General features: G+C 68.9%; 54 protein-coding genes (2 of these 54 only partly in view). 31 read left to right on the top strand and 23 right to left on the bottom strand.

Features of this window, described 5'->3' with window-relative positions; genetic code table 11:
* From casA to SK095_RS21085, 6 genes are all read right to left on the bottom strand, one after another.
* On the bottom strand, window positions 1-974 hold the 5' portion of the coding sequence (gene casA / locus SK095_RS21110) for a type I-E CRISPR-associated protein Cse1/CasA (protein WP_320547415.1). Its footprint begins 589 nt before the window's first position; the window shows 974 of its 1563 coding nt (coding positions 1-974); its start codon is at window positions 972-974; its stop codon lies beyond the left edge, outside the window.
* Window positions 971-3655: a CRISPR-associated helicase Cas3' gene (cas3, locus tag SK095_RS21105; protein ID WP_320547414.1), complete on the bottom strand. Its 2685-nt coding sequence runs from the start codon at window positions 3653-3655 to the stop codon at window positions 971-973. The genes casA and cas3 overlap by 4 nt, the downstream gene beginning before the upstream one ends.
* Before the next feature lie 1292 nt (window positions 3656-4947).
* Window positions 4948-6093 (bottom strand): serine hydrolase domain-containing protein, encoded by a 1146-nt coding sequence (locus tag SK095_RS21100; protein WP_320547413.1) that lies wholly within the window; start codon window positions 6091-6093, stop codon window positions 4948-4950.
* A gap of 112 nt (window positions 6094-6205) precedes the next feature.
* Window positions 6206-8350, bottom strand: coding sequence for an ATP-dependent DNA helicase DinG (gene dinG / locus SK095_RS21095; RefSeq protein ID WP_320547412.1), 2145 nt, complete (start codon window positions 8348-8350; stop codon window positions 6206-6208).
* Window positions 8351-8451: 101 nt separating this feature from the next.
* Entirely contained in the window at window positions 8452-8808 is a 357-nt protein-coding gene (locus SK095_RS21090; protein WP_320547411.1) for a DUF1145 domain-containing protein, read from the bottom strand.
* Window positions 8809-8926: 118 nt separating this feature from the next.
* On the bottom strand, window positions 8927-9658 hold the full coding sequence (locus SK095_RS21085; RefSeq protein ID WP_136489220.1) for an OmpA family protein: 732 nt from the start codon (window positions 9656-9658) through the stop codon (window positions 8927-8929).
* A gap of 139 nt (window positions 9659-9797) precedes the next feature.
* Between SK095_RS21085 and SK095_RS21080 the strand changes: the two genes are divergently transcribed.
* The gene (locus SK095_RS21080) at window positions 9798-10268 is read left to right on the top strand and encodes a YchJ family protein (protein WP_136489221.1); all 471 of its coding nucleotides are present in this window, start codon (window positions 9798-9800) and stop codon (window positions 10266-10268) included.
* A 21-nt stretch (window positions 10269-10289) separates the two neighbouring features.
* On the opposite strand, the gene SK095_RS21075 is transcribed toward SK095_RS21080, so the two are convergent.
* Window positions 10290-10817, bottom strand: coding sequence for a hypothetical protein (locus SK095_RS21075; protein ID WP_320548935.1), 528 nt, complete (start codon window positions 10815-10817; stop codon window positions 10290-10292).
* 164 nt (window positions 10818-10981) lie between these two features.
* On the opposite strand from SK095_RS21075, the gene SK095_RS21070 reads away from it, so the two are divergent.
* From SK095_RS21070 to SK095_RS21045, 6 genes are all read left to right on the top strand, one after another.
* Window positions 10982-11479, top strand: coding sequence for an LEA type 2 family protein (locus SK095_RS21070; protein WP_136489222.1), 498 nt, complete (start codon window positions 10982-10984; stop codon window positions 11477-11479).
* A gap of 3 nt (window positions 11480-11482) precedes the next feature.
* Window positions 11483-11674 carry an SEC-C metal-binding domain-containing protein gene (locus tag SK095_RS21065; RefSeq protein ID WP_136489223.1) on the top strand — a complete coding sequence of 64 codons (192 nt, stop codon included), beginning with the start codon at window positions 11483-11485 and terminating at the stop codon, window positions 11672-11674.
* A gap of 7 nt (window positions 11675-11681) precedes the next feature.
* The gene (locus SK095_RS21060; RefSeq protein WP_320547410.1) at window positions 11682-12149 is read left to right on the top strand and encodes a DUF2489 domain-containing protein; all 468 of its coding nucleotides are present in this window, start codon (window positions 11682-11684) and stop codon (window positions 12147-12149) included.
* 122 nt (window positions 12150-12271) lie between these two features.
* Complete coding sequence (locus tag SK095_RS21055; RefSeq protein ID WP_320547409.1) at window positions 12272-14812, top strand: penicillin acylase family protein; 2541 nt, start codon at window positions 12272-12274, stop codon at window positions 14810-14812.
* Window positions 14813-14987: 175 nt separating this feature from the next.
* On the top strand, window positions 14988-16124 hold the full coding sequence (locus SK095_RS21050) for a VIT1/CCC1 transporter family protein (protein ID WP_320547408.1): 1137 nt from the start codon (window positions 14988-14990) through the stop codon (window positions 16122-16124).
* 94 nt (window positions 16125-16218) lie between these two features.
* Window positions 16219-17544 carry an erythromycin esterase family protein gene (locus SK095_RS21045; protein WP_320547407.1) on the top strand — a complete coding sequence of 442 codons (1326 nt, stop codon included), beginning with the start codon at window positions 16219-16221 and terminating at the stop codon, window positions 17542-17544.
* Window positions 17545-17597: 53 nt separating this feature from the next.
* Here SK095_RS21045 and dcd read toward each other — a convergent pair whose 3' ends face one another.
* Entirely contained in the window at window positions 17598-18164 is a 567-nt protein-coding gene (dcd, locus tag SK095_RS21040; RefSeq protein WP_136489228.1) for a dCTP deaminase, read from the bottom strand.
* 320 nt (window positions 18165-18484) lie between these two features.
* Between dcd and SK095_RS21035 the strand changes: the two genes are divergently transcribed.
* Entirely contained in the window at window positions 18485-18694 is a 210-nt protein-coding gene (locus SK095_RS21035; protein ID WP_090214305.1) for a cold-shock protein, read from the top strand.
* 48 nt (window positions 18695-18742) lie between these two features.
* Here the strand turns inward: SK095_RS21035 and SK095_RS21030 are convergent, their stop codons facing one another.
* Complete coding sequence (locus SK095_RS21030) at window positions 18743-19945, bottom strand: ISL3 family transposase (RefSeq protein WP_320546462.1); 1203 nt, start codon at window positions 19943-19945, stop codon at window positions 18743-18745.
* Window positions 19946-20109: 164 nt separating this feature from the next.
* Complete coding sequence (gene apbC, locus SK095_RS21025) at window positions 20110-21198, bottom strand: iron-sulfur cluster carrier protein ApbC (RefSeq protein ID WP_320547406.1); 1089 nt, start codon at window positions 21196-21198, stop codon at window positions 20110-20112.
* Between the two features lie 134 nt (window positions 21199-21332).
* Between apbC and metG the strand changes: the two genes are divergently transcribed.
* From metG to sstT, 13 genes are all read left to right on the top strand, one after another.
* Entirely contained in the window at window positions 21333-23378 is a 2046-nt protein-coding gene (metG, locus tag SK095_RS21020; RefSeq protein ID WP_320547405.1) for a methionine--tRNA ligase, read from the top strand.
* A gap of 202 nt (window positions 23379-23580) precedes the next feature.
* Window positions 23581-23907 (top strand): hypothetical protein, encoded by a 327-nt coding sequence (locus SK095_RS21015; RefSeq protein ID WP_136489231.1) that lies wholly within the window; start codon window positions 23581-23583, stop codon window positions 23905-23907.
* Window positions 23907-25028 carry a glutathionylspermidine synthase family protein gene (locus SK095_RS21010; protein ID WP_320547404.1) on the top strand — a complete coding sequence of 374 codons (1122 nt, stop codon included), beginning with the start codon at window positions 23907-23909 and terminating at the stop codon, window positions 25026-25028. The genes SK095_RS21015 and SK095_RS21010 overlap by 1 nt, the downstream gene beginning before the upstream one ends.
* 27 nt (window positions 25029-25055) lie before the next feature.
* On the top strand, window positions 25056-25454 hold the full coding sequence (locus SK095_RS21005; RefSeq protein ID WP_136489233.1) for a DUF350 domain-containing protein: 399 nt from the start codon (window positions 25056-25058) through the stop codon (window positions 25452-25454).
* A gap of 225 nt (window positions 25455-25679) precedes the next feature.
* Window positions 25680-26264 carry an electron transport complex subunit RsxA gene (gene rsxA, locus SK095_RS21000; protein WP_136489234.1) on the top strand — a complete coding sequence of 195 codons (585 nt, stop codon included), beginning with the start codon at window positions 25680-25682 and terminating at the stop codon, window positions 26262-26264.
* The gene (rsxB, locus tag SK095_RS20995) at window positions 26261-26836 is read left to right on the top strand and encodes an electron transport complex subunit RsxB (protein WP_136489235.1); all 576 of its coding nucleotides are present in this window, start codon (window positions 26261-26263) and stop codon (window positions 26834-26836) included. Before rsxA ends, rsxB begins: the two co-directional genes overlap by 4 nt.
* Complete coding sequence (rsxC, locus tag SK095_RS20990) at window positions 26833-29325, top strand: electron transport complex subunit RsxC (protein ID WP_320547403.1); 2493 nt, start codon at window positions 26833-26835, stop codon at window positions 29323-29325. Before rsxB ends, rsxC begins: the two co-directional genes overlap by 4 nt.
* A gap of 193 nt (window positions 29326-29518) precedes the next feature.
* Window positions 29519-30574, top strand: a complete 1056-nt coding sequence (gene rsxD, locus SK095_RS20985; RefSeq protein ID WP_320547402.1) for an electron transport complex subunit RsxD — start codon at window positions 29519-29521, stop codon at window positions 30572-30574.
* 4 nt (window positions 30575-30578) lie between these two features.
* The gene (gene rsxG, locus SK095_RS20980) at window positions 30579-31238 is read left to right on the top strand and encodes an electron transport complex subunit RsxG (protein WP_320547401.1); all 660 of its coding nucleotides are present in this window, start codon (window positions 30579-30581) and stop codon (window positions 31236-31238) included.
* A complete protein-coding gene (locus SK095_RS20975; protein WP_136489239.1) occupies window positions 31235-31951 on the top strand; it encodes an electron transport complex subunit E in 717 nt (238 codons plus the stop codon). Before rsxG ends, SK095_RS20975 begins: the two co-directional genes overlap by 4 nt.
* Window positions 31948-32586, top strand: a complete 639-nt coding sequence (gene nth, locus SK095_RS20970; RefSeq protein ID WP_136489240.1) for an endonuclease III — start codon at window positions 31948-31950, stop codon at window positions 32584-32586. The genes SK095_RS20975 and nth overlap by 4 nt, the downstream gene beginning before the upstream one ends.
* Before the next feature lie 108 nt (window positions 32587-32694).
* Window positions 32695-32880: a PA3496 family putative envelope integrity protein gene (locus SK095_RS20965; RefSeq protein WP_136489241.1), complete on the top strand. Its 186-nt coding sequence runs from the start codon at window positions 32695-32697 to the stop codon at window positions 32878-32880.
* Window positions 32881-33116: 236 nt separating this feature from the next.
* The gene (gene sstT, locus SK095_RS20960) at window positions 33117-34340 is read left to right on the top strand and encodes a serine/threonine transporter SstT (protein WP_320547400.1); all 1224 of its coding nucleotides are present in this window, start codon (window positions 33117-33119) and stop codon (window positions 34338-34340) included.
* 45 nt (window positions 34341-34385) lie between these two features.
* Here the strand turns inward: sstT and SK095_RS20955 are convergent, their stop codons facing one another.
* Entirely contained in the window at window positions 34386-35753 is a 1368-nt protein-coding gene (locus SK095_RS20955; protein ID WP_320547399.1) for a heavy metal sensor histidine kinase, read from the bottom strand.
* Window positions 35750-36421: a heavy metal response regulator transcription factor gene (locus tag SK095_RS20950; RefSeq protein WP_320547398.1), complete on the bottom strand. Its 672-nt coding sequence runs from the start codon at window positions 36419-36421 to the stop codon at window positions 35750-35752. Before SK095_RS20950 ends, SK095_RS20955 begins: the two co-directional genes overlap by 4 nt.
* A gap of 142 nt (window positions 36422-36563) precedes the next feature.
* On the opposite strand from SK095_RS20950, the gene SK095_RS20945 reads away from it, so the two are divergent.
* From SK095_RS20945 to SK095_RS20935, 3 genes are all read left to right on the top strand, one after another.
* Window positions 36564-37064 (top strand): heme-binding protein, encoded by a 501-nt coding sequence (locus SK095_RS20945; protein ID WP_320547397.1) that lies wholly within the window; start codon window positions 36564-36566, stop codon window positions 37062-37064.
* Window positions 37065-37097: 33 nt separating this feature from the next.
* Window positions 37098-37508: a hydroxyisourate hydrolase gene (gene uraH, locus SK095_RS20940; RefSeq protein ID WP_320547396.1), complete on the top strand. Its 411-nt coding sequence runs from the start codon at window positions 37098-37100 to the stop codon at window positions 37506-37508.
* A gap of 72 nt (window positions 37509-37580) precedes the next feature.
* Complete coding sequence (locus SK095_RS20935; RefSeq protein WP_320547395.1) at window positions 37581-37826, top strand: DUF2790 domain-containing protein; 246 nt, start codon at window positions 37581-37583, stop codon at window positions 37824-37826.
* A 61-nt stretch (window positions 37827-37887) separates the two neighbouring features.
* Here SK095_RS20935 and gloA read toward each other — a convergent pair whose 3' ends face one another.
* The 4 genes from gloA to SK095_RS20915 form a co-directional block, all read right to left on the bottom strand.
* Window positions 37888-38280, bottom strand: coding sequence for a lactoylglutathione lyase (gene gloA / locus SK095_RS20930; RefSeq protein WP_136489248.1), 393 nt, complete (start codon window positions 38278-38280; stop codon window positions 37888-37890).
* Window positions 38281-38356: 76 nt separating this feature from the next.
* Window positions 38357-39412: a M48 family metallopeptidase gene (locus tag SK095_RS20925; protein ID WP_320547394.1), complete on the bottom strand. Its 1056-nt coding sequence runs from the start codon at window positions 39410-39412 to the stop codon at window positions 38357-38359.
* On the bottom strand, window positions 39409-40866 hold the full coding sequence (locus SK095_RS20920; protein WP_320547393.1) for a YjgN family protein: 1458 nt from the start codon (window positions 40864-40866) through the stop codon (window positions 39409-39411). Before SK095_RS20920 ends, SK095_RS20925 begins: the two co-directional genes overlap by 4 nt.
* A gap of 343 nt (window positions 40867-41209) precedes the next feature.
* Window positions 41210-42430, bottom strand: coding sequence for an argininosuccinate synthase (locus SK095_RS20915; protein WP_136488834.1), 1221 nt, complete (start codon window positions 42428-42430; stop codon window positions 41210-41212).
* 158 nt (window positions 42431-42588) lie between these two features.
* Between SK095_RS20915 and pyrC the strand changes: the two genes are divergently transcribed.
* The 4 genes from pyrC to bfr all read left to right on the top strand — a co-directional run bounded on the left by pyrC (window position 42589) and on the right by bfr (window position 45300).
* The gene (gene pyrC / locus SK095_RS20910) at window positions 42589-43635 is read left to right on the top strand and encodes a dihydroorotase (RefSeq protein ID WP_320547392.1); all 1047 of its coding nucleotides are present in this window, start codon (window positions 42589-42591) and stop codon (window positions 43633-43635) included.
* The gene (rnt, locus tag SK095_RS20905; protein WP_320547391.1) at window positions 43632-44309 is read left to right on the top strand and encodes a ribonuclease T; all 678 of its coding nucleotides are present in this window, start codon (window positions 43632-43634) and stop codon (window positions 44307-44309) included. Before pyrC ends, rnt begins: the two co-directional genes overlap by 4 nt.
* A 170-nt stretch (window positions 44310-44479) precedes the next feature.
* Window positions 44480-44698, top strand: a complete 219-nt coding sequence (locus SK095_RS20900; protein WP_136488831.1) for a bacterioferritin-associated ferredoxin — start codon at window positions 44480-44482, stop codon at window positions 44696-44698.
* A gap of 131 nt (window positions 44699-44829) precedes the next feature.
* Window positions 44830-45300: a bacterioferritin gene (gene bfr / locus SK095_RS20895; RefSeq protein ID WP_136488830.1), complete on the top strand. Its 471-nt coding sequence runs from the start codon at window positions 44830-44832 to the stop codon at window positions 45298-45300.
* Window positions 45301-45365: 65 nt separating this feature from the next.
* On the opposite strand, the gene grxD is transcribed toward bfr, so the two are convergent.
* Window positions 45366-45689 (bottom strand): Grx4 family monothiol glutaredoxin, encoded by a 324-nt coding sequence (grxD, locus tag SK095_RS20890; RefSeq protein WP_320547390.1) that lies wholly within the window; start codon window positions 45687-45689, stop codon window positions 45366-45368.
* Between the two features lie 307 nt (window positions 45690-45996).
* Here grxD and argF point away from each other — a divergent pair, with 307 nt between their 5' ends.
* Together argF and SK095_RS20880 are read left to right on the top strand one after the other, a co-directional pair.
* Window positions 45997-46914, top strand: a complete 918-nt coding sequence (gene argF, locus SK095_RS20885) for an ornithine carbamoyltransferase (protein ID WP_320547389.1) — start codon at window positions 45997-45999, stop codon at window positions 46912-46914.
* Between the two features lie 20 nt (window positions 46915-46934).
* Window positions 46935-48029, top strand: a complete 1095-nt coding sequence (locus SK095_RS20880; protein ID WP_320547388.1) for an ABC transporter ATP-binding protein — start codon at window positions 46935-46937, stop codon at window positions 48027-48029.
* Window positions 48030-48065: 36 nt separating this feature from the next.
* Here SK095_RS20880 and glpK read toward each other — a convergent pair whose 3' ends face one another.
* Both glpK and ybaK read right to left on the bottom strand, forming a co-directional pair.
* Window positions 48066-49559: a glycerol kinase GlpK gene (glpK, locus tag SK095_RS20875; RefSeq protein ID WP_320547387.1), complete on the bottom strand. Its 1494-nt coding sequence runs from the start codon at window positions 49557-49559 to the stop codon at window positions 48066-48068.
* 79 nt (window positions 49560-49638) lie between these two features.
* Window positions 49639-50109 carry a Cys-tRNA(Pro) deacylase gene (ybaK, locus tag SK095_RS20870; protein ID WP_320547386.1) on the bottom strand — a complete coding sequence of 157 codons (471 nt, stop codon included), beginning with the start codon at window positions 50107-50109 and terminating at the stop codon, window positions 49639-49641.
* A gap of 169 nt (window positions 50110-50278) precedes the next feature.
* On the opposite strand from ybaK, the gene glpD reads away from it, so the two are divergent.
* On the top strand, window positions 50279-51892 hold the full coding sequence (glpD, locus tag SK095_RS20865; RefSeq protein WP_414153863.1) for a glycerol-3-phosphate dehydrogenase: 1614 nt from the start codon (window positions 50279-50281) through the stop codon (window positions 51890-51892).
* A 73-nt stretch (window positions 51893-51965) separates the two neighbouring features.
* Here the strand turns inward: glpD and mhpT are convergent, their stop codons facing one another.
* The 4 genes from mhpT to mhpD form a co-directional block, all read right to left on the bottom strand.
* A complete protein-coding gene (gene mhpT / locus SK095_RS20860; protein ID WP_320547385.1) occupies window positions 51966-53213 on the bottom strand; it encodes a 3-(3-hydroxy-phenyl)propionate transporter MhpT in 1248 nt (415 codons plus the stop codon).
* A gap of 84 nt (window positions 53214-53297) precedes the next feature.
* Complete coding sequence (dmpG, locus tag SK095_RS20855) at window positions 53298-54329, bottom strand: 4-hydroxy-2-oxovalerate aldolase (protein WP_320547384.1); 1032 nt, start codon at window positions 54327-54329, stop codon at window positions 53298-53300.
* 11 nt (window positions 54330-54340) lie between these two features.
* On the bottom strand, window positions 54341-55276 hold the full coding sequence (locus SK095_RS20850) for an acetaldehyde dehydrogenase (acetylating) (RefSeq protein ID WP_320547383.1): 936 nt from the start codon (window positions 55274-55276) through the stop codon (window positions 54341-54343).
* 38 nt (window positions 55277-55314) lie between these two features.
* Window positions 55315-56031 carry the 3' portion of a 2-keto-4-pentenoate hydratase gene (mhpD, locus tag SK095_RS20845; RefSeq protein WP_320547382.1) on the bottom strand. 78 nt of this gene lie beyond the right edge of the window, so 717 of the gene's 795 nt are visible here — the last part of the coding sequence; its start codon lies off the right edge, out of view — the gene reads right to left on this strand; it ends in the stop codon at window positions 55315-55317.

Below are 56031 nucleotides of genomic sequence, written 5' to 3'. Positions count from 1 at the left end.
GCCGCCGGCTGGGACGCCAAGCCTTCGGCATCAGGCAACAGCGCCGGAAGATCGCGCCAGAATGCGCGCCCCTCGCTGAAGCTCAAACGCACCAGGCCATTGCTGCCGGCCCGGTAGCTGGCCATGGGGTCGGGAGCCTGGGCGTCGTCGGCCAAGGCAATGCCGGCGGCAAAACGTATCCACTGCACCCGCCCCTGCGCGTCGGCTAGCAACAGTACCGCGCGGGCCTGACGGCTATAGCGATCATTGGGACCGGTGGCCAACTGCGGCTCGCCACGCAGTTGCGCGACGCTCGGCGGAGCCTGCTCCCAACTGGGCACATCCTCGTGGCCGACCTGGGTGGGCGAATGCAAGGCCAGGCAGAGACTTTGCGCCAGCGATGCACCAAGTGGCATGACCGCCGCGGTATTGGCCAGGGCGCCGGCCTTGTCGGCATCGCGAATGGTCTTGACCAGGCCACCGGGGGTGAACTGCAGAAAGCCCAGCAGGGTGCGCAGCGCATCCGCCGCCGCAATCGGCCGCGGCGCCAGATCGCAGGAGTGGTCGAACACCACCGGCGTGTTGCCGTTGGCACTGGCCAGGGAAATCTGCGACCAGGGCTTTTGCTTGTCGCGGGTTTCCTCGGCCTCGGCCAGCGCCGCCACCTGCATGAAGGGCTGCTCGGGATGGAACAGCCAGAAGCGCTCGCGCCAATGCTCCAGATAGTCGCGCACGACTTCGACCGGCAGCCCCTGCCGATACCAGCGCACCCTGTCGGTGTCCGTCCAGCGCCCCTGGGCGCGACTCAGCGCGCGATGGAGGATGGCCAGCAGCAGGCGGTACTGGGCGATCAGGCTGGGCGGCGCGGTTTCCGCCAGGGCACTGATCTCGCCGGCACGCTCGAACACCTCCAGCAGCCCTAGGTCGCAGACCTGCCCGTCCAGCAGGCGCACCGGCAACCAGGGCTCGTCGAGCAGGTTGAAACTCCTATTCATGCCTTGTCCTCGGTTGAAGAAAGAGGGCTCTGGTAAACCAGCCCCAGTTCGCTATCCAGACGCACCGTCAGCCGGCCGAGCGGCAGGCAGCCCTGCTCCAGCGGCAAGGGTTTGAGATGGCGCAACAACGGATGCTCGGCAAACGCCCGGGGTGCTTCCGCGGCCTGGAAGTGCTTGACCAGCGCCTTGCGCGAGGCCTTGAGCTGACGGGCATAGAGCGCCCTGGCCAGGGTATCGGTCAGCAACTGGTCGGGATCGAAGGCCGCGCCATCCGGAGTCAGGCTCCAGCCTCCCGGCACCACATGCACCGGCACCAGAGTGACCGAGTCCTCACCCAGGCGGGTGTAGTTGGGCAGCCCCAGGCCCTCCTCCCCATCCTCATAGCCGCGACACTTCTGCACATAGGCCGTCTGCGGCTCGGCATCCGGATCGATCGCCACATTGATGGCCATCATCCGCTCGGTCTGGCATTTGCCGAGGTGGCCTCCGTAGGCCTCGTCCTCGATAAAGGCGCGATCGGCCTCGGCGAGGTCGGCCGGCAGCTCGGCCTCGCCATACACCGCCTGTACCAGGCGGTCGATATCCTGCGGCAACTGCAGCTCCGTCTCACGCGACAGCAGCGCCCAGGTGCGGCCGAGGATGTAGGGCGCATAGATGTATTCCCATCCGGTGGTTTTCAGGTCGGGCAGCCGCTCGGGGGCAAGACCGGCGACGAACAGGCGCGCCTGTTCATGAGCCGCCGGGCGCGAGCGTTGATGACGATGCAGGCGGCCGGCACGCTGCAGGATCAGGTCGACCGGGGCCAGGTCGGTGAGCATGAAGTCGAAGTCGATATCCAGCGACTGCTCGGCCACTTGCGTAGCGACCAGCAGCGCCCTGCCTGGTCGCTCGCCGCCCGCGCCGAAAGCGGCCAGCACCTCGCGCTCCCGCTCGCCACGCTGGTCGGCAGGGAAGCGCGCATGGAACAGCAGCAGGCGCGTATCCGCTCCCAGGCGCTCTTTCAGCCTGAGGTAAAGAGTCTGGGCACGGTCCACTGTGTTGACGATCAACGCACCGCAACCGCCGCCCTGCAGGCACTCCAGAGCGCACGCGACCAGGCTGTCCAGATCCTCGCCTACCGCCTGCAGGCTGATCGGTGGCAACGGGCGCGAGGCGCAGGTAGCGCCTTGCAGGCCACGCTCGTCGGCCAGCAGCAGACGCGGATAGGGCAGCCCCGGGATGGCGTCGTTCGCGACGCCCCAGGCCCGCAGCAAGGAATCGCGCCGCTGCGCCGGCAGGGTCGCGCTCATCAGCACCACCGAGCTGCCCAAGACCTTGAGCCAGCGCAGCAGGGCCTCGATCAGGCCGCTGGTGTAGGTGTCGTAGGCATGTACTTCGTCGAGCACCACCACCCGGTTAGCAAGCCCCCACAGCCGGACGAAGTGGTGCTTGACGTTGAGCGCAGCGAACAGCGCCTGGTCGACGGTGCCGACGCCATAGGGCGAAAGCAGCGGCCGCCGGCGCTGCGAGAACCAGGTGGACGAAGTCACGCTTTCGCCGGGCGTGCCATAAATGCCACGCAGCTGCTGAACGTCGTCGTTCATCGCAGCCCCGCCATGCACCAGCTGCATGTCCAGCGCGCTATCGCCGGCGAATGCCTGCAGAAAGGTCAGCGCACGGCGAAACAGGGCATTGCCGGTGGCCTGGGTCGGCAAGGCGACATACAGGCCACGATGCTGGTTGGCCGCCTGCAGCCGCAAGTGGGCGAGAAAGGCCAGCTCGGTCTTGCCCTCCCCCATGGGGGCCTCGACCAGCAGCAGGGCCGGGCCACGCACGCCGTCGAGCAGCCGGTCGGCCTCGCCCTGCAGCGGACGGGCACGCAACTCCGGGCGTTGGACGATACGCCCGATCAGCTCGTCGACGGTTGCCGAATCGCGCAGCAAGGCGCCGCTGCGGCCCCAGCCGATAGCCGCCAAGGCCTGCTCTGCCAGCGTGCGAGCATCCGCGTGATGGTCGGCCAAGGCATCCCGACGCTCGCCAAGAGAAAACCAGGCGGGATTGGAGCCTATCCAGTCCGCCACGCTGGTAAGGCCTGCCAGCCACTGCACCGCCGGCAGGGACAAGGCCTCGACCTGTGGAGCCCCCTGCGGCGCCAGCACCGCCCAATAGGCCGCGAAGACCTCTCGGCGCGCTTCGCCCCACACCGCGGGCTCGAAAGCCGGCTTGGCGCGATTGAACTCCTGCTGACTGAAGTTGTAGCCGTGGTGGGCACTGATGGCCTGCAAGGCATGACGAATCCACAGCAGATGCGGGACTCCCCGGTCGGACAAGTGCTCCCACAACAGGGCCGCGCTGGCACAAGCATGGTCGGTCACGTTCAGCGAACGTGCAGGGAACGGCAGCCCCAAGGTTTCCTCGACCTTTCGCCCCTCGGGCCACTTGTCCTGAAAACCGGGAATGGCCTTGCCGAAGTCATGCAAGCCGACCAGGGCGGCAACCCAGCGGACCACCTGCAGCCGCTCCAGGCCCAGGGCCTGCGCCGCCCAGTCGAGACTACTCTCGGGCTCATGCTCCAGTAGCACCTCGGCCACTGCCGCCACATCCAGCATGTGCGCCAGCAGCCCATGCCCGACGGGGTCGCCACTTTTCGCCCAGAGAGCACGGGCATGTGGGGGAAATGCGGAAAAATGAAGGGCTGTCATCCTTGGCTGCCTCTGTTGCTCGATATCGAACTTGGCCGATCAAAACACAGCAAGCCGAGCAAACGAAACCCTGGCTGGAAACACAGGTAACCAAAGTTGACGGGGGGCACCCCCGGCATCACCTCGGCAACCGCCGCTGGCCAAAGGCAACATGACTAGCCTACAGACGGCACCACTCAAGGCTTGCAGCCCCTTGAACGGGTCGGACAGTGCCAATAAAGCCCCCCGGCGCCTTCTGCCGCCGAGCAAATAAAATATGCCTACTTTATTGACAGCAGAGCCCAGCAGACTCCGCGACACCGGCCTCGCACCAGAAGTGATACCGACGCATCACAATCTGCAGTGCACCGCTGTCGGCCGTTAGACCAGCCGATGCTCCTCACTGATACGACGCGACCAGAATCCGCTGGAGGGATTGCGCTGGACGTCGCGGCTCAGCAGATTGATACGCGCAGTTCATCCCCACATGCGCGGGGAACACGTCGTTGCCGCCCCTCGCCCGCCTCCCGGCCATGCCCTCACGGTTCATCCCCGCATCCGCGAGGAACACAGGTGCTTAGCCTGGCGCAGCGTGAGGAACATCTGCTCATCCCCGCATCCGCAGGGAACACGTAGCCGCAGCTCTCGAGGTCGACGCGATTCCACGGTTCATCCCTGCATCCGCGGGGAACACAGGCTCACACCCAGGCCTGCGCCGAGCGCCGGCGGTTCATCCCCGCATCCGTGGGGAACACTCGGCCGCCGCGGTCACCCAGCTGTCGGAGGTCGGTTCATCCCCGCATCCGTGGGGAACACGCCGACGAAAACAAAAATCCGCGCGAGCATTTCCGGTTCATCCCCGCATCCGTGGGGAACACCGGAAACGGTTGTCGGCACCCACAGCATCGAGCGGTTCATCCCCGCATCCGTGGGGAACACTCGGGGGCGGCCTGTATTGCGGCGCGCTTTTTCGGTTCATCCCCGCATCCGTGGGGAACACTCCTCGGAGACGTAGCTTTCACTAAGGAGACTCGGTTCATCCCCGCATCCGTGGGGAACACATCGCCGTCGGCCGCGCGGGCGCCGATGTAGTCCGGTTCATCCCCGCATCCGTGGGGAACACAACGCACAGGGATTTGAAGCGATTGTGTAGCTCGGTTCATCCCCGCATCCGTGGGGAACACGGGAAGCCTGGAAAAAGCAGGTCGGCCCCGACTGGTTCATCCCCGCATCCGTGGGGAACACACTTAGCCTAACCATCTGTTTTCAAAGATCAATTCAGACCATTGAAGTTCTACCGAGCCAACCGCCCCCTACAAACATCCCCCCACCACCCGCGCCAGCCTTTGCACGCGCGGGTCCATCAGCACGTACGGGCCGAGGGTGTTGGTGACGAAGCCGAAGGCCAGTTCGCGCTCGGGGTCGGCGAAGCCGATGGAGCCGCCGGCGCCGGGGTGGCCGAAGGCGTGGCGGCCGAGGCCGTAGGTGGCGTTGGGCACCTCGGGCTGCTCGAGCATCAGGCCGAGGCCCAGGCGGGTGTGGGTCAGCAGGGTGCGGTCGTCGCCCAGGCTGTGCTCGCGGGTCATCTCGGCGAGCAGGGCGCTGTCGAGCAGGCTGCCGTCGAGCAGTCCCGCGTAGAAGCCGGCCAGGCTGCGCGCGTTGCCGTGGCCGTTGGCCGCCGGCTGCGCCATGCGCCGCCACTCCGGCTTGTTGGTGCTGGTCATGATCGACGGCGGGTTGGTGAAGGCGCGGGTGGTCATGGCCTGCGGCTCGCGCATCATCGCGTTGAGCACGCGCTGGGCGGCGGCGTCGCCGAGGTTGCCCTTGCCGCGGGAGATGTGGGCGACGCGGTGGAACTCGCTGTCGGGGAGGCCGATGTGGAAGTCGAGGCCCAGCGGCCGCGCGGTGCGCTCGACGATCACCTCGCCGGGATTGCGCCCGGTGGCGCGGCGGATCGGTTCGCCGATCAGCCAGCCGTAGGTGATGGGCGCATAGCCGTGACCGTCGCCCGGCGTCCACCACGGCGCCTCGGCGGCCAGCGCGGCGGTCATCGTCTCCCAGTCGTAGAGGGCTTCCGGCGGCAGCGGCTGGCGGATCGCCGGCAGGCCGGCGCGATGGCTGAGCAGCTGGCGCAGGGTGACGTGCTGCTTGCCGGCGGCGGCGAACTCGGGCCACAGGCGGGCGACCGGCTCGTCCAGCGCCAGCTTGCCCTCGCCGACCAGCTGCAGCGCCGCGACGGCGGTGAAGGCCTTGGTGCAGGAATACAGGTTGAGGATGGTGTCGGTGTGCCAGGGCTCCTGGCCATCCCTGTCGGCCATGCCGGCCCACAGGTCGAGCACCGTCTCACCGCCGATCTGCACGCACAGCGCGGCGCCGCGCTCCTGCGGGTCGTTGAACAGCTCGGCGAAGGCGTCCTTCACCGCCTCGAACTGCAGGTCGAAATAGCCGTGGATGTGCATGGGGACTCCTGTGCCAGGTTTACGGTTGCGCGCGGCCATGGGCATGGATGGTGCGCATGGCGCACCCTACTACGCGCCGCACGGGTGCGCCGCGCGCACCGGCAATATGAACTCAGTCGATCTGCCGGCGGAACGGCGGCAGGGTGTTGAGGATGGCCTTGCCGTAGCGCTGGGTGACCACGCGGCGGTCGAGCAGGGTCACCGTGCCGGTATCCTGCTCGGTGCGCAGCAGGCGGCCGCAGGCCTGGATCAGGCGCAGGGAGGCGTCGGGCACGGCGATCTCCATGAACGGGTTGCCGCCGCGCGCCTCGATCCACTCCGACAGCGCCGCCTCGACCGGATCGTCGGGCACGGCGAAGGGGATCTTGGCGATCACCACGTGCTCGCACCAGGCGCCGGGCAGGTCGACACCCTCGGCGAAGCTGGCCAGGCCGAACAGCACGCTGGGCTCGCCGTCGTCGACGCGCGCCTTGTGCTTGTTGAGGGTCTCCTGCTTGGACAGGTTGCCCTGGATCAGCACGCGCTTGCGCCAGTCGCGCTCGAGCCCGTCGAACACCTCCTGCATCTGCTTGCGCGAGGAGAACAGCACCAGGCTGCCGCGCGCGCCCTCGAGCATGGCCGGCAGCTCGCGGACGATGGCCGCGGTGTGCTCGTCGGCCTTGCGCGGGTCGGCCTGGAGGTCGGGGACGTGCAGCAGGCCGGCCTCGGCGTAGCGGAACGGGCTGGGCACCACCGCGGTGACGGCGTTCTTCGGCAGGCCGGAGCGCATGCGGAAGCGGTCGAAGCTGCCCAGCGCGGTGAGGGTCGCCGAGGTCACCAGGGCGCCATGGGCGACGTTCCACAGGTGGCGGCGCAGGGTCTCGGCGGCGAGGATCGGGCTGGCGTTGACCTCGATGTCGTGGTAGCTGCCGTTCTCCACCAGGGTCAGCCAGCGCGCGGTCGGCGGGCTGTCCTCGGGGTCCTCGCTGGTGAAGGCGGTCCATAGCTCCCAGTTGCTCTGCGCACGCGCCAGCAGGCTGCCGAACAGCGGATACCACTCCTCGGCCTGGTAGCTGCTCACTCCGGCGCTGCCGTCGCCGTCCATCGCCTCCTTGAGGATGTCGCTCATCCGGGTGAACTGATCGGTGAGGCGGTTGAAGCCCTTCTTCAGCTCGATGCCCATCTCGCGCAGGTGCTCGGGCACCACGCCGCCGGGGAAGCGGTGCCGCGGCCGGTCGCGGCCTTCCATGTCCTCGCCGGGGCGGAAGTCGCCGAGTTCCTCGCAGGCGGCCTGGACGAACTGCTGCTGGGCGCGGATCTCGCGGGCCAGCTCCGGCACGCCCTCGACCAGCCGGCCGAAGTCGCCGGGCAGCGGGTTCTGCGCCAGCAGGCGGGTGAGGTTCTTGGCGATCTGCTCCAGCCACTCGGCGGTGGAGCGCAGGCGGGTGAAGTGGGCGAAGTGGCCGATGGCCTTGTCCGGCAGGTGGTGGCCCTCGTCGAACACGTAGAGGGTATCGCCGGGCGGCGGCAGGATGGCGCCGCCGCCGAGGGCCAGGTCGGCCAGCACCAGGTCGTGGTTGGTGACGATCACGTCGACCTTGGTCATGCCCTCGCGCGCCTTGTAGAAGGCGCACTGCTGGAAGTTCGGGCAGTGGCGGCCGGTGCACTGGGTGTGGTCGGTGGTCAGCCGCGCCCACTGGGCGTCGTCGATGGCCTCCGGCCAGGCGTCGCGATCGCCGTCCCAGCGGCTGCCGGCCAGGCGCTCGATCATGCTGTTGAACAGCTTCTGGCTGGCCTCGTCGACGTCGATGCGGAAGCCCTCCTCCTCGAACAGCTGGGCGGTGGCGCCCTGGGCGGCGCCTTCCTGCAGCAGCAGGTCGAGCTTGGACAGGCACAGGTAGCGGCCGCGGCCCTTGGCCAGGGCGAAGCTGAAGGACAGCCCGCTGTTGCGCGCCAGGTCGGGCAGGTCCTTGAAGACGATCTGCTCCTGCAGGGCGACGGTGGCGGTGGCGATCACCAGGCGCTTGCCGGCGGCCTTGGCGGCCGGGATCGCCGCCAGGGTGTAGGCCACCGTCTTGCCGGTACCGGTGCCGGCCTCGACCGCCACCACCGCCGGCTCGCCGAGACGCTTGCCCTCGTCGTCGACCGCGATGGCGCCGAGGCCCTTGGCCACTTCGGCGATCATCAGGCGCTGGCCGTAGCGCGGCTTGAGGCCCTTGGCCTCGAGGAAACGGGAGTAGGCGCCCTGGATCTGGGACTTGAGTTCGGTGCTGAGCATGGCGGGCGCGCTGGATATGCGTTCAGTGATCGGGACGGGCGCCATGATAGCGCGACCGCCCGGACACTGCAGGGTGGATCACCCGAAAGGTCGACGCCGGCTCAGGCAGCCTCGGCCTTGGCAACCGGCGGGTGCTCCGCCTGGCCCTCCGCCTCGTCCACCGCCACCTCGCGGGTGGCCTGCACCAGTTGCTCGACCACGGCGGCGGCCGGCGGCAGGCGGTCCAGCCAGAAGGCGCCGAACAGCAGCAGCAACAGGCGGTCGCGGGTCGGGCTGGCGCTGGCCTTGAGCCGATCGCGACAGGCGACCAGCTGCAGCAGGTGCAGGGCGAACACGGCGGCGGCGGCCACGTCGATCAGTAGGGCGAAGGGCGCGGCGAAGGGTGCGGCCAGGTTGACCAGCACCGCCAGCCAGAACGGCACGGCCAGCAGGCGGCCCAGGGTCGTCAGCAGTTTCATGGGCATGTCCGGAGGAAACCAGCGCGCACCTTAGCTGCAGGCCGCGGGGCTGCCAAGTACGGGCCGACGCAGCGGGCGCGGCGAGGGGCCGCATGTCCCTCGCCTGCGGCCGCTCCGTTCAGCGGTCGATCACGATCTCCACCCGACGGTTCTGCGCACGCCCGTCGTCGCTGGCGTTGTCGACCAGCGGCTGGCTCTCGCCGAAACCGCGGGTGCTCAGCCTGTCGGCCGCCACGCCGCGACTGGCCAGGTAGTTCGCCACGCTGGCGGCGCGCCGCTCGGAAAGCTTCTGGTTGTAGGCGTCGCTGCCGACGCTGTCGGTGTGCCCCTCGACGCGGATCGCCTGCACGTCAGGCGCGGCGAGCCTGTCCAGCAGCCCGTCGAGGGTCGCCATGGCCGCCGGGGTCAGCTTGGCCGAGTCGAAGGCGAACAGCACCTCGCCCTGATCGCTGAGCACGATCACCTCGTCCTGCGGGGCCGGCGGCTCGGCGACCGGGGCGGCGGCGGGATACTCCTTGAGCGGGCAGCCGTTGTGATGCACCGCGGTCCCCTCCGGAGTGTCCGGGCAGCGGTCGCGGCGATCGAAGACGCCGTCCTTGTCGGCATCGCCGTCCTGGACGTAGCACAGCAGGCCGCCGACGATGGCACCGGCGGCGGCACCGCCGCCGGCCATGGCCGCGCTTTCGGTGGCGCCCAGGCCGCCGCCGGCAAGGCCGCCGATCAGGCTGCACCAGGGCCAGTTGCGCTGGTTGAGCGGAGCATCGCCGGTACTGGTGGTGGAGGCGCAACCGGCCAGCAGGGTGCTGGCGAGGATCGCGGGCAGAGCGGCTCTTGCAAGTGCGTTTGCCATGATGCAGTTCTCCTTTGCATCGGTCCTTATTGCCGATAGGAGCAAGTAAAGACGCCCCCCGCCGCCACTGCCAGCTGGCACCGCAGCCCCCGACCGGACTACCCTAGCGCCCCCTGTCAGACTGCCGACGATACCGCCGATGTCCCACTCCTCCTGCCCCTGCGGCAGCGGCCTGCCGCTGGCCGACTGCTGCGCTCGCTACCATGCCGGCGGCGTGCCGGAAACCGCCGAAGCGCTGATGCGCTCGCGCTACAGCGCCTACGTGCTGGGCCTGATCGACTACCTGGTGGCCACCACCCTGCCCGCCCAGCAGGCCGGCCTCGAGCGCGAGGCCATGGCCGCCTGGAGCGCGCAGAGCCGCTGGCTGGGACTGTCGGTGGAAGCGCACCGGCCGCAGGGCGGCACGCCGGAACGCGCGCAGGTGACCTTCGTCGCGCGCTGGCAGGATGCGGCCGGCGAACACGCCCACCGCGAACGCTCGGATTTCGTGAGGGTCGACGGCCGCTGGTACTTCATCGACCCGACCGTGGCGCTCAAGGCCGGGCGCAACGACCCGTGCCCGTGCGGCAGCGGGCAGAAGTTCAAGAAGTGCTGCGGGGGCCTGGCCTGAGCGCGGCCCCCGCCAAAGCCGTCACTCGGCCAGGCGCAGGTGCGAGGTGTCCGGCGGCGGCGCGGTCGGCGCCGCCCTGGCCTGGCCCATGTCGCTGCCGACCGGCGCCACGCTGAGCTGGCTGAGGTCCAGCGCCGGGGCCACCGGCGCCGGGCGCGCGTCCTGCAGGTCGACGCCGACCGGCGCCAGGCCGAAGTCCGGCGCCGCCACTTCGCGGAACGCCGCCATGTACTGGTCGCGCGGGACCACCTTCAGCTCGGGGAAATCGCCGGAGACCGGCGCCGGGCGCGCGGCGGGCGCCACCGCTGCCGGAGTCGCAGCCACGCCGGGGGCCGGCGCCGCAGCCGGCTCGGCCTGACCGAGCGGGGCGACCTCGACCATCGCCCCGGCACGCGCCAGGGTCAGGCGGTACTTTTCCGCGCTCTCGGCATCCAGGCCGCCTTTGATCACGATGCGCCGTCCGGAGAACAGCGCGGCGATGCGCTGCGGGTCGGCCTGGAACAGCCGCGCCAGATTGGCCTTGACCTGCTCCGGCTCGGCTCCCGGCATCAGCTCGCCGGCGAAGGCCACTTCAAAGAGATTGCTCAACCGTCACACTCCTGTCCTTTTTCCTGCGCACTATGACGCTGGTTTTTTTACTGCAACATTCCCGCAACAACACGTTGCAGCCCGTCCGTCGATTGTTACACTCGGGCATCCAACGGAGTCATGGCATGCTTTTCCCGGCACATCCAACAAGAATCCTCGGCTTCCTCCTGCTCCTGCTGGCCGGCTCCGGCCTGAGCGGTTGTGCCACCTGGCTCGGTGGCGGCTTCAAGGATCCCGACGTGCAGCTGGTCAAGGTCGAGGTGATCCGCGCCCGCCTGCTCGAGCAGGAGTTCAAGCTGCGCTTTCGCGTCGACAACCCCAACGACGTGAGTCTGCCGATCCGCGGCCTGGTTTACACGGTTTTCCTCAACGACGTGAAGCTGGCAAGCGGCGAATCCGCCACCTGGTTCACCGTTCCGGCCAACGGCCGCGAGGAATTCGAGGTGCCGGTGAACACCAACCTCTGGCGGCACATGAAATACATCGTCAAACTGTTGGAGAAGCCCGACAAACCGATCCGCTATCGCCTCGAAGGCGAGGTGAAGACCGGGCTGATGTTCGGCCGCCGCGTCCAGCTGGCACGCAGCGGCCAGATAGTTCCCGGCGATTTCATTCCGGAGTGAGCGATGAATCAGCAAGCCCACGTGCATGGCCCCGACTGCAACCACGGCCATGACCACCACGAACCCCACGTCCACGGCCCGCACTGCAACCACGGCCACCAGGAGCCGGTGCGCAACCCGCTGAAGGACGTCGGCCGCAACGATCCCTGCCCGTGCGGCAGCGGCCAGAAGTACAAGAAGTGCCACGGCGCCTGAGTCGACCATGAGCACGCTGTCCCTCGGCCTGTTGCTGGCCGGAGTCCTGGTGGTGCTGGTGCTGGGCGGCTACGCCCTGCACCTGTGGCGCCGGGTGTGGGCCCAGCAGAAGGCCTACGCCACCGCCGAGAGCGAACGCCAGCAGCGCCTCAACGGCGACCTGCGCATCCTCGCCGGCAGCCTGCTCGACGGGCAGCTGCCGCTGATCGAGGGCGCCATCCGCATCAAGGTGCTGCTCGACAACTACGACATCGCCCTCAGCGGCCACGAGCACTGCCAAGTATTCCACACCCTGTTCGACGCCACCTCGGGCATCCCCACCCATGCCGCCTGGAAGCAGCTCTCCGCCACCGAGCGCCGCGCCCACGAGAAGCACTTCAGCGAGCTGGAACTCCGCCACAAGGCCGCCGCCCGCAAGGGTGCCCGCTGGCTGCTCGACGAAGGCCTGCCGCCGCCGCTCGCCCGGGCCGGCTGAGCCCGCCTGCACGGCGCCTGACGGCTCTTGTCAGGCGCCCTTTCGCCGCCTAACGTAGCGCCCTTTTCCGGCCCGGCGAACACGCCGGGCCGATCCCGTCCGCCCGTTTCCGGAGCCCCGTCATGCCGCTGCGTTCGTTCCGCCCCCTCGCCCTGCTGGCGGGCGCTTCCGCCCTGACCGCGCTGGTCAGCCTGAGCGGCTGCCAGACCTGGCTGGACAACCGCTACCAGGACAGCCTGCCGCCGAGCTCCGGGGTGCAGCCGCTCAAGGGCCTGGCCGACACGGTGTCGGTGCGCCGCAACCCGCTGGGCATGCCGCTGATCGAGAGCCGCAGCTACCACGATGCGCTGTTCGCCCTCGGCTACGTGCACGCCAGCGACCGCATCGGCCAGATGGTCGGCCTGCGCCTGATGGCCCAGGGCCGCCTGGCCGAGATGGCCGGCCCCGGCGTGCTGGAGATCGACCGCTTCATGCGCGCGGTGAACCTGCGCGAGAGCGCCGACATCGTCTGGAAGAACGCCTCGCCGCGCCTGCGCCGCTTCTTCGAGGTCTACGCCCGCGGCGTCAACGCCTGGCTGTTCCGCCACCGCGACAGGCTGCCGATGGACCTGGCCGCCTCCGGCTACCGCCCGGAATACTGGAAGCCCGAGGACTCGGCGCTGATCTTCTGCCTGCTCAACTTCGGCCTGTCGGTCAACCTGCAGGAGGAGATCGCCGGCCTGGCGCTGGCGCAGAAGGTCGGCACCGAGCAGCTGGCCTGGCTGCTGCCGACCTACCCGGACGAGCCGCTGCCGGTCGACGAGGCGGACAAGCTCAAGGGTCTCCGGCTCGGCGGGCAGATCCCCGGCCTGGCCGCCCTCGACGGCGCCGCCGGCCAGCTGGCGGCGCTCAACATGCTCGGCGTGGCGGCGTCGAACAACTGGGCGATCGCCCCGCAGCGCAGCCGCAGCGGCAAGAGCCTGCTGGCCAACGACCCGCACCTGCCGCTGACCCAGCCCTCGCTGTGGAGCTTCGTGCAGCTGCGCACGCCGAAATACCAGGTCGCCGGTCTTTCGGTGGCCGGCATCCCCGCGGTGGTCGCCGGCTTCAACGGCAAGCTGGCCTGGGGCATGACCATGGTCATGGGCGACACCCAGGACCTGTTCCTCGAGCAGGTGCGCCGCCAGGGCAACCGCCTCGAATACCTCGCCGACGGCCAGTGGCAGCCGGCGCGCGAACGCCAGGAAACCTTCTTCATCAAGGGCCAGCGGCCGATCCGCGAAACCGTCCTGGAAACCCGCCACGGCCCGCTGCTCAACAGCGTGCTCGGCGAGCGCAAGGATCCGCTGCAGCCGATCGCCCTGGCCAGCGGCTACGGCATCGCCCTGAAGAGCAGCCTGTTCGAGGCCGACCAGACCCTCGACGCCTTCTTCGACCTATCGCGCGCGCAGTCGGTGGACGAAGCCCACGAGCCGGTGCGCAACATCCGCGCCCTCGGCCTCAACCTGGTCTACGCCGACGCCCGCCACATCGCCTGGCAGGTCACCGGCCGCTACCCCAACCGCAAGGGCGGCCGCGGCCTGGTCCCCTCGCCCGGCTGGGACGGCCAGTACGGCTGGGACGGCTACGCCGACACCATGCTGCATCCCTACGACCAGGACCCGCCGCAGGGCTGGCTGGGCACCGCCAACCAGCGCACCGTGCCGGGCGGCTACGGCGTGCAGCTGTCCAGCTCCTGGTTCTACCCCGAGCGCGCCGAGCGCATCGCCGAACTGGCCGGCGCCAGCACGCGCCACGACGCGCGCAGCATGATCGCCATGCAGTACGACCAGCAGACGCCGTTCGCCGCCAAGCTCAAGGCGATGTTCGCCGATCCGGGTATGGCCCAGCCGCTGCAGCAGGCCATCGCCGCCCTCCCCGGTGGCGAGCGCGAGCGCGCGCAGGAGGCGCTCACGCGCCTGCAGGCCTTCGACGGCCGCCTTGCGGCGCAATCGGCCGACGCCGCGCTGTACGCCATGTTCCTCCAGGAAAGCGCGCGGCAGACCTTCCTCGACGAACTGGGCCCGGAGGACAGCGTGGCCTGGCAGGGCCTAGTGGAGATCGCCAAGCTCAGCTACTCGGCGCAGGCCGACCACCTGCTCGGCCGCCAGGACAGCCCGTTCTGGGACGACGTGCGCACGTCGCAGAAGGAAGACAAGCCGGCGATCCTCGCGCGCAGCCTGGCCGGCGCGGTGGCGCGCCTGGAGAGCGAGCTGGGCGGCAACCGCAGCGCCTGGCAGTGGGGCAAGCTGCATACCTACCAGTGGGACAGCGACGCCACCCGCCTGGCGCCGTACATGAGCGCCGGCCAGCGCGCCAGCCTGGCGAGCATCCGGGACTACCTGGACCGCGGCCCCTACCCGGCCGGCGGCGACCACAGCACGCTGAACGTCTCGGCCTGGCTGTGGGGCAAGGACTTCGACACCTGGCTGATCCCCTCCGCGCGCATGGTGGTCGACTTCGGCCAGGACGAGCCGCTGCAGGCGGTCAACAGCTCCGGGCAGTCGGGCAATCCGGCAAGCCCGCACTATGCCGACGGCATCGACGCCAGGTTCAAGGGCCGCTACCAGACCTTCCCGTTCCAGGAGCGCAACCTCGACCGCGCCTACGGCAGCCAGCGCCTGCTGCTGACCCCGGGGCGCTGAAAGCCAACATCCGCTGCAGGGGCGAATTCATTCGCCAAAGTGCCTCGTAACGGCGAATGAATTCGCCCCTACCGACGAAACGCGCCCGCACGGGCGCGCATCCCGGGACGCTCTGCGCCCCTTTCCCCATCCGGGCTAATCTCAGAGGGTGTTCCCGCAACGCCGAGGCCGCCCCATGCCCAGCGAACGCGAAGCCCACCTCGAACGCTACCGGCGCAACCTGCAGGGCGAGATCGACAGCTGCGCGCTGTACCGCGCCCTCGCCCGCTACGAGAGCCGCCCGGAGCTGGGCGAGCTGTACCGCCGCCTGGCAACCATCGAGGAGCGCCATGCCGAGTTCTGGCGCACGCAGTTCCGCCTGCTCGGCGCCAGCGCGCCGGAGCTGGCGCCGAGCTGGCGCACCCGCCTGCTGATCCGCATCGCCCGCCTGCTCGGCCCGGACTGGGTGATCGGCGCCGCCGCCTCGCTGGAGCAGATCGACCGCGGCCAGTACGACGGCCAGCCGGAAGCCTGCGATACCGGCATGCCCGGTCAGGAGCGCTCCCACGCCCGCCTGCTCAACGAACTGGCCCGCGGCCGGCGCAACACCTGGAACGGCCGCCTGTTCGCCAGCCTGGAAGGCCGCCACGGCGCCGGCGGCGGCAACGCCCTGCGCGCCGCGGTGCTCGGCGCCAACGACGGCCTGATCTCCAACTTCAGCCTGGTGATGGGCGTGGCCGGCGCCGCCTTCGCTGCCGACGCCCTGCTGCTCACCGGTCTGGCCGGCCTGCTCGCCGGCGCCTGCTCGATGGCCCTCGGCGAATGGCTGTCGGTGCAGAACGCCCGCGAGCTGTACGAGCAGCAGATCGCCACCGAGCGCGACGAACTGGAAATGGTGCCCGACGAGGAAGCCGAGGAGCTGGTGCTGATCTACCGCGCCAAGGGCCTCGACGAGGGCAAGGCGCGCGCCATGGCCGAAGGCATCATGGCCGACAAGGGCCGCGCGCTGGACACCCTGGTGCGCGAGGAGCTGGGCGTCGATCCCGACGACCTCGGCGGCTCGGCCTGGCTGGCGGCGATCACCTCCTTCGTGGTGTTCAGCCTCGGCGCGCTGATCCCGGTGCTGCCGTTCCTGCTGCTCGACGGCCAGGCCGCCGTCGTCGCCTGCGCCCTGTTCAGTGCCGGCGGGCTGTTCCTGATCGGCGCCCTGGTAACCCTGTTCACCGGCCGCGGCCTGCTCTACTCCGGCCTGCGCCAGGTGGCCTTCGGCCTCGGCGCGGCGGCGATCACCTACGGGCTGGGGCACTGGCTGGGGGTGACGGTGGGAGGCTGAGCCGCCAGTGAGTTCGTCGGCCCGGCGCACGCACACGCCACCGCTGGCTAGGCTTTCCCTGACGCACCGCAGCCCGGTGCGTCGGGAGGCCCACATGAAAGAACACGCCCACCGGCCAGGCGCCAGCGAACGCCTGGCCCTGCTGCGCCACTTCGCCGAGCCGCTGCCGGGCGTGGACAGCGCCGAGTTCGCCGCGCTGTTCGACCGCTACGCCGACGCCCGCGTGGTGCTGATCGGCGAGGCCAGCCACGGCACCAGCGAGTTCTACCGCGCCCGCGCGGCCATCACCCGCCGGCTGATCGAAAAACACGGCTTCAGCATAGTCGCCGTCGAGGCCGACTGGCCGGACGCCGCGCAGATCGACCGCCAGGTGCGCGCTCAGGAGCCGCCCGCCTGGACGCGCCAGGCCTTCCGGCGCTTCCCCACCTGGATGTGGCGCAACCGCGAGGTCGCCGGGTTCTGCGCCTGGCTCACGCAACACAACGCGGCGCTGCCCATGGCGCGGCGCGTCGAGTTCCGCGGCCTCGACGTGTACAGCCTGAGCGCCTCGATCAGCGCGGTGCTCGACTACCTGGACCGCACCGACGCCGAGGCGGCGCAGGCCGCGCGCCAGCGCTACGGCTGCCTGAAGCCTTGGGAGAATGCGCCGGCGCTGTACGGACGCAACGTCCTGCACGGCCAGCGCTCCTGCGAGGACGCGGTGGTCGAACAGCTGCGCGCCCTGCTCGAACAGCGCCTGGAGCACCTGGCCGAGGGCGGCGAGGCGTTCTTCGACGCCACCCAGAACGCCCGCGTGGTGCAGGCCGCCGAGCAGTACTACCGGGCCATGTACCACGGCTCGGTCGCCTCGTGGAACCTGCGCGACCAGCACATGTTCGACAGCCTCGAGCGTCTACTTGAGCACCGCGGCCCGGCAGCGAAGGCGGTGGTCTGGGCGCACAACTCGCACATCGGCAACGCCAGCGCCACCGCCATGGGCTGGGCCGGCGAGTTCAACATCGGCGAGCTGTGCCGCGACGCCTGGGGCCGCGAGGCGGTGCTGATCGGCATGGGCACCGACCGCGGCACGGTGGCGGCGGCCGACAACTGGGACGAGCCGATGCGGATCAAGCAGGTGCGCCCCTCGCGTCACGACAGCTGGGAGCAGGTGTTCCTGCAGGCCGGCATCCCCGCCTCGCTCACCGACTGGCGTGGCGACGCCCGCGATGAGTTGCGCGCCGCGCTGTCCGACACCCTGCTGGAACGCGCCATCGGCGTGATCTACCGCCCGGAGAGCGAGCGGCAGAGCCACTACTTCGAGGCGGTGCTGGCCGAGCAGTTCGACGCCTGGCTGTGGCTGGAGCAGACCTGTGCGGTCACCCCGCTCGACCGGGAAACCCCGCACGGCGGCGAGGACGAGACCTGGCCGTTCGGGGAGTAGCCGGAAACGAACGAGCCGCGACAGGCGCGGCTCGTTTTCGACAGCGGAGCGGCTCAGGCCTTGGGCAGGGTCACCCCGGTCTGGCCCTGGTACTTGCCGCCGCGGTCCTTGTAGGACACTTCGCACTCCTCGTCGGACTGCAGGAACAGCATCTGCGCCACGCCCTCGTTGGCGTAGATCTTCGCCGGCAGGGTGGTGGTGTTGGAGAACTCCAGGGTCACGTGGCCTTCCCACTCCGGCTCGAGCGGGGTGACGTTGACGATGATGCCGCAGCGCGCGTAGGTGCTCTTGCCCAGGCAGATGGTCAGCACGTCGCGCGGGATGCGGAAGTACTCGACGGTTCGCGCCAGGGCGAAGGAGTTCGGCGGGATGATGCAGACGTCGCCCTTGACGTCGACGAAGCTCTTCTCGTCGAAGTTCTTCGGGTCGACGGTGGCCGAATGGATGTTGGTGAACACCTTGAATTCGTCGGCGCAGCGCACGTCGTAGCCGTAGCTGGACACCCCGTAGGAGATGACCCGGTCGGAATCGGCACCGCGCACCTGACGCTCGACGAAGGGCTCGATCATGCCGTGCTCGAGGGCCATGCGGCGAATCCACTTGTCCGATTTGATGCTCATGGCGGGTGTCCTGCTCAGGCTGTGCGAGATAAAGGTCGGGCGCGCATCTTACCGGGGCGCAAAGCCCGGTTCAAAGGCTTGCCGACCACGAGTCTCGACCTGCCGCCGGTCACTTGCGGCAAAAAAATGAAAATAAAGCTCGCTTCCTGGCGCAAAACGCGTATGGTGGCTGCAGCTGCTGCATGTGTCACCGTGAATCGCTACAAAATGCCCGGATCTCGATCCAGTCATTGCTACGACTCCTAACTCCTTGCATTCAGTTCCCGGCCCGGAATTTCCAGGTCACCCACCTTTTAAAACTCATGCAAGGAGACATTCACATGTCCAATCGCCAAACCGGTACCGTCAAGTGGTTCAACGATGAGAAAGGCTTCGGCTTCATCACCCCGCAATCCGGTGACGACCTCTTCGTACACTTCCGCGCCATTCAGAGCGACGGCTTCAAGAGCCTGAAAGAAGGCCAGGCCGTTTCTTTCGTCGCGACCCGCGGCCAGAAAGGCATGCAAGCCGAGGAAGTCCAGGTCATCTGACCTGTTCTTTCCCGCAAAAGACCCCGCCCAGGCGGGGTTTTTTTAGGTTCATCGCATTTTCCCGGGGAAGGCGGCCTTGATTTTCAGGAAGAAGTAATCGGCGTCCCTGAAGCCATAGGCCATGCGCTTGATCACCTTGATCCGGTTGTTCACCCCCTCCAGCAGGCTGGTGTGCATGTGGAATCGTGCACTGGCGAGGATGCCCCGGGCATAGCGCTGGAGGTTGCGGGCAAAGCGTTGTAGCGGCGCCAAGCCGCTCTCCCGGACATGCCTCAGCCAGGTTCGCCAGCGCCGCCAGCCCTCCCGCACGCTGGGTGCGTACCAGACCTCCTTCAACGCATCCTTGAGCACATAGACCGTGGCCAGTGGCTGGTTGGCTGCCAACAACTCCTGCAGTCGAACGGCATGATCCTCCTTCAGGTTCTCCCGGTTGCGCAGCAGCAGCCAACGGCTCTGCTTGACCACTTGGCGAGCGGGCTTGTCATGGCGCAGGGCATTGGCCTGGTCTACCCGGATGCGGTCGATCACGTCACGTCCGTAGCGGGCGACCACATGGAACAAGTCGTACACAACCTCGGCCTGAGGGCAGTGCTGTTTCACTTCCAGGTCGAAGGCCGTATTCATGTCCATCGCCACAGCCTCGATCTGCTGGCAGCGCTCACCGAGTTGCTCGAAGAACGGGCGTATGGCCTTGCGGCTGTTACCCAGGCCAACCCACAGAACGCGGGTACGCTCGGCATCCATGATCACCGTCGCGTAACGATGGCCTTTGTGCAGGGCGAACTCGTCCATCACCAGACGGCGCACATCGCCCGGCTCGAAGGTGCCGAATGCGGCCTGGAGACGCCGCTTGTCCAGCGTCTTGATGGTGTGCCAGTGCAGCCCGGTGAGCTGGCTGACATGGCTGATGGGCATGAACCGCAGCAGGGTTTCGACCCAGGAACACAGCCGGCGGGTCAGCCGCGAGGCCGGGGCCAACCAGGAAATGTGCTCGGTAACTCGCCCACACGTCAGGCAGTCCACTCGGCGTATGGGGAGTCGCAACTGGACGCGCTGATCGAACAGATCCCGGTCGCGAACGAGGCGAATGCGTCGGTCATGGATCAGGGGGCTGGGCTGCTGACAGCGACCACAGCGTGGAAGGTCGGCCGCTCGGGGTTCGAGGGTCAGCGTGAGGTTTTTTTCGACGGAATGGCTGCAGGCTACAACGTCGTAGCCTGGCCAGAAAGCAGCAAGATCAATAGGATGCACGGTGACAGCAGGGGGCAGGCGTTGGCGTGTTTGGCGACTGCCAATTTACCTGCTTCCCTGTCTGTCAATCCGCTCTTCCCCACGATCCCGCGAAGAACCTTTTTTTATGCCTGCGATTTCTTCCCGAGACGGGCGACGGCAGCGCCGCCGCCCGTGCTCGCGGATCAATCCTCGCTGATGCTGATGCTCGGCATCGCCGGCGCCGCCTGGCGCACCAGCCGCGCGCCGACCTTGCGCGCCAGCTGCTGGTAAAGCAGCGCCAGCGGGCCGTCCGGCTCGGCCACCACGGTCGGCCTGCCGCCGTCGGCCTGCTCGCGGATGGCCATGGCCAGCGGCAAGGAGGCCAGCAACTCGACGCCGTACTGCGCGGCCAGCTTGGCCCCGCCGCCCTCGCCGAACAGGTGCTCGGCATGCCCACAGTTCGAGCAGATGTGCACCGCCATGTTCTCCACCACGCCGAGCACCGGGATGTTGACCTTGGTGAACATCTCCACGCCCTTCCTGGCATCCAGCAGGGCCAGGTCCTGCGGGGTGGTGACGATCAGCGCGCCGGCCACCGGCACCTTCTGCGCCAGGGTCAGCTGGATGTCGCCGGTGCCCGGCGGCATGTCCACCACCAGGTAGTCGAGGTTGTCCCAGGCGCTCTGGGTGATCAGCTGCAGCAGTGCGCCGGAGGCCATCGGCCCGCGCCAGACCATCGGCGTGCGCTCGTCGGCGAGGAAGGCCATCGACATCACCTGCACGCCGTGGGCCTCGAGCGGCACGAACCACTGGCCGTCCTTGACCTGCGGGCGAGTGCCGTCCTTGATGCCGAGCATCAGCCCCTGGCTGGGGCCGTAGATGTCGGCATCGAGGATGCCGACCCGCGCGCCCTCGCGGGCCAGCGCCAGCGCCAGGTTGGCGGCGGTGGTCGACTTGCCGACGCCGCCCTTGCCGGAGGCCACGGCGATGACGTTCTTCACCCCGGCCAGCGCCTGGGTCTGCGCCGGCACCTGGTGGGCCGGGATCACGCAGTCGACCTGCACCGATGCCTCGGTCACGCCCTCGAGGTTCTCCAGGCCGGACTCGAGCAGCTCGGCCCAGCCGGCCTTGAACAGCCCAGCGGCGTAGCCCAGCTCCAGACGCACGCGCACGCGACCGCCGTCGATGGCGACGTCGCGCAGGCAGCCGGCGCTGACCGGGTCCTGATCGAGATGCGGATCAAGGTACTGACGCAGAACCGCCTCGACGGCGGCGCGGGTGACGGCACTCATGGGTGACTCCCGGGAAGAATGGTTGAGTGGAACAGGGGGATATCCTACCCGAGCGCCAGCCCCACGGATGAAAAAAACCGCCCGGGCCTATATAGTTGCCGACTTCCCTCGTTTTGCCAGTGCAGCCGATCATCATGTCCGAGCCCCGCCAGATTCTCGTTACCAGCGCCCTGCCCTACGCCAACGGCTCCATCCACCTGGGCCACATGCTCGAGTACATCCAGACCGACATCTGGGTGCGCTTCCAGAAGCAGCGCGGCAACCAGTGCATCTACGTGTGCGCCGACGACGCCCACGGCTCGGCGATCATGCTGCGCGCCGAGAAGGAAGGCATCACCCCGCAACAGCTGATCGACGGCGTGCAGGCCGAGCACAGCGGCGATTTCGCCGACTTCCTGGTCAACTTCGACAACTTCCACTCGACCCACTCGATCGAGAACCGCGAGCTGGCCACCGGCATCTACCTGAAGCTGCGCGAGGCCGGACACATCGCCACCCGCTCGGTGACCCAGTACTTCGACCCCGAGAAGGGCATGTTCCTCGCCGACCGCTTCATCAAGGGCACCTGCCCGAAGTGCGCCGCCGAGGACCAGTACGGCGACAACTGCGAGAAGTGCGGCGCCACCTACGAGCCGACCGAGCTGAAGGACCCGCGCTCGGCGATCTCCGGCGCCACCCCGGTGCTGCGCGACTCCAAGCACTTCTTCTTCAAGCTCCCCGACTTCGAGGCCATGCTCAAGCAGTGGACCCGCGGCGGCGCCCTGCAGGACGCGGTGGCCAACAAGATCGCCGAATGGCTGGACGGCGGCCTGCAGGAGTGGGACATCTCCCGCGACGCGCCCTACTTCGGCTTCGAGATCCCCGACGAGCCGGGCAAGTACTTCTACGTCTGGCTGGACGCGCCGGTCGGCTACATGGCCAGCTTCAAGAACCTCTGCGCGCGCCGCCCGGAGCTGGACTTCGACGCCTTCTGGAACAAGGACTCCAAGGCCGAGCTGTACCACTTCATCGGCAAGGACATCGTCAACTTCCACACCCTGTTCTGGCCGGCGATGCTGGAAGGCGCGGGCTACCGCAAGCCGACCGCGGTCAACGTGCACGGCTACCTGACCGTCAACGGCCAGAAGATGTCCAAGTCGCGCGGCACCTTCATCAAGGCGCGTACCTACCTCGACCACCTCAATCCCGAGTACCTGCGCTACTACTACGCCAGCAAGCTGTCGCGCGGCGTGGATGACCTGGACCTCAACCTCGAGGACTTCGTGCAGAAGGTCAACTCCGACCTGGTCGGCAAGGTGGTCAACATCGCCAGCCGCTGCGCCGGCTTCATCCACAAGGGCAACGCCGGGGTGATGGTCGACGCCAATCCCGAGCCCGAGCTGTGGGACGCCTTCCAGGCCGCCGCGCCGAGCATCGCCGAGGCCTACGAGCACCGCGACTTCGGCCGCGCCATGCGCGAGATCATGCACCTGGCCGACCGCGCCAACGCCTGGATCGCCGACAAGGCGCCGTGGGCGCTGAACAAGGTCGAGGGCAAGCAGGCCGAGGTGCAGGAAATCTGCGCCTTCGGCGTCAACCTGTTCCGCCAGCTGGTGATCTTCCTCAAGCCGGTGCTGCCGAACCTGGCCGCCGCCGCCGAGGGCTTCCTCAACGTCGCCCCGCTGACCTGGCAGGACCACGAACTGCGCCTGGCCAACCACCAGCTGAATCCGTTCACCCCGCTGATGACCCGTATCGAACCTGCGAAGATTGACGCCATGATCGAAGCCTCCAAGGAAGACCTCGCCGCACAAAGCACCGAAGCCGCCGCCCCGACCGGCAATGGCGAGCTGGTCAAGGAGCCGCTGGCTGCGGAAATCAACTTCGACGCCTTCGCCGCCGTCGACCTGCGCATCGCCCTGATCGAGAAGTGCGAGTTCGTCGAGGGCGCCGACAAGCTGCTGCGCCTGACCCTGGACATCGGCGACGCCAAGCGCAACGTGTTCAGCGGCATCAAGTCCGCCTACCCGGACCCGAGCAAGCTGGAGGGCCGCCTGACCCTGTACGTGGCCAACCTGGCGCCGCGCAAGATGAAGTTCGGCCTGTCCGAGGGCATGGTGCTGGCCGCCGGCCCGGGCGGCGAGGAGATCTTCCTGCTCAGCCCGGACGCCGGCGCCAAGCCGGGCCAGCGCGTGCACTGACTGCTGGCACGTCGATGGTTCCCATGCTCCGCGTGGGAACCCCGCCTTGGACGCTCCGCGTCCAGCCGCAGGAGCGGCTCGGGCTGCATGCCCACGCAGGAGCGTGGGCATGACCGGAACCTCACGCGGGCACGCATCACCGATTTTTCCCGCCGCCGCGGTTAAACTTGGCGGCCTCGCTTTCTGAACCACGCAAGGACGCATGAAGAAATCCACCGTCGTATTCACCAGCGTGCTCACCGGCGGCGTGCTGATGTCCGTCCTCCACCACGACGCGGTCTACCGCGACCGCTACGCCAGCCAGGAGGAGTGCCAGGCCGACTGGGCCCAGCACGCCTGGGCCTGCGAGCCCGAGAGCAGCGGCGGCAGCGGTGGCTCCGGCTACGTCGGCGTCAGCCGCTATCTCGGCCCCAGCTACGAGGACGGCTCCCGCCCCTACACGGCCCGCCAGCACCTGGTGCAGACCCGGCAGATGGTCGCCCGTGGCGGCTTCGGCAGCTCCGGGGCGCGCTTCTCGGGGGGCGGCTGATGCAGCGCCGCGCCTTCACCCCGCGACCGCACTGGCGCGCCCAGTGCGAGCAGCTGGGTTTCACCTTCCACAGCATCGACGGCACCTACTGGGACGAGTCGGCCGCCTACGAGTTCTCCCTGGAGCAGATCGAGACGCTGGAAAGCGCCAGCGAGGACCTGCACCAGCGCTGCCTGGAGGCGGTGGACTGGATCGTCCGCCATGAGCACTTCGCGCCCTTCGCCCTGCCGCCGCGCGCCCGCGAGCTGATCGTCGACTCCTGGCAGCGGCAGGAGCCCAGCCTGTACGGACGCTTCGACTTCTCCTGGGACGGCACGGGCGCGCCGAAGCTGCTCGAGTACAACGCCGACACCCCCACCGGCCTGCTGGAAGCCAGCGTGGTGCAGTGGTTCTGGCTGCAGGACGTGCTGCCGGACGCCGACCAGTTCAACTCGCTGCACGAGCAGCTGATCGAGCGCTGGCGGGCGCTCGATCCCGGCGGTCCGGTGCACTTCGCCGCCCTCGCCGGCCATGAGGAGGACACCGGCAACGCCCTGTACCTGCTGGACACCGCGCACCAGACGGGCCTGGCCAGCGACTACCTGCCGATCGAGCGGATCGGCTTCGATGCCGCGCGGCACTGCTTCGTCGACGAAGGCGGCCGGCCGATCCGCCACTGCTTCAAGCTGTATCCGTGGGAATGGCTGCTGGAGGACGAATTCGGTGCCCACGTGGCGACCAGCGGCATCCGCTTCCTCGAACCGGCGTGGAAGCTGCTGCTGTCGTGCAAGGCGCTGCTGCCGATCCTCTGGCGGCTGTTTCCCGAGCACCCCAACCTGCTGCCGGCCAGCTTCGGCGACGACCTGCCGCTGCCCCACGTGCGCAAGCCGCTGTATTCGCGCGAGGGCGAGAACATCCGCATCGTCAGCGAGGGCGGCATCCTGGCCAGCGACGGCCCGCATGGCCAGGCGCCGTGCATCTGGCAGGCGTATGCGCCGCTGCCGGAGTTCGCCGGCAACTACCCGGTGCTCGGCTGCTGGATGGTCGGCGAGCGCGCCGCGGGCCTGGGCATCCGCGAGGATGCCGGGCCGATCACCCGCGACAGCAGCCGCTTCGTGCCGCACTTCTTCCGCAACGCCTGAGCCCACCGAATCCAAGGAGATCCCGTCGTGGACCTGCTGCAAACCCTGCCCAGCTTCCTCGCCTACTTCGCCACTGCGCTGGCCCTGTTCGGCCTGTTCGCCAGCCTGTACATCCGCCTGACGCCCTACGCCGAACTGGAACTGATCCGTGCCGGCAACCTCGCCGCCGCCCTGGCCCTGATCGGCGCGCTGCTCGGCTTCGCCCTGCCGCTGGCCAGCAGCATCGCCCACAGCACCAGCCTGCTCGACATGCTGGTGTGGGGCTGCATCGCCATGCTGGTGCAGGCGCTGGTCTACCTGGCGGTCGCCCGGCTGCTCCCCGAGCTGCGCCAGGGCATCACCGGCAACTGCCTGGCCCACGGCCTGTTCCTCGGCGGCAGCGCCCTGTGCGCCGGCCTGCTCAACGCCGCCTGCATGGTTTACTGACACCCCCGCAGGCGCCGGCGCCTCTGGCCCGCGCCTGCGACAAGGGCGCTCGCGACAATGGGACGCACCGCGCTCCGAGCCGGCTGCAAGCCACGCAAATAGCCGGACACGCAGTATTTATTCCAAAAAGAGCTTAAAAACGCCCAGCCCGCTCCGCTTGTACGCTATGAACGGGTTCACGATAATATGCGCCCCCTTTATCCACCGGCGCGAGTCTCCCTGCCCATGACCGAATTCGCCCTCATCCTGGTCAGCGCCATTCTGGTCAACAACTTCGTGTTGGTGCAGTTCCTTGGCCTCTGCCCGTTCATGGGGGTTTCGAAGAAGATCGAAACCGCCATCGGCCTGGCGCTGGCCACCACCTTCGTGCTGACCCTGGCCGCCATGTGCTGCTACCTGGTGCAGCAGTACGTGCTCAAGCCGCTGGATCTCGAGTTCCTCAAGACCATCACCTTCATCCTCGTGATCGCCGTGGTGGTGCAGTTCACCGAGATGGTGGTGAACAAGACCAGTCCCGTGCTGTACCGCGTGCTCGGCATCTTCCTGCCGCTGATCACCACCAACTGCATCGTGCTCGGTGTGGCCCTGCTCAACGCCAACAAGGCCGAGTTCACCTTCTTCACCGCCACCGCCAACGGCTTCGCCGCCGGCCTGGGCTTCTCCCTGGTGCTGGTGCTGTTCGCCGCCATGCGCGAACGCATCGCCATCGCCGACGTGCCCAAGCCGTTCCGCGGCGCGGCCATCGGCCTGGTCACCGCCGGCCTGATGTCGCTGGCGTTCATGGGCTTCACCGGATTGATCAAGCTATGAGTCTGGTCCTCATTGCCGTCGTTGCCCTGGCCGCGATCTGCCTGATCGCCGGCGCCATCCTCGGCTATGCCGCGGTGCGTTTCCGCGTCGAGGGCGACCCCATCGTCGAGCAGATCAACGCCCTGCTGCCGCAGACCCAGTGCGGCCAGTGCGGCTACCCGGGCTGCAAGCCCTACGCAGAGGCCATCGCCGGCGGCGACAAGATCAACAAGTGCCCGCCCGGCGGGCAGACCACCGTGCAGGCGCTGGCCGACCTGCTCGACGTCGAGGCCGAACCGCTCGACGCTGCCGGCGGCGAGAAGCCGCGCATGGTCGCCTTCATCCGCGAGGCCGAGTGCATCGGCTGCACCAAGTGCCTGCAGGCCTGCCCGGTCGACGCCATCGTCGGCGCGGCGCGGCAGATGCACACGGTGATCAAGGACGAGTGCACCGGCTGCGACCTGTGCGTGGAGCCCTGCCCGGTGGACTGCATCGACATGCTCGAGGTGGGCGGCAGCGTGCAGAACTGGAAGTGGGAGCGCCCGCTCCCGCCCGGCCAATTGATCGCCAGCGACCGGGAGCAGGCCGCATGAACGTACGCGCGAAGATCTGGGACATCCCCGGCGGCATCCATCCGCCGGAGCGCAAGGAACTGTCCAACCGCACGCCGATCCAGCCGGCGCCGCTGCCCAGGCAGCTGACCCTGCCGCTCAGCCAGCACATCGGCGCGCCGGCCGAGCCGTGCGTGGCGGTCGGCGAGCGGGTGCGCAAGGGCCAGAAGATCGCCGAGGCCACCGGCTTCGTCAGCGTCCCGGTGCATGCGCCGACCTCCGGCACCGTGACCTTCATCGGCCCGCAGCCCTACCCGCACGCCTCCGGCATGCTGGCACCGGCCATCGTCATCGAGGCCGACGGTCTGGACCAATGGTGCGAGCTGGCTCCCTGCGCCGACTTCCGCGCCCTGGCGCCCGAGGAGCTGCTGGAGAGGATCCGCGACGCCGGCATCAACGGCCTGGGCGGCGCCGGCTTCCCCACCGCGGTCAAGCTCACCGCGCGGCCGCAGCAGAAGATCCACACCCTGGTGATCAACGGCACCGAGTGCGAGCCGTACATCACCGCCGACGATGTGCTGATGCGCGAGAAGGCCGCCGAACTGGTGCTGGGCATCGACATCCTGGCCCAACTGATCCAGCCGGACGAGGTGCTGATCGGCATCGAGGACAACAAGCCCGAGGCCATCGCTGCGGTGCGCGCCGCCCTCGGCGAGCGCAGCTACCAGCTGCGCGTGTTCCCCACCAAGTACCCGTCGGGGGGCGAGCGGCAGCTGATCCAGATCCTCACCGGCCGCGAAGTGCCGGCCGGCGGCCTGCCGGCGGACATCGGCATGCTCTGCCAGAACGTCGGCACCGCGGTGGCGGTGCACGACGCCGTGGTGCTCGGCCGGCCGCTGATCGCGCGGATCGTCACCCTCACCGGCGAGGCCCTGGCCCGGCCGATGAACGTCGAGGCGCTGATCGGCACTCCGGTCGGCGAGCTGCTGGCCTTCGCCGGCCTCGACGCGAACAAGATGGACCGCCTGATCATGGGTGGACCGATGATGGGCTTCACCCTGCCGGCGCTCGACGTGCCGCTGGTCAAGACCACCAACTGCCTGCTGGCGCCGACGAGCAAGGAACTGCCGCCGCCGCCGCCGGCCATGCCGTGCATCCGCTGCGGCGAGTGCGCCCTGGCCTGCCCCGCCAGCCTGCTGCCGCAGCAGCTGCACTTCTTCGCCCTCGGCAGCGAGCACGAGCAGCTCAAGGCGCACAACCTGTTCGACTGCATCGAGTGCGGCGCCTGCGCCTACGTCTGCCCGTCGAGCATCCCGCTGGTGCAGTACTACCGGGCGGCCAAGGCGGAAATCCGCGAACTGGAGCAGAAGCAGCAGAAGGCCGAGCATTCCAAGCAGCGCTTCGAGCTGCGCCAGGAGCGCCTGCGCCGCGAGGAAGAGCGCAAGGAAGAGGAGCGCAAGGCGCGCGCCGAGAAAGCCGCACGCGCCAAGGCCGCCCAGGCCGAAACCGCCGCCAAGCCCGAGGAAGCTGCCGCACCGGCCGCCAGCGCGGCGAGCGAGGAACTCAAGCGCCTGAAGATCGAGGCCAGCATGGCCCAGGTGGCGCTGAAGAAGGCCGAGAAGCAGCTGGCCCAGCACGATACACCCGAACTGCACGCCCAGGTCGCCGAGCTGCGCGCCGCGCTGGAAGCCGCGCAGAAGGCCCTCGCCGCAGCCCAGGCCTCCGCTCCGGCCGCGCCCGCCGCCGCCAAGCCGGCCGGCGACGAAGCGCTGAAGAAGGCCAAGATCGAAGCCGCCATGCTCAAGGCGCAGATCCGCAAGCTGGAGAAGCTCGAGGCCCCTGACGAGGCCCAGCAGGCCGAACTGGCGAAGCTGCGCGAGCAGCTCGCCGCCGCCGACCAAGCGCTGGCCGCCGCCGAAAGCGCCGCGCCCGCTCCCGCCGCCGCCAAGCCGGCCGGCGACGAGGCCTTGAAGAAGGCCAAGATCGAGGCCGCCATGCTCAAGGCGCAGATCCGCAAGCTGGAGAAGCTCGAGGCCCCGGACGCCGAACAGCAGGCCGAGCTGGCCAGACTGCGCGAGCAGCAGGCGGCAGCGGAGAAGACCCTGGCCGCGCTGGAACAGCAGGCCGCCGCACCGGCGCCCGCAGCAGCTGCCGAGCCGGCCAAGGCCGAGATCGACCCGCTGAAGAAGGCCAAGGTCGAGCTGGCGATGAAGCGCGCCGAGCTGAAGAAGGCCGAGAAGGCCGGCGCCGACGAGAGCGAACTGGCCCGGCTGCGCGAGGCGCTGGCAGGCGCCGAGCAGGCCCTGCACGCCGCCGAGGACGCCTCGAACAAGCCGGCGCCGGAGCTGGTGCGCACCGACAAGCGCCCGGTCGACGAGGCCACCCGCGCCCTGAAGACCGAGGTCGCCTTCGCCCGCGCCGACCTGCGCAAGCTGGAGCGCGACGAGAACGCCGACCCGGCCGCGCTGGAGGCTGCTCGCGCGCGACTGGCCGAGGCCGAAGGCAGGCTGGCGGAGCAGCAGAGCACATGACCGTAGGGTGGGTTAGCCGCCTGCGGCGTAACCCACCAATGCCGGCGACAGCCGGCACACGCTGGCCGGCCTTGCAGCCGGGTGGTGGGTTACGGCCTTCGGCCTGCCCCACCCTACGAACCCCAAGATCATCGCCGGTCACCACCGGCAGGCGGAGGGCAACCTCCCCAGGCAAGCCCACAACGGAGCACCCATGGCCCTGCCCCGCATCACCTCGCCCCACGCCACGGGCCACAACCGTACCCAGAAGGTCATGCAGCTGGTGCTGCTGGCCACCGTGCCCGGCATCCTGGTGCTGACCTGGCTGTACGGCTTCGGCACGCTGATCAACCTCCTCTGGGCCAGCGCCGTCGCCCTCGGCTGCGAAGCCGCGGTGCTGCGCCTGCGCCGGCGCCCGGTGGCCTTCTTCCTGCGCGACTACAGCGCGGTGCTCACCGCCGTGCTGCTGGCCCTGGCCCTGCCGCCCTACTCGCCCTGGTGGCTGACCCTGGTGGCCACCGCCTTCGCCATCGTGTTCGGCAAGCAGCTGTTCGGCGGCCTCGGCCAGAATCCATTCAACCCGGCGATGCTCGGCTACGTGGTGGCGCTGATCTCCTTCCCGGTGGAGATGACCAGCTGGCCGGCGCCGCGCGGCTTCGAGGCGGTCAGCCCGACCCTCGGCCTGGTCGAGGGCCTGCAGCGCATCCTCGGCCTGACCGCCGGCCTGCCGGACGCCTGGACCCAGGCCACTGCGCTGGACGCGCTCAAGGTCAACAAGAGCCTGACCATCGCCGAGCTGTGGCAGAGCAACCCGGCGTTCGGCAGCCTCGGCGGCTACGGCGCCGAGGCGGTCAACCTGGCCTTCCTCGCCGGCGGCCTGTTCCTGCTGTACAAGCGGGTGTTCACCTGGCACGCGCCGGTCGGCATGCTCGCCGCCCTCGGCCTGATGAGCCTGCTGTTCTGGAACGGCTCGGGCTCCGACTCCAACGGCTCGCCGCTGTTCCACCTGCTCACCGGCGCCACCATGCTCGGCGCGTTCTTCATCGTCACCGACCCGGTGTCCGGCGCCACCAGCCTGCTCGGCCGGGTGATCTTCGGTGCCGGCGTCGGCATCCTCGCCTACGTGATCCGCACCTGGGGCGGCTACCCGGACGGCGTGGCCTTCGCCGTGCTGCTGATGAACCTGGCCGCGCCGACCATCGACTACTACACCCGTCCGCGCACCTACGGCCACCGCAAGCCGGAACGCGGCTTCAAGCTGGGAGACTGAGGCCATGCTGCCGGAAATGCCGCGCTCGATGCTGCGCAACGCCCTGATCCTCGGCCTGTTCGCCGTCGCCACCGTCGGCGTGGTAGCCGTCACCCAGCAGGGCACCGCCTCGCGCATCGCCGCTGCCGAACGCGAGGCGCAGGTGCGTGCGCTGGCCGAGATCCTGCCGCAGGGCAGCTACGACAACCACCTGCTGGACAACCGCCTGGACCTCGTCGACCCGCTGCTCGGCAGCGACAGGCCGTTGCCGGCCTACCTGGCGCTCAAGGGCGGCCAGCCCAGTGCCGTCATCCTCCAGGCCGTGGCTCCGGACGGCTACAGCGGCAGCATCCGCCTGCTGGTCGGCATCCACGCCGACGGCCGCCTGGCCGGCGTGCGCGTGCTCGCCCACAAGGAAACCCCGGGCCTGGGCGACAAGATCGAGCTGGCCAAGAGCCCCTGGGTGCTGGCCTTCAACGGCAAGTCGCTGGCCGACCCGGGCGAGGCCGGTTGGGGCGTGAAGAAGGACCAGGGCGTGTTCGACCAGTTCGCCGGCGCCACCATCACCCCGCGTGCGGTGGTCAAGGCGGTACACCACGCCCTGCAGTATTTCGACGGGCACAAGGCCGAGCTGTTCGCCCAGGCCGCCGCCCAACCGACGCCCGAACAGGAGCGCGCGCAATGAGCCAGAGCTACCGCGAAATCGCCGTCAACGGCCTGTGGAAGAACAACCCCGGCCTGGTCCAGCTGCTCGGCCTGTGCCCGCTGCTCGGCACCAGCAACTCGACGGTCAACGCCCTCGGCCTCGGCCTGGCCACCGCGCTGGTGCTGGCCTGCTCCAACGCCGCGGTGTCGAGCATCCGCAGCGTGACCCAGACCGCCGTGCGCCTGCCGGCCTTCGTGATGATCATCGCCGCGCTGACCACCTGCATCGAGCTGTTGATGCAGGCGTTCACCTACGAGCTGTACCAGATCCTCGGCATCTTCATCCCGCTGATCACCACCAACTGCGTGATCCTCGGCCGTGCCGACGGTTTCGCGGCGAAGAACGGCGTCGCCCGCTCGGCCTTCGACGGCCTGATGATGGGCACCGGCTTCGGCCTGGTGCTGCTGGCGCTCGGCGCCATCCGCGAGCTGCTCGGCACCGGCACGCTGTTCGCCAACATGGAGCTGCTGTTCGGCCCGATCGCCGCCAGCTGGGAACTCAACCTGTTCGGCAGCGACTACAAGGGCTTCCTGCTGGCCATCCTGCCGCCCGGCGCCTTCCTGGTGCTGGGCCTGCTGATCGCCGGCAAGAACATCCTCGACGAGCGCGCCGAAGAACGCGCCAGGGCCAGCCAGCCGGCTCCCGAGCCCGCACCGAGCCGCCGCGTGCGCGTCACCGGAGTGGTGGAATGAATGCGGCCAAGCGCGCGGAGATCTTCCGTCGCCTGAAAGAGGACAATCCCGAGCCGACCACCGAGCTGGAATACCAGAGCGTCTTCGAGCTGCTGGTGGCGGTGATCCTCTCCGCCCAGGCCACCGACGTCGGCGTCAACAAGGCCACCGCCAGGCTGTTCCCGGTGGCCAACACCCCGGAGGCGATCCACGCTCTCGGCGTCGAGGGCCTCGAGCAGTACATCAAGACCATCGGCCTGTACCGCAGCAAGGCGAAGAACGTCATCGAGGCCTGCCGCCTGCTCATCGAGCGCCACGACAGCGTGGTGCCGAGCACCCGCGAGGAGCTGGAGGCGCTGCCCGGGGTCGGCCGCAAGACCGCCAACGTGGTGCTCAACACCGCCTTCCGCCAGCCGGCCATGGCGGTCGACACCCACATCTTCCGGGTCAGCAACCGCACCGGCATCGCCCCCGGCAAGACCGTGCTGGAGGTGGAGAAGAAGCTGGTCAAGTTCGTGCCGAAGGAATACCTGCTCGACGCCCACCACTGGCTGATCCTGCACGGCCGCTACGTGTGCAAGGCGCGCAAGCCGCAGTGCGGCAGCTGCCGGATCGAGGATCTGTGCGAGTACAGGCACAAGACTTCCGATGATTGATCCGATATAGGATTCCTTCTCAGGCGATAAATAAATTCTTTTTTACCCTCCAGAATTTTGCCGCTATAAGGTGCGCAAAACGGTCCTCTGATCTCTGGAGTAGCAGTCATGGCCCAAGCCAAACCCGACCTCGACCTGGATGAAGACTTCGTCGTCGACGCCGAAGCGGATGACACCGACGCCAAGGATGCACCGACCAGCAAGAGCAACCTGGCCAAGCGCCGCGTGATCGACAACCTGCTGGAAGAGCGCCGCCTGAAGAAGCGGCTCGCCGACTACGACTTCGATCTGTAACCGCCCTCGCGTGCGGTCCGCGCCGCGCCCCTACCCTTGTCCTGCTTGCCAGCGCCCGGCCTCGCGCCGGGCGGGACTGTCCCTGCCGGCCGGCACTTTGCCACGCCCCTCGCGCGCCGTACAATCGCCCCCCTCTCGCACGAGGCCCCGCCCCGTGCCCTGCAGCATACGGACGGCGCTGCGCCGCCGTCGAAGACTGCAGCGCAGCGGTGTCCGGAACCACCGCGAGACAGTCCATGAGCAATGCCACCACCTCCCCACGCCCGCTACTGCAGCGGCTCGCCCGCACCAGCCTGGTCACCCAAATCGTCATCGGCCTGATCGCCGGCATCCTGCTCGCGCTGATCTCCCCGCAGGCAGGCCAGTCCGTCGGTTTCGTCGGCAACCTGTTCGTCGCGGCGCTCAAGGCCGTGGCGCCGCCACTGGTGTTCCTGCTGGTGACCTCGGCCATCGCCAGCCACAAGCGCGGCCAGCAGACCCACATCCGCCCGGTGCTGGTCCTCTACCTGATCAGCACCCTGGCCGCAGCCCTGGTCGGCGTGAGCGCCAGCTTCCTGTTCCCCTCGACCCTGGTGCTGAACGGCACGGGCGCCGAGGCCAGCGCTCCCGGCGGCATCGGCGAGGTGCTGGCCGCGCTGCTGGGCAGCCTGCTCACCAACCCGGTGCGCGCCCTGCTCGACGCCAACTTCATCGGCATCCTGGCCTGGGCCATCGGCCTGGGCATCGCGCTGCGCCACGGCAGCGACACCACCCGTACCGTGCTGCACGACCTGTCCCACGGCGTGTCGGAGATCGTCCGCGTGGTGATCCGCTTCGCCCCGCTGGGCGCCTTCGGCCTGGTCGCCGCGGCGCTGGCCGAGGCCGGCCTCGACGCGCTGCTCGGCTACGCCCGCCTGCTGGCGGTGCTGGTCGGCTGCATGCTGCTGGTCGCCCTGGTGGTCAACCCGCTGATCGTGTACTGGAAGATCCGCCGCAACCCCTACCCGCTGGTGCTGACCTGCCTGCGCGAGAGCGGCATCACCGCCTTCTTCACCCGCAGCTCGGCGGCCAACATCCCGGTCAACCTGCAGCTGTGCGAGCGCCTGGGCCTGCACGAGGACACCTACTCGGTATCGATCCCGCTGGGCGCCACCATCAACATGGCCGGCGCGGCCATCACCATCAGCGTGCTGACCCTGGCCGCGGTGCACACCCTGGGCATCGCCGTGGACATCCCCACCGCCCTGCTGCTCTGCGTGATCGCCTCGATCAGCGCCGCCGGCGTCTCCGGCGTGGCCGGCGGCTCGCTGCTGCTGATCCCGCTGGCCACCAGCCTGTTCGGCATCCCCAGCGAGATCGCCATGCAGGTGGTGGCCATCGGCTTCATCATCAGCATCGTCCAGGACTCCACCGAGACCGCGCTGAACTCCTCCACCGACGTGCTGCTCACCGCTGCCGCCTGCATGGCGAAGCGGGACTGACCGCCCGCCCCCCGTGCCTCCGCGCAGGCTGCACGGGCTCCGAACTCAGGCGCCGGTCGAAGGGAACACCAGGACGAAGCAGGTACCGTCGGCATCGCTGCTCACCCGCACGCTGCCGCCGTGCAGCTGCATGATCGAGCGCACGATGGCCAGGCCGAGGCCGCCGGTGTCGCCCGGCTGGGCGCGCGAAGGGTCGCAGCGGTAGAAGCGCTCGAACAGCCGCGGCAGGTGTTCGGCGCCGATCGGCTCGCCCGCGTTGTGTACGGCGATCTCCAGCGCCGTCGCCGTGCGCCGGCTGTCGATGCTCACCGCCGTGCCCGGCGTGGCGTGGCGCAGGGCGTTGGCCAGCAGGTTGGCCAGCGCCCGGCGCAGCAGCTGGGGATCGGCCTGCAGGCTGCCCTGCGCGCGGTTGAGCAGGCGCAGCTCGCGCTCCTCGGCCATGCCCTCGAAGTACTCGCAGAGCTGCTCGGCCAGCCCGTGCAGGTCGACCGCCTCGCGACTGACCGAGGCCTGCGGCTGCTCGGTGCGGGCGAGGAACAGCATGCTGTCGATCATCCGCGCCAGCCGCTCGTATTCCTCCAGGCAGGAGGCCAGCAGGTTCTCATACTCCTCCGCCGTGCGCGGCTGGCGCAGGGTCTGCTGGGTCTGGCCCATCAGGTTGCCCAGCGGCGTGCGCATCTCGTGGGCTAGGTCCTCGGAAAAGCGCGACAGCTGGGCGAAGCCGTCCTCCAGGCGGGCGAGCATGCGGTCGAGGGCGACGCTCAGGCCGCGCAGCTCGCTGACCTGCTCGCCGCCGGCCAGGCGCAGGTGCAGGTGCTGCACGTCGATGCCCTCGGCGCGCGCCGCCAGCCGGCGCAGCGGACCCAGGGCGCGCTGGCTGACCGCCCAGCCGAGCAGGAAGGCCAGCAGCGCGCCGACCGCCAGCGCCAGCCACAGCTTGAGGCGGTAGGCGGCGAGCATCTGCCCACGCTCGGCGAGCAGCTTGCCGGCGACCAGGGTCAGCGCGCCGTCCTCGCCGGCCACCTGCAGCCAGGCCAGTCGCGCGCTGCCGTCGGCGCTGTCGGCCAGGCGCACCTGCGCCGTCGCCGGCAGGCGCGGCAGCGCCAGTTGCGCCGGGTTGACCTCGATCAGCGCGCGACCCTCGGCGTCGAGCAGCCACAGCAGGCTGTCGCGGTTGCCGAGCATGTTGCCGTACAGCTGCGGACGCTGGCGCAGCGCATCGATGCTGGCGCTGTCGTCGAGCAGCCCGCGCATGCGCTCCAGGCGGCCGAGCAGCGCCTGGTCGTCGCGCCAGGCGATCTCGCGCTCCAGCGAGGCGTACAGGTAGAAGCCGATGACGCCGAGCAGCAGCACGCCGACCAGGGCGAACAGCAGCGCCAGGCGCAGGCTCAGGGCGCGCGGCCACAGCCTCACTGCGCCACCTCCAGCACGTAGCCCATGCCGCGCACGGTGTGGATCAGCTTGCACGGATAGGGATCGTCGACCTTGGCGCGCAGGCGGCGGATCGCCACGTCGACCACGTTGGTGTCGCTGTCGAAGTTCATCTGCCAGACCTGCGAGGCGATGAAGGCGCGCGACAGCACCTCGCCCTCGCGGCTGAGCAGCAGGTGCAGCAGGGCGAACTCCTTGTTGGTCAGGTTGAGGCGCTCGCCGCCGCGGGTCACCCGGCGGCGCAGCAGGTCGAGCTCGAGGTCGGCGACCTGGAAGCGCTCGACCTCGCGCGGCGGGCCGCGGCGCAGCAGGCTGCGTACCCGCGCCAGCAGCTCGGCGTAGGAGAACGGCTTGACCAGGTAGTCGTCGGCGCCCAGCTCCAGGCCGCGCACCCGGTCCTCCACCGCGTCGCGGGCGGTGAGGAACAGCACCGGGGTCGGCGCGCGGCGGCGGATTTCCTGCAGCAGCTGCCAGCCGTCCAGGCCCGGCAGCATGACGTCGAGGATGATCAGGTCGAACTCGTTCTCGCGGATCAGGTGCAGGCCGTCCAGGCCGTCGCGCGCCACCTCGACCAGATAGCCGTCCTCGCTCAGGCCCCGTCCCAGGTAGTCCGCCGTCTTCGCCTCGTCTTCCACCACCAGTATGCGCATCGTCGCCTCCTCCTCGCTGGCGCATAGGCTAGGCCTTCGCGCGTGTTTCGCCCATTACAAAGCGGTAATCCGCCGGCAATCGGTTTGAGCGGCAGCGCCTGCGAGGATGGCGACCGTTCCCAGCACAGCCACGGAGAAGCCCATGTCCCAGCGTATCGCCCTGTTGCCCCTGCCCGGCCTCGTCCTGTGCGTCGCCAGTGCGCTGGCCGCACCGGCCGGCGTCGCCGAACGCGCCGACGTATCCCTCGAGCTGGCCAACCGCCTGCTCGACGCCACCCTCGCCGCCTGCCATGCCGACGGCCGCACCGCGGTGGCCGCGGTGCTCGACCGCGGCGGCAACCTGGTCGCCCTGCAGCGCGACGACAACGTCGGCCCGCACAACACCCTGGCCGCGCAGCGCAAGGCCTACACCGCGCTGTCGACCAAGACCCCCAGCGGCCTGCTCGCCGAACGCGCCCGCAGCAATCCCGAGGCGGCCAACCTCAACACCCTGGACGAGCTGCTGCTGCTCGGCGGCGGCCTGCCGCTGAAGGTCGGCGACCAGGTGATCGGTGCCATCGGCGTGGCCGGCGCCGGCGGCGCGGCCAACGACGAGGCCTGCGCCCGGCAGGCCATCGACCGCGTCCTTACGCAAACCCTCTGAACCCTGCCAATCCACTGACCGAGGAGATCCTCCATGACCCTGTTCAAGCAACTCTGCGCCGGCGCCCTGCTCGCCAGCCTGTCCTCCCTGGCGCTGGCCGCCGGCAACCCGCTCAGCGTGCACGTGCTCAACCTGGAGAACGGCCTGCCCTCGCCGGGCGTCGAGGTGACCCTGGAGAAGCAGGCCGGCAACGCCTGGCAGGCACTGAACAGCGCCACCACCAACGAGCAGGGCCGCATCCCCGCGCTGTTCCCGGAAGGCAAGACGCTGGAGAAGGGCACCTACCGGGTGACCTTCAAGACCGGCGAGTGGTTCGCCGAGCACAAGGCCGCGACCTTCTTCCCCGAGGTGCCGGTGATCTTCAGCGCCGATGGCAGCGTGCCGCACTACCACATCCCGCTGCTGCTCAGCCCCTACGGCTACTCGACCTATCGCGGCAACTGATCCCTTCCACCACCGCACCTGCCCCGTCGAACGCCGACGGCGGCAGGTGCCCCGCCTCATACAGGTTCGACCATGAACATGCGCCTCATCGCCCTGCCCCTGCTGCTGATCGCCGGCCTAGCCCAGGCCGAGGACAGCAACGTGCAGCCCTACCGCTATGGCAGCCAACCGGACATCGCGCGGGTACTGCGGATCGACAAGCCGGCCAGCCCGCGCTGCGAGGTCGTCACCGCGGTGATGACCTACCGCGACTCGACCGACGACCTGCGCCGGCTGTCCTACCTCACCACCTCCGAGGCCTGCACGCGGCAGAACTGAGTGGCCGCCCCGAAACGACGAAGCCCCGCACATCTGGCGGGGCTTCGTCGTTGCGGACGTTTCAGTCCTTGCGCTGCGGCGACAGCAGCTCGATCTTGTAGCCGTCAGGATCCTCGACGAACGCCAGGATGCTCGAGCCGTGCTTCATCGGCCCCGGCTCACGGGTGATCCTGCCGCCGCGGGCACGGATATCCTCGCAGGCCTTGTAGACGTCCTCGACTTCCAGGGCGATGTGGCCGTAGCCGGTGCCCAGCTCGTAGCTGTCGACGCCCCAGTTGTAGGTCAGCTCGATCACGCTGTTCTCGGCCTCGTTGCCGTAGCCGACGAAGGCCAGGGTGAACTGGCCGTCCGGGTAGTCCTTGCGGCGCAGCAGGGTCATGCCCAGCACTTCGGTGTAGAAGGCGATCGACTTGTCCATATCGCCAACCCGCAGCATGGTGTGCAGCAGTCTCATCGGGATTCTCCTTGGTCGGTTGCGCAGGAGCCGGATTCTACCCTGTTGTCGCGCTGCCCATGCAGTGCCGCTGGCGTCAGCGGCCGCCGAGCTGCCGCAGACGCTCGGCCGTGGGCGGATGAGTGGAGAGGTAGCTCGACCAGCCATCCTCCGTCGCCTCGCAGCGCCCGGGCTGCGGGCATTTGCGCACGTCCTGCTCCAGGCGCATCAGCATGCTGCCCAGCAGGGCCGGATCGATACCCTGGCTGACCATAAGCTCGGCGGCGAAGCGGTCCGCCTCGTGCTCGAAATCGCGCGAGTAACCGAGCTGGGTCAGAATCACCGGTATGCCGGCGATCAGCGACGATACCGAAGACAGGTCGCCGGTCACCGTCATCGCCAGCAGGCCGAGTGCCGAACCCTGCAGGACCTGACGCAGGCCGTGACGACGCTCGATGTGGCCGATCTCGTGGGCCAGCACGCCGAGCAGTTCCTCGTCGCGCTCGGCCAGCCTCACCAGTTGGTCGGTGAAGACCACCGTGCCCGAGGGCAGCGCGAAGGCGTTCGCGCCCAACTCGGCGGCCGCCTTGCGGAACTCGAGGCGGATCGGCAGGCCGCTGCTCGCCATCATCGCCGCGAAGCGCTGGCGCAGCCGCGCCTGCTCCCCGGCGGGCAACTCGGAAGGAAACAGCAGCTCGTCGTCGAGCAGCTCGAGCACCCCCTCGCCGACCTGCCGACTGACCGTCGCCGGCAGGGCGAAGGCGGTGGCTTCGGCCAGTTGGGGGATGCCATGACGGACGCCGCCCCAGACGAAGGCGACGGTCACCAGCAGGCCGAGCAGCACGTAGCGCAGGCTGGACTCCAGGCGATGCACCAGGCCATGCCGGCGGCCCTGGCCGGCGAGCAGCCGGTCGACGCCGGCGTTGTCGGCGGTCTCGAAGCAGGCGCCGTCGGCGAAGCGCAGCATGCGCGGCGTGCTGCCCAGCCGCGAACTGACCACCACCTCGGCCAGCGGCAGCGGCCCGGCCAGCAGCTCGTCACCTGCGGTCACCCGCAGGCGACCGGCGGCGCACAGCAGCCTGGCCGCCACCGGCCGTGACGAGGTTCCGGCGAACCAGGTACCGGCCAGCACGTGCTCGGCCGCTGCGCTCACAGGGCCAGTTCCACGTCGAACATCTCGCCGAGTTCGCCGCCGAGGGAGGACACCTCCTCGCGCCGGGCGGCGACAAAGCCGTCGAGATCGTCGCAGGCGACCAGCGTCATGTGCTCGGCGGCGTAGCGCGCGGTGCGCACCCTCGCCCATGGATAGAACAGGCCCAGCGTCAGCAGCGTACCGAGCATGTTGCCCAGCATCAGGCGGATGAAGCTGCCCAGCTCGTAGCGCGCGGCCAGGCGGTTGTCGCCGAGCACCAGGTTGCCGTAGACGAGGTTGGTGAACCTGACGCTGAAGAAGGCGAACATCAGCAGATAGCCCGTCACCGCCACGACCGGCACCAGCACCGGCACCAGACCGCGTACCACGCCCAGCAGCAGAGCGGTCAGGACGCCGATGCCCAGCATCGCCAGGAAGGCCATGTAGAACGGACGCGCCCCGACGTCGAGCTCGAAACGCGCGGTGCCATAGCGGCTGTTGCCAGCGATGAAGCTCTGCTGCTTGTGCATGGTCAGCGGCGTCAGGATGCCCAGGGTCAGCGCGCTCAGCAGCGGCCACACCAGGAAGACCATCGCCGCTTCGCCATAGCGGCCATCGAAGCCGAAACGCACCCCGCGCCAGGCGCTGTTGCTGTTGCGGAAGCTCAGCCCGCGCACGACGATCCACGGCAGCGCGGCGATGAACAGCAGACTCACCAGCAGTCCGAGCGCCACCGAGAACTCGCCGACGACGGAGTAGATCAGCAGGCAGGCGAAGGCGATCAGCCGTCCCTTGAGGATCTTCAGCGGATCGGCCAGGTAATCGAAGCTGCTGCCGTCCAGCTGGGTGTTGCCGTAGAAGTAGCGCTGCGTGCGCACCTTGGCCCAGGCCGAATAGATGCCCAGGGTGACGATGGACAGCAGGATGTTGACGATCCAGATGCGGAAGAACTCGAAGCCGTTGCCGTTGAACTGGAAGGGCAGCTGCCGCCGCGCGGCCGGCCGGTCCGCCGGGGCATCCACGCCGGCCTTGAGCGGCGGAATGTCCGCAGCGCGTGGCGACACGCCATCGAAGACCACCCTTTCGCGCGGGCTGCCCGCCCGCCCAGACCCGGGCCGCTCGTGCGGAGCGTCGTCGTCCGGCCTGACGATCGCAAGCTGCACAGCCGCCGGCCGCACTCCCGCGCCGGCGCCCTGCGCTGGCGGCGGCGCAGCGGGCCGGACTGCGCTCGGCGGCTGGCCGGCCATGCGCTCCACGCCCGTGGCCGCACCGATGCGCTGCAAGGCACTGCTGTAGCGCCTGGCCTCGTCCTGGCCGAGCCCCTTCTTCAGCACCACGCGTGGCTGGGTGAACAGTTGCTCCAGGCGCTCGCCGCTCAGCCCGAACAGGCGGGCGAAGCTTGCCTGCACCTGCTCCCTGCTGAACCCCTCGAGCACCTCGCCCTTGAATACGACTGCATAGACCGCGTCCGTCATCGGCACCTCTCCCCGGAGGCCAGATCCCTTGCCACTCATCGAGTGCCGGAAGAAGGCCGCCCCTCCCCAGTGCCGACGAGCGCGCCGCCCGGTCGGGGACTGCGTCGCATGTCGGGGGGAAAAGGTCGGAAAGCTTCCATTCGACACCGATTCCTTGCTGGTGCGCTTGCGCCATGTCGGCAGCCCGCACGCAGCGACGGCCCATCATACGGCCAGTGGCGCAGTCCTCCAAACACCGGAAGTCCCGCACAGGCAACCCCGTGGCGGCCAACCGCCCGGCCGGCCCCCCTGAAAACAAGAACCCCGGCGCGGGCCGGGGTTCTTGTGCAGCAGACGCAGTCGCTTAGTTCAGCGGGCTGCGGCCCTTGCCGGCGGCGATGCGCATGCGCAGCGCGTTGAGCTTGATGAAGCCCGCGGCGTCGGCCTGGTTGTAGGCGCCGGCATCGTCCTCGAAGGTGGCGATGTTGGCGTCGAACAGCGAGTCGTCGGACTTGCGGCCGACCACGATGACGTTGCCCTTGTACAGCTTCAGGCGCACCACGCCGTTCACGCTGGCCTGGGAGGCGTCGATCATCTGCTGCAGCATCAGACGCTCCGGGCTCCACCAGTAGCCGTTGTAGATCAGGCTGGCGTACTTGGGCATCAGCTCGTCTTTCAGGTGGGCCACTTCGCGGTCGAGGGTGATCGACTCGATGGCGCGGTGGGCCTTGAGCATGATGGTGCCGCCGGGGGTCTCGTAGCAGCCGCGCGACTTCATGCCGACGTAGCGGTTCTCGACGATGTCGAGACGGCCGATGCCGTTCTCGCCGCCGACCTTGTTCAGCTGGGTCAGCACCTGGGCCGGGGTCAGCTCGACGCCGTCGATGGCAACGATGTCACCGGCGCGGTAGGTCAGCTCGATGTAGGTCGGCACGTCCGGAGCCTTCTCCGGGGACTTGGTCCAGCGCCACATGTCCTCTTCGTGCTCGGTCCAGGTGTCCTCCAGCACGCCGCCCTCGTAGGAGATGTGCAGCAGGTTGGCGTCCATGGAGTACGGCGACTTCTTCTTGCCGTGGCGCTCGATCGGGATGGCATGCTTCTCGGCATAGTCCATCAGCTTCTCGCGCGACAGCAGGTCCCACTCGCGCCAGGGGGCGATGACCTTGACGCCCGGCTTCAGCGCGTAGGCGCCCAGCTCGAAGCGCACCTGGTCGTTGCCCTTGCCGGTGGCGCCGTGGGAGATGGCGTCGGCGCCGGTGGCGTTGGCGATCTCGATCAGGCGCTTGGCGATCAGCGGACGGGCGATGGAGGTGCCCAGCAGGTACTCGCCTTCGTACACGGTGTTGGCGCGGAACATCGGGAACACGAAGTCGCGCACGAACTCTTCGCGCAGGTCGTCGATGAAGATTTCCTTGACGCCCAAGGCCTGGGCCTTGGCACGCGCCGGCTCCACTTCCTCGCCCTGACCCAGGTCAGCGGTGAAGGTCACCACTTCGCAGTTGTAGGTATCCTGCAGCCACTTGAGGATCACCGAGGTGTCCAGGCCACCGGAATAGGCCAGAACTACCTTTTTCACGTCCGCCATTCGTTACTCCACGGGGGGTTGCTACGAAAAGAGGCATTCTAGCCCCGCCTCCGGCGAATTTACAGGGGAACGGGCCGCCCAGCGGGGCGCCGCGTGACCGTCCGGCGGCTTTTCGGTAGCATCGTGCCCCACGAGTCATCCCGCCTGGAATTCCCCGCATGTCCGACCGCCTGACCCTGCTGCGTCCCGACGACTGGCACATCCACCTGCGCGACGGCGCCGCCCTGGCGCACACCGTGCCCGACGCCGCGCGCACCTTCGGCCGCGCCATCATCATGCCCAACCTGGTGCCGCCGGTGCGCAACGCCGAGCAGGCCGCGGCCTACCGCGAGCGCATCCTGGCCCAGCGTCCGGCCGGCAGCCGCTTCGAGCCGCTGATGGTGCTCTACCTCACCGACAAGACCAGTCCCGAGGAGATCCGCGCGGCCAAGGCCGGCGGTCTGGTGCACGCCGCCAAGCTGTACCCGGCCGGCGCCACCACCAACTCGGATTCGGGCGTCACCAGCATCGACAACATCTTCCCGGTGCTGGAGGCGATGGCCGAGGTCGGCCTGCCGCTGCTGGTGCACGGCGAGGTGACCCACGCCGACATCGACGTGTTCGACCGCGAGAAGCGCTTCATCGACGAGAACCTCAGCCGCGTGGTGCAGCGCTTCCCGACCCTCAAGGTGGTGTTCGAGCACATCACCACCGGCGATGCCGCGCAGTTCGTGCTGGAGGCGCCGGCCAACGTCGCCGCCACCATCACCGCCCACCACCTGCTGTACAACCGCAACCACATGCTGGTCGGCGGCATCCGTCCGCACTTCTATTGCCTGCCGATCCTCAAGCGCAACACCCACCAGCAGGCCCTGCTGGACGCCGCCACCAGCGGCAACCCGAAGTTCTTCCTCGGCACCGACTCGGCGCCGCACGCCCGCCACGCCAAGGAAGCCGCCTGCGGCTGCGCCGGCTGCTACACCGCCTATGCGGCCATCGAGCTGTACGCCGAGGCCTTCGACAGCCGCGGCGCGCTGGACAGGCTGGAAGGCTTCGCCAGTTGCTTCGGCCCGGACTTCTACGGCCTACCGCGCAACAGCGACCGCATCACCCTGGTGCGCGAGGACTGGGTGGCGCCGACCGAGCTGCACTTCGGCGAGCAGCAACTGGTGCCGCTGCGCGCCGGCGAAAAGATCCGCTGGCGCGTGCTGGAGGGCCAGGCATGAGCGAGCAGATCGACTACGAGGACTTCGAGCAGGAACCCCACGCCGGCGGCTTCAAGCCGCCGATGGCGCGGCGCTTCCGCGGCTTCCTGCCGGTGGTGGTGGACGTCGAGACCGGCGGCTTCAACAGCGCCACCGACGCCCTGCTGGAAATCGCCGCCACCACCATCGCCATGGACGACGACGGCTTCCTCTATCCCGAGCACACCTACTTCTACCGGGTGGAGCCGTTCGAGGGCGCCAACATCGAGCAGGCCGCGCTGGACTTCACCGGCATCAAGCTCGGCCACCCGCTGCGCATGGCGGTGAGCGAGGAGCAGGCGCTTGGCGAGATCTTCAAGGGCGTGCGCAAGTCGCTGAAATCCAGCGGCTGCAAGCGCGCCGTGCTAGTCGGCCACAACGCCAGCTTCGACCTCGGCTTCCTCAATGCCGCGGTCAACCGCACCGGGATCAAGCGCAACCCGTTCCACCCGTTCTCCAGCTTCGACACCGCGACGCTGGCCGGCCTCGCCTACGGCCAGACCGTGCTGGCCAAGGCCTGCCAGGCGGCGGACATTGCGTTCGACAACCGCGAGGCGCACAACGCCCGCTACGACACCGAGAAGACCGCCGAGCTGTTCTGCGGCATCGTCAACCGCTGGAAGGAACTGGGCGGCTGGATCGACTTCGACGAGTGATCGATACCCAGTCCAGCGATATGGAGAACCCGGCCCCGGCCGGGTTTTTCATGCCCGCAATCCGGATGCCAACCCGCTCGGGCGGGCGACAAATGGTCATCTCTCGTGTTTGACAATACTTCTCATTAAAACTAGGATCGACGCATCAACCACTTGCCGCAGGTAGCGCCATGTACGTCTGTCTTTGCTTGGGTGTGACCGACCACCAGATTCGCGACGCCATCTACGAGGGCTGCTGCAGCTACCGTCAGGTGCGCGAGGCGACCGGCGTCGGCACCCAGTGCGGCAAGTGCGCCTGCGAAGCCAAGAAGCTGGTGCGCCACACCATCCATGACGTGCACCAGGCCCAGCTCGCCCTCGCCCATCCGGTCGCCTTCGCCGCCGCCTGAGCGCGCCCGCTCCCGCCGCATCCCCTCCAGCGCCGCCACCCGGCGGCGCTTGCAGACTCCTGCATTTGACAGCCTCCCGGCCCCGACACAGACTGATGCGTCAGTCATCACAGTCAAGGCGGACCCCCGGCATGAAAGGCGACAAGAAGGTCATCCAGCACCTGAACAAGATCCTCGGCAACGAGCTGATCGCGATCAACCAGTACTTCCTGCACGCGCGTATGTACGAGGACTGGGGCCTGGACAAGCTTGGCAAGCACGAGTACCACGAGTCCATCGACGAGATGAAGCATGCCGACAAGCTGACCAAGCGCATCCTGTTCCTCGAGGGCCTGCCCAACCTGCAGGACCTCGGCAAGCTGCTGATCGGCGAGAACACCAAGGAAATGCTCGAGTGCGACCTCAAGCTGGAGCAGAAGGGCCTGGTCGACCTCAAGGAGGCCATCGCCTACTGCGAGAGCGTCGGCGACTACGGCAGCCGCGAACTGCTGGAAGACATCCTCGAGTCCGAGGAGGAGCACATCGACTGGCTGGAAACCCAGCTCGGCCTGATCGAGAAGGTCGGCCTGGAGAACTACCTGCAGTCGCAGATGGACGAGTGATTCCCCGCCCCAACGAAAAGGCCCCTCGAACGAGGGGCCTTTTCATTTCCGGATATGTCGGACGCTCACTCGCCCTTGTGCACCGCGGCCTTGATCAGCGGCTGCAGTTCGCCCTTCTGGTGCATCTCGAGGATGATGTCGCTGCCGCCGATCAGCTCGCCGTCGACCCACAGCTGCGGGAAGGTCGGCCAGTTGGCGTACTTCGGCAGGTTGGCGCGGATCTCCGGGTGCTGCAGGATGTCGACGTAGGCGAACTTCTCGCCACAGGCCATCACCGCCTGCGAGGCGCGCGCGGAGAAGCCGCACTGCGGCGCGTTGGGCGAGCCCTTCATGTACAGCAGGACGGGGTTGCTGGAGATCTGCTCTTTGATGGTTTCGATGATGTCCATGGTCTACCTCGGCTGAAGTTTCCCGGCCCGGGGCCGGCAGGATGGGCCGATTGTAACCAAATCCCGTGCACGGCGCTCGGTCTTGCGCGCCGGCGGCAACTGCGGCGAAATGCCCGTGAGTGGCGCATTGCACAAGCCGTGCTGACGCCCCGTGCAGCCGGGCGTACCGGTTTGCGCAGCCGCGCAATTTCCTTATAAGATCGGTTTCTTTTCTCGAGTACCGCACAGTGCGGTCCCGCCGCAGTTCTCGTCCGTTTTTATTCGAAGTCGGTCATCTCTGCGGCCTGTCTTGACCAGGTAGTGAATAATGAGTGTACGGCACTTTCTCTCGTTGATGGACTGCACGCCCCAGGAGCTGGCCAGCCTGATTCGCCGAGGCATCGAGCTGAAAGATCTGCGCAACCGCAGCGTACTCTACGAGCCCCTGAAGAACCGCGTGCTGGGCATGATCTTCGAGAAGGCCTCGACCCGCACCCGCCTGTCCTTCGAGGCCGGCATGATCCAGCTCGGCGGCCAGGCCATCTTCCTGTCGCCGCGCGACACCCAGCTCGGCCGCGGCGAGCCGATCAGCGACTCGGCCATCGTCATGTCGCGCATGCTCGACGCGGTGATGATCCGCACCTACGCGCACCAGAACGTCCTCGACTTCGCCGCCTACTCCAGCGTGCCGGTGATCAACGGCCTGACCGACGACCTGCACCCCTGCCAGCTGCTGGCCGACATGCAGACCTTCCAGGAGCACCGCGGCTCCATCCAGGGCAAGACCGTGGCCTGGGTCGGCGACGGCAACAACATGTGCAACACCTACGCCCAGGCGGCGGTGCAGTTCGACTTCCAGCTCAGGGTCGCCTGCCCGGAGGGCTACGAGCCCAAGCAGGAATTCCTCGACCAGGCCGACGGCCGGGTGACCATCCTGCGCGACCCGCGCGAGGCGGTGGCCGGCGTCCACCTGGTGAGCACCGACGTGTGGGCCTCGATGGGCCAGGAAGAGGAGGCCGCGGCGCGCATGCAGCGCTTCGCGCCCTACCAGGTCAGCCGCCAGCTGCTCGACCACGCCGCCAGCGACGTGCTGTTCATGCACTGCCTGCCGGCGCACCGCGGCGAGGAGATCAGCGTCGACCTGCTCGACGACCCGCGCTCGGTGGCCTGGGACCAGGCGGAGAACCGCCTGCACGCGCAGAAGGCGCTGCTCGAGTTCCTGGTCGAACACGCCTACCCCGCCTAACGCACAAGGACCCGCCGGCGATGCCCCACAGACTGCTGCTGCAACTGCGCGACCTGGCCTGCGGCTACCACGGACAGCAGGTGGTGCAGCAGCTCAACCTGCACCTCAACGCCGGCGACATCGGTTGCCTGCTCGGCCCCTCGGGCTGCGGCAAGACCACCACCCTGCGCGCCATCGCCGGTTTCGAGCCGGTGCACGCCGGCTCCATCGCGCTGGCCGGCGAGGTGATCTCCAGCCCCGGCTTCACCCTGGCCCCGGAGAAGCGCCGCATCGGCATGGTGTTCCAGGACTATGCGCTGTTCCCGCACCTGACGGTGCTGGAGAACATCGCCTTCGGCATCCGCCAGCACCCGGAGCGCGAGCGCATCGCCACCGAGATGCTCGAACTGGTGCAGCTCGGCCCGCTGGGCAAGCGCTACCCCCACGAGCTGTCCGGCGGCCAGCAGCAGCGCGTCGCCCTGGCCCGCGCGCTGGCGCCCGAGCCGCGCCTGCTGCTGCTCGACGAGCCGTTCTCCAACCTCGACGTCGAGCTGCGCCGCAGCCTCAGCCACGAGGTGCGCGAGATCCTCAAGTCGCGCGGCACCAGCGCCATCCTGGTCACCCACGACCAGGAGGAAGCCTTCGCCGTCTGCGACCAGGTCGGCGTGTTCAACAACGGCCGCCTGGAGCAGTGGGACACCCCGTTCAACCTCTACCACGAGCCGCTGACCCCTTTCGTCGCCAGCTTCGTCGGCCAGGGCTACTTCGTCCGCGGCCAGATGCTCACCCCCGACACGGTGCAGACCGAGCTGGGCGTGATCCGCGGCAACCGCGCCTACCAGTGGGCGCCGGGCAGCGCGGTGGACATGCTGCTGCGCCCGGACGACATCGTCCACGTGCCGGACAGCCCACTCAGGGCGTGCATCGTCGGCAAGTCGTTCCTCGGCGCCGCCACCCTGTACCGCCTGCAACTGCCCACCGGCACCCGCCTCGAGGCGCTGTTCCCCAGCCACGAGGATCACCGCATCGGCGAGGACGTCGGCATCCAGATCGCCGCCGAGCACCTGGTCGCCTTCCCCGCCCAGGGCAGCATCGCCACCCAGCAGGCGCGCGCGGAAGCCTCCGCCCAGCTCTGACCCGCCAGGCAGTCCCGATTCCCGGCAGCGGCGCGCTCAGCCGGCGTCGCCGCTGCGCACCCGGCGCACCGCATCCTGCCAGCCGGCGTACAGCGCCTGGCGGCGCTCCTCGGCCATGCCCGGCACGAAGCGCCGGCTGGCCTGCCAGCGCGCCGCCAGCTCGTCGAGCCCCTGGTACACCCCGCTCTGCAGGCCGGCCAGGCTGGCCACGCCGAGGGCGGTGGTCTCGATCACCTGCGGGCGCTCAACCGCCACGTCGAGGATGTCGGCGAGGAACTGCATCAGCCAGTTGTTGGCCACCATGCCGCCGTCCACCCGCAGCGCGGTGAGCGCGCCGGCGCCGTCCAGGCGCATGGCCTCGAGCAGGTCGCGGCTCTGGTAGCACACCGCCTGCAGCCCGGCGGTGACGATCTCCTTGATCCCGGTGTCGCGGGTCAGGCCGAGGATCGCCCCGCGCGCCTGCGGGTCCCACCAGGGCGCGCCGAGGCCGGTGAACGCCGGCACCAGGTACACGCCGCTGGCCGCGTCGGTCTGCTCGGCCAGCGCCTCGCTGTCGCTGGCGTGCTCGATCAGGCGGATGCCGTCGCGCAGCCACTGCAGCGCCGCGCCGGCGACGAAGATGCTGCCCTCCAGGGCATAGGTCGTCTGGCCCTGCAGGCGGTAGCCGACGGTGGTCAGCAGGCGATGGCGCGACACCAGCGGCGTGGCGCCGGTGTTGCGGATCATGAAGCAGCCGGTGCCGTAGGTGCTCTTGAGCATGCCCGGCGCGAAGCAGGCCTGGCCGAACAGCGCCGCCTGCTGGTCGCCGGCCATGCCGCGGATCGGGATGGCCGCGCCGAACAGCTCGCGGTCGCTGCTGCCGAACTCGGCGGCGCAGTCCAGCACCTCCGGCAGCAGGCTCGGCGGGATGTCGAACAGCGCCAGCAGTTCGGCATCCCACTGCTGGCGGTGGATGTCGAACAGCAGGGTGCGCGCCGCGTTGCTGGCATCGGTGCGGTGCACCCGGCCGCCGGTGAGGCGCCAGAGCAGGAAGCTGTCCACCGTGCCAAAGCGCAGCTCGCCGCGCGCGGCACGCTCGCGGGCGCCGGGCACCCGGTCGAGAATCCAGCGCAGCTTGGTGGCGGAGAAGTACGGATCGAGCAGCAGGCCGGTCTTCGCCGCCACCATAGGCTCATGGCCGGCGGCCCTGAGCGCGGCACACTCGGCGGCGGTGCGGCGGTCCTGCCAGACGATGGCCGGATGGATGGGCACGCCGCTGGCGGCGTCCCACACCAGGGTGGTCTCGCGCTGGTTGGTGATGCCGATGGCGGCGATCTGCCGGGCGTCGAGGCCGGCCTGGCGCAATGCCGCGCGGCACACCGCCAGCACCCCCTGCCAGATCTCCTCGCCGTCGTGCTCGACCCAGCCGGCGCCGGGGAAATGCTGGCGGAGTTCCTGCTGGGCCTGGGCCAGCACCCGGCCGGCGGCGTCGAAGACGATGGCGCGGCTGCTGGTGGTGCCCTGGTCGATGGCGAGCAGATGGGCGGGCATGGGGCTACCTCCGTGCGGAGCGGGCGCGGGTCACCGGCGGGCGTGACACGCCCCTACAGCATCGCAGACAACCGGCGGTTCAGCCGCGGCCGATGGCGGCGAAGCTCGCCCGGGTGTGCTCGGCGAGCACCGCGGCGGCCAGCTCCACCTCCAGGCCGCGGCGGCCGGCGCTGACGAAGATGGTCGCAAAGCCCTGCGCCGATTCGTCGATGAAGGTGCGCAGGCGCTTCTTCTGCCCCAGCGGACTGATGCCGCCGAGCAGGTAGCCGGTGGCGCGCTGCGCCGCCGCCGGGTCGGCCATGTCGGCCTTCTTCACCCCGGCCGCCTGCGCCAGCGCCTTGAGATCGAGAGTGCCGGCCACCGGCACCACCGCCACCAGCAGCTCGCCCTTCTCGCTGGCGGCGAGCAGGGTCTTGAACACCCGCGCAGGCTCCAGGCCGAGCTTCTCCGCCGCCTCCAGGCCGTAGGACGGCGCCTTGGGGTCGTGGGTGTAACTGTGCACCGTGTGCGCGGCGCGAACTTTCTTCAACAGATCTATGGCCGGGGTCATGCTGGCTTCACGAAAAGGGTCGAGAATGAAATCGGGAGTGCACAGGAAAAGTTGCCGGAAACCAGCAGCTTGCGTGCCGAACCCACGATAACGCAAAAGCCAACAGTCGGGCATCCAGGCCCAGGAAAGGGCGATGGATCAGGGACACACAAGAAAAGGCGCAACCATCATGACAGCATCCCAGCAAGGCACCGCCCCCCTGGCCGAGGTCTACGACCTGGCGGTGATCGGCGGCGGCATCAACGGTTGCGGCATCGCCGCCGACGCCGCCGGCCGCGGCCTGTCGGTGTTCCTCTGCGAACAGCACGACCTGGCGGCGCACACCTCCTCGGCCAGCAGCAAGCTGATCCACGGCGGCCTGCGCTATCTGGAGCACCACGAGTTCCGCCTGGTCCGCGAGGCGCTCGGCGAGCGCGAGGTGCTGCTGGGCATGGCGCCGCACCTGGTGCGGCCGCTGCGCTTCATCCTGCCGCACCGCCCGCACCTGCGCCCGGCGTGGATGATCCGCGCCGGGCTGTTCCTCTACGACCACCTCGGCGTGCGCCACAGCCTGTCCGGCTCGCGTCACCTGCACTTCGGCCCCGGCTGCCCGCTCAAGGCGGAGATCGAGGAAGGCTTCGAATACTCCGACTGCTGGGTCGACGACGCGCGCCTGGTGGTGGCCAACGCCATCAGCGCCCGCGAGCACGGCGCGCACATCCACACCCGCACCCGCTGCATCGGCGCGCGGCGCAGCAAGGACCTCTGGCACCTGCAGCTGGAGCGCGAGGACGGCAGCCGCCTGTCGCTGCGCGCCCGCGCCCTGGTCAACGCCGCCGGTCCGTGGGTCGAGCAGGTGCTCGGCGACTGCCTGCACCAGCGCAGCGAGCAGCACCTGCGCCTGATCCAGGGCAGCCACATCGTGGTGCCGCGCCTGCACGACGGCGAGCAGGCCTACATCCTGCAGCACACCGACGGCCGCATCGTCTTCGTCCTGCCGTACCTGCAGCGCTTCAGCCTGATCGGCACCACCGACCGCGAATACAGCGGCGACCCGGCGGCGGTGCAGATCAGCGACGAGGAGATCGACTACCTGCTCGGCGTGGTCAATGCGCACTTCCGCCGGCAGCTGGAACGCCGCGACATCGTCAGCCACTTCGCCGGCGTGCGCCCGCTGTACGACGACGCCAGCGGCAACCCCTCGGCAATCACCCGCGACTACCGCCTGGTGCTGGCCGACGAGCACGGCGCCGCCCCGCTGCTGTCGGTGTTCGGCGGCAAGCTGACCACCTACCGCAAGCTGGCCGAGGCCGCCCTGGCCCAGCTGGCGCCGTACTTCCCGCACATGGGCCCGGCCTGGACCGCGCACAGCAAGCTGCCCGGCGCCGAGGAGCTGGATTCGGTGAGCCAGCTGGCCGAGGCGCTGTGCGACGCCCACGGCTGGCTGGCCGGCGACCTGGCGCGGCGCTGGGCCGCCAGCTACGGCACCCGCGCCTGGCGCCTGCTGGAGGAGGTGCACTGCCTGATGGACCTGGGCGAGAACTTCGGCGCCGGCCTGTACGCCCGCGAGGTGGACTACCTGCGCGAGGAGGAATGGGCGCTCAGCCTGGAGGACATCCTCTGGCGGCGGACCAAGCTCGGCCTGCTGCTCGGCCCGATGCAGCAGCAGAAGCTGCAGCGCTACCTGCAGGGCGCCCAGGCCAGCGGCGCCGGGCCGACGATCATCCACGGGCGCCTGCTCGGCAATCCCGTCGCCCGCCTGCCCAACAGGGATGCCGGCACTCCGCAGCGCCCGGCGCGCTGAACGCCAGACAGCAGGAACCCCCGACCGCGCTGCGGACGGGGGTTCGGTTGCGCGGCAGCTGCCGCCGGAGGCGTCAGGCCGCCTGGCGACGCGAGCGCACGAACAGGTAGAACACCGCGATGCCGGCGACTACCAGGCCCGGCGCCGAGGCGGCCATCACGCCGACGGTGCCGGTGCCCAGGGCGAGCATCTTGCCGGCCACCAGCGGGCCGCTCATGGCGCCCAGGCGACCGACCGCCACCGCGGTGCCGACGCCGGTGGCGCGCACCTCGGTGCGGTAGAACAGCGGCGCCAGCGCATACAGCACACCCTGGCCACCGGTGGCGAACACGCCCGCGGCGAAACCGGCGAACAGCATGCCGACGAAGCTCTCGACGATGCCGAGGGCTGCCAGCGCGGCGAGCAGGCCACCATAGATCAGCGCGGCGATCGCCAGCGGACGCAGGGTGTTCATCAGCACGCCGAGCATCAGGGTGCCGACGGCGGCGCCGATCTGCAGGGTGAACACCACCCAACTGGCCTGCACGCCAGTGAAACCCTGGCCGACCAGCAGGCTCGGCAGCCAGCTGATCAGCATGTACACCACCATCAGGGTGAAGAAGTAGGCCACCCACAGCAGCGCAGTCGGCAGCATCGCGCCGTTGCGGAACAGGCCGTCCATCACCGGCACCCGCGGCTCACTGGACACTGCAGCCTGGCGAGCCTTGAAGGCAGCAGACTCCGGCAGCCACAGCAGCAGCAGCGGCAGCACCAGCAGCGGCAGCACGCCACCGACGTAGAACGGCACGGTCCAGTCGTCGAAATAGCCGACGATGCCGATCATCGCCGCCAGCGCCGCACCGATCGGCACGCCGCAGTACATCAGGCTCACCGCGGTGCCACGCAGGCGCGGACCAGCCCCCTCCGAGCACAGGGCGATCAGGTTGGGCAGCGCGGCGCCGAGGCCGACACCGGTGAGCAGGCGCGCCAGCATCAGGCTGTACAGTTCCCAGGCATGCGCCGTGGCGATGGAGAAGATGCCGAACAGCGCCACCGAGGCGATCAGCACGCCCTTGCGGCCGATGCGGTCGGCCAGCCAGCCGCCGACCAGTGCACCGGGCAGCAGGCCGAGGATGCCGGCGCTGAACACCCAGCCCATCTGCAGCTTGTCCAGGCCGAAGGCGAGGCCCATGCCCTTGGCGGCGATACCCGGGGCCTGGAAGTCGATGCCTTCCAGCACCGCGACGGTGAAGCACAGGGCGATGGTCAGCCAGGTGCGGCGGCTGTCGTGTGACGTCTCGGCAGCGGTGTGGGTAAGGGTTTCCGCAGTGCAGGTTTTCATATCGGTCTACCTGATTGTTTTCTTATTGGAGTACACGAAACGGCCAGTTTCTCGAAGGAAACTGGCCATTGGTCAGGGAACGTCTCAGTGGTTCTTGCCCGCCGCCAGCAGGTCGAGGGCCACGTCGACGATCATGTCTTCCTGGCCGCCGACCATGCGGCGCTTGCCCAGCTCGACGAGGATGTCGAGGGTCTTCAGGCCGTACTTGGCCGCGGCCACTTCGGCGTGGCGCAGGAAGCTCGAGTAGACGCCGGCGTAGCCGAGGCCGAGGGTCTCGCGGTCGACGCGCACCGGGCGGTCCTGCAGCGGGCGCACCAGGTCGTCGGCGGCGTCCATCAGGCGGTACAGGTCGGTGCCGTGGTTCCAGCCCAGGCGCTCGGCGGCGGCGATGAACACCTCCAGCGGCGCGTTGCCCGCGCCGGCGCCCATGCCGGCCAGCGAGGCGTCGATGCGGTCGCAGCCCTCCTCCACCGCGGCGATGGAGTTGGCCACGCCGAGGGACAGGTTGTGGTGGGCGTGCATGCCGGTCTGGGTCTCGGGGTTCAGCACCGCCTTGAAGGCGCGCATGCGGTCGCGGATGTCGTTCATGTTCATCGCGCCGCCGGAGTCGGCCATGTAGATGCACTGCGCGCCGTAGCTCTCCATCAGCTTGCCCTGCTTGGCCAGCTCTTCGGCGGTGATCATGTGGCTCATCATCAGGAAGCCGACGGTGTCCATGCCCAGGCTGCGCGCGTATTCGATGTGCTGCCTGGAGACGTCCGCCTCGGTGCAGTGGGTGGCCACGCGCACGCTGCGGGCGCCGGCATCGTAGGCGGCCTTGAGATCGTGCACGGTGCCGATGCCGGGCAGCAGCAGCACGGTGATCCTGGCGTGCTTAATGACGTCGGCGGCGGCCTCGATCCACTCCAGGTCGGTGTGCGCGCCGAAGCCGTAGTTGAACGAGGAACCCTGCAGGCCGTCGCCGTGGGTCACCTCGATGGAATCGACGCGCGCCTCGTCCAGGGCGCGGGCGATGTCCTGCACGTTCTGGATCGAGTACTGGTGGCGCACGGCGTGGCTGCCGTCGCGCAGGGTCACGTCGGAGATGTACAGCTTCTTGCTCGGGTCGAAGGTCATGGCGCTTCTCCTCAGCCGTTGATCATGGAAAGCGCCATGCGCTCGGCGGTGGCCAGCGCGGCGGAGGTCATGATGTCGAGGTTGCCGGCGTAGGCCGGCAGGTAGTGGGCGGCACCTTCGACTTCGAGGAACACCGAGGTCTTGAGTCCACTGAACTTGCCGTGGCCCGGAATGGTCAGCGGCTTGTCCTCGGGGATCACGTCGAACTGCACCTTCTGCTTGAGGCGGTAGCCCGGCACGTAGGCCTGCACGGCGGCGGCCATTTCCTCGACCGAGGCCTCGACCTTGGCCTGGTCGACCGCTTCGGACAGCACGAACACGGTGTCGCGCATGATCAGCGGCGGCTCGGCCGGGTTCATGACGATGATCGCCTTGCCCTTGGCAGCGCCACCGATCACCTCGATGGCTTTCGACGTGGTCTCGGTGAACTCGTCGATATTGGCGCGGGTGCCGGGACCGGCGGATTTCGAGGCGATCGAGGCGACGATCTCGGCGTAGTGCACCTTGGCCACCCGCGACACCGCGGCGACCATCGGGATGGTGGCCTGGCCGCCGCAGGTGACCATGTTGACGTTGGTCGCGGCGAGGTTTTCTTCCAGGTTGACTACCGGCACGCAGTACGGGCCGATGGCCGCCGGGGTCAGGTCGATCAGGCGGATGCCGGGCTTCAGGCTGCGCAGGAAGGCGTCGTTCTTCACGTGGGCGCCGGCCGAGGTGGCGTCGAACACGAAGTCGATGTCCTGGAACACGTCCATGCGGGTCAGGCCCTCGACACCCTCGTGGGTGGTGGCCACGCCCAGGCGCGCGGCGCGGGCCAGGCCGTCGGAGGCCGGGTCGATGCCGACCATGGCGCCCATTTCCAGATTCTGGCCGTGACGCAGGATCTTGATCATCAGGTCGGTACCGATGTTGCCGGAGCCGATGATGGCGACTTTGAGTTTTTTCATGTTTGGTCTCACTGCTGCACCCGGATCGGGCGAGGAAATCACTCGGCGCTGAAGCTGACGCCGACCTGGCCGAGGCCTTCGATCACCGCCTCGAAGCGGTCGCCGGCGGCCACGCCGACCATCGGGCCGAGGGCGCCGGTGAGGATCAGGTCGCCGGCCTTGAGCGGCTCGCCCAGGCGGGCCATGGTGCGCGCCAGCCATACCGCGGCGTTCAGCGGATGGCCGAGGCACTCGGCGCCGCTGCCGCTGGAGACTTCCTCGCCGTTGCGGGTCATGCGCATGGCCGCCTGACGCAGGTCGACGTCGGCAATGCGCCGCGCCGGACCACCGAGCACGTAGCAGCCGCTGGAGGCGTTGTCGGCCACGGTGTCGACGAAGCGGATGTTCCAGTTCTGCACACGGCTACCGACGATCTCCAGCGCCGGCAGCACCCAGCCGGTGGCATCGACCAGTTCGGCGAAGGTGGTGTCGACGCGCGGCAGGTCGCGCTCGAGGATCAGGGCGATCTCGGCCTCGATCTTCGGCTGCAGCACGCGGCCGAACGGCACCACCTCGTTGTCGCCGTAGCCCATGTCGGCGAACAGGGTGCCGAAGTCCGGCTGGTCGACGCCGAGCTGGGCCTGCACCTTGGGATTGGTCAGGCCGATCTTGCGGCCGACCACGCGGCGCCCGGCGGCGACGCCGTGGGCGACGTTGAGGCGCTGGATGGCGTAGGCCGCCGTGCCGTTGTCCTCGCCGATCAGAGCGCGCAGCGG

Source organism: Pseudomonas sp. AN-1 (assembly GCF_034057115.1).
In the GTDB taxonomy this organism is placed as follows: Bacteria; Pseudomonadota; Gammaproteobacteria; order Pseudomonadales; family Pseudomonadaceae; genus Geopseudomonas.
This window is presented reverse-complemented; position numbering and strand designations above follow the sequence as displayed.

Bases quoted from the DNA above. Each gene is read 5' to 3' on its own strand.
- cas3 (WP_320547414.1), bottom strand. From the start codon at position 3,655: ATGACAGCCCTTCATTTTTCCGCATTTCCCCCACATGCCCGTGCTCTC.
- SK095_RS21100 (WP_320547413.1), bottom strand. From the start codon at position 6,093: ATGCACATCCACGGCTATTTCGACCTGCAGTTCGAGGCGGTGAAGGAC.
- dinG (WP_320547412.1), bottom strand. From the start codon at position 8,350: ATGCTCAGCACCGAACTCAAGTCCCAGATCCAGGGCGCCTACTCCCGT.
- SK095_RS21090 (WP_320547411.1), bottom strand. From the start codon at position 8,808: ATGAAACTGCTGACGACCCTGGGCCGCCTGCTGGCCGTGCCGTTCTGG.
- SK095_RS21085 (WP_136489220.1), bottom strand. From the start codon at position 9,658: ATGGCAAACGCACTTGCAAGAGCCGCTCTGCCCGCGATCCTCGCCAGC.
- SK095_RS21080 (WP_136489221.1), top strand. From the start codon at position 9,798: ATGTCCCACTCCTCCTGCCCCTGCGGCAGCGGCCTGCCGCTGGCCGAC.
- SK095_RS21075 (WP_320548935.1), bottom strand. From the start codon at position 10,817: ATGCCGGGAGCCGAGCCGGAGCAGGTCAAGGCCAATCTGGCGCGGCTG.
- SK095_RS21070 (WP_136489222.1), top strand. From the start codon at position 10,982: ATGCTTTTCCCGGCACATCCAACAAGAATCCTCGGCTTCCTCCTGCTC.
- SK095_RS21065 (WP_136489223.1), top strand. From the start codon at position 11,483: ATGAATCAGCAAGCCCACGTGCATGGCCCCGACTGCAACCACGGCCAT.
- SK095_RS21060 (WP_320547410.1), top strand. From the start codon at position 11,682: ATGAGCACGCTGTCCCTCGGCCTGTTGCTGGCCGGAGTCCTGGTGGTG.
- SK095_RS21055 (WP_320547409.1), top strand. From the start codon at position 12,272: ATGCCGCTGCGTTCGTTCCGCCCCCTCGCCCTGCTGGCGGGCGCTTCC.
- SK095_RS21050 (WP_320547408.1), top strand. From the start codon at position 14,988: ATGCCCAGCGAACGCGAAGCCCACCTCGAACGCTACCGGCGCAACCTG.
- SK095_RS21045 (WP_320547407.1), top strand. From the start codon at position 16,219: ATGAAAGAACACGCCCACCGGCCAGGCGCCAGCGAACGCCTGGCCCTG.
- dcd (WP_136489228.1), bottom strand. From the start codon at position 18,164: ATGAGCATCAAATCGGACAAGTGGATTCGCCGCATGGCCCTCGAGCAC.
- SK095_RS21035 (WP_090214305.1), top strand. From the start codon at position 18,485: ATGTCCAATCGCCAAACCGGTACCGTCAAGTGGTTCAACGATGAGAAA.
- apbC (WP_320547406.1), bottom strand. From the start codon at position 21,198: ATGAGTGCCGTCACCCGCGCCGCCGTCGAGGCGGTTCTGCGTCAGTAC.
- metG (WP_320547405.1), top strand. From the start codon at position 21,333: ATGTCCGAGCCCCGCCAGATTCTCGTTACCAGCGCCCTGCCCTACGCC.
- SK095_RS21015 (WP_136489231.1), top strand. From the start codon at position 23,581: ATGAAGAAATCCACCGTCGTATTCACCAGCGTGCTCACCGGCGGCGTG.
- SK095_RS21010 (WP_320547404.1), top strand. From the start codon at position 23,907: ATGCAGCGCCGCGCCTTCACCCCGCGACCGCACTGGCGCGCCCAGTGC.
- rsxA (WP_136489234.1), top strand. From the start codon at position 25,680: ATGACCGAATTCGCCCTCATCCTGGTCAGCGCCATTCTGGTCAACAAC.
- rsxB (WP_136489235.1), top strand. From the start codon at position 26,261: ATGAGTCTGGTCCTCATTGCCGTCGTTGCCCTGGCCGCGATCTGCCTG.
- rsxC (WP_320547403.1), top strand. From the start codon at position 26,833: ATGAACGTACGCGCGAAGATCTGGGACATCCCCGGCGGCATCCATCCG.
- rsxD (WP_320547402.1), top strand. From the start codon at position 29,519: ATGGCCCTGCCCCGCATCACCTCGCCCCACGCCACGGGCCACAACCGT.
- rsxG (WP_320547401.1), top strand. From the start codon at position 30,579: ATGCTGCCGGAAATGCCGCGCTCGATGCTGCGCAACGCCCTGATCCTC.
- SK095_RS20975 (WP_136489239.1), top strand. From the start codon at position 31,235: ATGAGCCAGAGCTACCGCGAAATCGCCGTCAACGGCCTGTGGAAGAAC.
- nth (WP_136489240.1), top strand. From the start codon at position 31,948: ATGAATGCGGCCAAGCGCGCGGAGATCTTCCGTCGCCTGAAAGAGGAC.
- SK095_RS20965 (WP_136489241.1), top strand. From the start codon at position 32,695: ATGGCCCAAGCCAAACCCGACCTCGACCTGGATGAAGACTTCGTCGTC.
- sstT (WP_320547400.1), top strand. From the start codon at position 33,117: ATGAGCAATGCCACCACCTCCCCACGCCCGCTACTGCAGCGGCTCGCC.
- SK095_RS20950 (WP_320547398.1), bottom strand. From the start codon at position 36,421: ATGCGCATACTGGTGGTGGAAGACGAGGCGAAGACGGCGGACTACCTG.
- SK095_RS20945 (WP_320547397.1), top strand. From the start codon at position 36,564: ATGTCCCAGCGTATCGCCCTGTTGCCCCTGCCCGGCCTCGTCCTGTGC.
- uraH (WP_320547396.1), top strand. From the start codon at position 37,098: ATGACCCTGTTCAAGCAACTCTGCGCCGGCGCCCTGCTCGCCAGCCTG.
- SK095_RS20935 (WP_320547395.1), top strand. From the start codon at position 37,581: ATGAACATGCGCCTCATCGCCCTGCCCCTGCTGCTGATCGCCGGCCTA.
- gloA (WP_136489248.1), bottom strand. From the start codon at position 38,280: ATGAGACTGCTGCACACCATGCTGCGGGTTGGCGATATGGACAAGTCG.
- SK095_RS20920 (WP_320547393.1), bottom strand. From the start codon at position 40,866: ATGACGGACGCGGTCTATGCAGTCGTATTCAAGGGCGAGGTGCTCGAG.
- SK095_RS20915 (WP_136488834.1), bottom strand. From the start codon at position 42,430: ATGGCGGACGTGAAAAAGGTAGTTCTGGCCTATTCCGGTGGCCTGGAC.
- pyrC (WP_320547392.1), top strand. From the start codon at position 42,589: ATGTCCGACCGCCTGACCCTGCTGCGTCCCGACGACTGGCACATCCAC.
- rnt (WP_320547391.1), top strand. From the start codon at position 43,632: ATGAGCGAGCAGATCGACTACGAGGACTTCGAGCAGGAACCCCACGCC.
- SK095_RS20900 (WP_136488831.1), top strand. From the start codon at position 44,480: ATGTACGTCTGTCTTTGCTTGGGTGTGACCGACCACCAGATTCGCGAC.
- bfr (WP_136488830.1), top strand. From the start codon at position 44,830: ATGAAAGGCGACAAGAAGGTCATCCAGCACCTGAACAAGATCCTCGGC.
- grxD (WP_320547390.1), bottom strand. From the start codon at position 45,689: ATGGACATCATCGAAACCATCAAAGAGCAGATCTCCAGCAACCCCGTC.
- argF (WP_320547389.1), top strand. From the start codon at position 45,997: ATGAGTGTACGGCACTTTCTCTCGTTGATGGACTGCACGCCCCAGGAG.
- SK095_RS20880 (WP_320547388.1), top strand. From the start codon at position 46,935: ATGCCCCACAGACTGCTGCTGCAACTGCGCGACCTGGCCTGCGGCTAC.
- glpK (WP_320547387.1), bottom strand. From the start codon at position 49,559: ATGCCCGCCCATCTGCTCGCCATCGACCAGGGCACCACCAGCAGCCGC.
- ybaK (WP_320547386.1), bottom strand. From the start codon at position 50,109: ATGACCCCGGCCATAGATCTGTTGAAGAAAGTTCGCGCCGCGCACACG.
- glpD (WP_414153863.1), top strand. From the start codon at position 50,279: ATGACAGCATCCCAGCAAGGCACCGCCCCCCTGGCCGAGGTCTACGAC.
- mhpT (WP_320547385.1), bottom strand. From the start codon at position 53,213: ATGAAAACCTGCACTGCGGAAACCCTTACCCACACCGCTGCCGAGACG.
- dmpG (WP_320547384.1), bottom strand. From the start codon at position 54,329: ATGACCTTCGACCCGAGCAAGAAGCTGTACATCTCCGACGTGACCCTG.
- SK095_RS20850 (WP_320547383.1), bottom strand. From the start codon at position 55,276: ATGAAAAAACTCAAAGTCGCCATCATCGGCTCCGGCAACATCGGTACC.